The organism is Streptomyces lichenis, assembly GCF_023218175.1.
Lineage (GTDB): Bacteria > Actinomycetota > Actinomycetes > Streptomycetales > Streptomycetaceae > Streptomyces > Streptomyces lichenis.
In genome coordinates, this window is record NZ_JALPTH010000023.1 from 1 (window position 1) to 54,999 (window position 54,999).

Annotated in this window: 53 protein-coding genes, 3 pseudogenes and 1 riboswitch (1 of these 57 only partly in view); of the genes and pseudogenes, 28 read left to right on the top strand and 28 right to left on the bottom strand. The window is 75.6% G+C overall.

Going from position 1 to position 54,999, the window contains the following annotated elements:
• The coding region (locus M1O15_RS21860; protein ID WP_248635815.1) for a D-alanyl-D-alanine carboxypeptidase family protein at positions 1-1,060 on the bottom strand (1,060 nt) is incomplete at its 3' end.
• 66 nt (positions 1,061-1,126) lie between these two features.
• Between M1O15_RS21860 and M1O15_RS21865 the strand changes: the two genes are divergently transcribed.
• The 4 genes from M1O15_RS21865 (at position 1,127) to M1O15_RS21880 (ending at position 6,301) form a co-directional block, all read left to right on the top strand.
• Positions 1,127-1,627, top strand: a complete 501-nt coding sequence (locus M1O15_RS21865) for an SsgA family sporulation/cell division regulator (RefSeq protein ID WP_248635816.1) — start codon at positions 1,127-1,129, stop codon at positions 1,625-1,627.
• Between the two features lie 368 nt (positions 1,628-1,995).
• Positions 1,996-3,384, top strand: a complete 1,389-nt coding sequence (locus tag M1O15_RS21870) for a diaminobutyrate--2-oxoglutarate transaminase family protein (RefSeq protein ID WP_248635817.1) — start codon at positions 1,996-1,998, stop codon at positions 3,382-3,384.
• Positions 3,381-4,916 (top strand): pyridoxal phosphate-dependent decarboxylase family protein, encoded by a 1,536-nt coding sequence (locus M1O15_RS21875; protein WP_372499536.1) that lies wholly within the window; start codon positions 3,381-3,383, stop codon positions 4,914-4,916. The genes M1O15_RS21870 and M1O15_RS21875 overlap by 4 nt, the downstream gene beginning before the upstream one ends.
• Positions 4,913-6,301, top strand: coding sequence for a lysine N(6)-hydroxylase/L-ornithine N(5)-oxygenase family protein (locus M1O15_RS21880; RefSeq protein ID WP_248635818.1), 1,389 nt, complete (start codon positions 4,913-4,915; stop codon positions 6,299-6,301). The genes M1O15_RS21875 and M1O15_RS21880 overlap by 4 nt, the downstream gene beginning before the upstream one ends.
• On the opposite strand, the gene M1O15_RS21885 is transcribed toward M1O15_RS21880, so the two are convergent.
• Both M1O15_RS21885 and M1O15_RS21890 read right to left on the bottom strand, forming a co-directional pair.
• Complete coding sequence (locus M1O15_RS21885; RefSeq protein ID WP_248635819.1) at positions 6,289-6,903, bottom strand: phosphatase PAP2 family protein; 615 nt, start codon at positions 6,901-6,903, stop codon at positions 6,289-6,291. The genes M1O15_RS21880 and M1O15_RS21885 overlap by 13 nt on opposite strands.
• A 188-nt stretch (positions 6,904-7,091) precedes the next feature.
• Positions 7,092-7,553 (bottom strand): hypothetical protein, encoded by a 462-nt coding sequence (locus tag M1O15_RS21890; protein WP_248635820.1) that lies wholly within the window; start codon positions 7,551-7,553, stop codon positions 7,092-7,094.
• Between the two features lie 730 nt (positions 7,554-8,283).
• Between M1O15_RS21890 and M1O15_RS21895 the strand changes: the two genes are divergently transcribed.
• Complete coding sequence (locus M1O15_RS21895; RefSeq protein WP_248635921.1) at positions 8,284-9,045, top strand: VOC family protein; 762 nt, start codon at positions 8,284-8,286, stop codon at positions 9,043-9,045.
• Positions 9,046-9,066: 21 nt separating this feature from the next.
• Here the strand turns inward: M1O15_RS21895 and M1O15_RS21900 are convergent, their stop codons facing one another.
• Positions 9,067-10,248, bottom strand: a complete 1,182-nt coding sequence (locus M1O15_RS21900) for a serine/threonine-protein kinase (protein WP_308282382.1) — start codon at positions 10,246-10,248, stop codon at positions 9,067-9,069.
• A 217-nt stretch (positions 10,249-10,465) separates the two neighbouring features.
• Between M1O15_RS21900 and M1O15_RS21905 the strand changes: the two genes are divergently transcribed.
• Positions 10,466-11,005: a flavoprotein gene (locus tag M1O15_RS21905; RefSeq protein WP_248635821.1), complete on the top strand. Its 540-nt coding sequence runs from the start codon at positions 10,466-10,468 to the stop codon at positions 11,003-11,005.
• Positions 11,006-11,091: 86 nt separating this feature from the next.
• On the opposite strand, the gene M1O15_RS21910 is transcribed toward M1O15_RS21905, so the two are convergent.
• Complete coding sequence (locus M1O15_RS21910; RefSeq protein ID WP_248635822.1) at positions 11,092-11,625, bottom strand: GNAT family N-acetyltransferase; 534 nt, start codon at positions 11,623-11,625, stop codon at positions 11,092-11,094.
• 55 nt (positions 11,626-11,680) lie between these two features.
• Between M1O15_RS21910 and M1O15_RS21915 the strand changes: the two are divergent.
• Positions 11,681-12,150, top strand: a pseudogene (locus tag M1O15_RS21915) (HAD family hydrolase); the annotation flags it as partial.
• A 126-nt stretch (positions 12,151-12,276) separates the two neighbouring features.
• On the opposite strand, the gene M1O15_RS21920 reads toward M1O15_RS21915, so the two are convergent.
• The 3 genes from M1O15_RS21920 to M1O15_RS21930 are packed head-to-tail and all read right to left on the bottom strand — an operon-like array spanning position 12,277 to position 15,523.
• Complete coding sequence (locus tag M1O15_RS21920; RefSeq protein WP_248635823.1) at positions 12,277-14,226, bottom strand: ABC transporter permease; 1,950 nt, start codon at positions 14,224-14,226, stop codon at positions 12,277-12,279.
• 38 nt (positions 14,227-14,264) lie between these two features.
• Positions 14,265-15,095 carry a molybdate ABC transporter substrate-binding protein gene (modA, locus tag M1O15_RS21925; RefSeq protein ID WP_248635923.1) on the bottom strand — a complete coding sequence of 277 codons (831 nt, stop codon included), beginning with the start codon at positions 15,093-15,095 and terminating at the stop codon, positions 14,265-14,267.
• Between the two features lie 32 nt (positions 15,096-15,127).
• On the bottom strand, positions 15,128-15,523 hold the full coding sequence (locus M1O15_RS21930) for a TOBE domain-containing protein (protein ID WP_248635824.1): 396 nt from the start codon (positions 15,521-15,523) through the stop codon (positions 15,128-15,130).
• Between the two features lie 179 nt (positions 15,524-15,702).
• On the opposite strand from M1O15_RS21930, the gene M1O15_RS21935 reads away from it, so the two are divergent.
• From M1O15_RS21935 to M1O15_RS21950, 4 genes are all read left to right on the top strand, one after another.
• Positions 15,703-16,158 (top strand): BlaI/MecI/CopY family transcriptional regulator, encoded by a 456-nt coding sequence (locus M1O15_RS21935; RefSeq protein WP_248635825.1) that lies wholly within the window; start codon positions 15,703-15,705, stop codon positions 16,156-16,158.
• Between the two features lie 5 nt (positions 16,159-16,163).
• The gene (locus M1O15_RS21940; protein WP_248635826.1) at positions 16,164-17,105 is read left to right on the top strand and encodes a M56 family metallopeptidase; all 942 of its coding nucleotides are present in this window, start codon (positions 16,164-16,166) and stop codon (positions 17,103-17,105) included.
• 302 nt (positions 17,106-17,407) lie between these two features.
• Complete coding sequence (locus M1O15_RS21945; protein WP_248635827.1) at positions 17,408-18,778, top strand: hemolysin family protein; 1,371 nt, start codon at positions 17,408-17,410, stop codon at positions 18,776-18,778.
• Positions 18,775-19,800, top strand: a complete 1,026-nt coding sequence (locus M1O15_RS21950) for a hemolysin family protein (protein WP_248635828.1) — start codon at positions 18,775-18,777, stop codon at positions 19,798-19,800. The genes M1O15_RS21945 and M1O15_RS21950 overlap by 4 nt, the downstream gene beginning before the upstream one ends.
• A 356-nt stretch (positions 19,801-20,156) precedes the next feature.
• Here M1O15_RS21950 and M1O15_RS21955 read toward each other — a convergent pair whose 3' ends face one another.
• From M1O15_RS21955 to M1O15_RS21965, 3 genes are all read right to left on the bottom strand, one after another.
• Positions 20,157-21,392, bottom strand: coding sequence for an acyl-CoA dehydrogenase family protein (locus tag M1O15_RS21955; protein WP_248635829.1), 1,236 nt, complete (start codon positions 21,390-21,392; stop codon positions 20,157-20,159).
• Positions 21,389-21,589 carry a hypothetical protein gene (locus M1O15_RS21960; RefSeq protein ID WP_248635830.1) on the bottom strand — a complete coding sequence of 67 codons (201 nt, stop codon included), beginning with the start codon at positions 21,587-21,589 and terminating at the stop codon, positions 21,389-21,391. Before M1O15_RS21960 ends, M1O15_RS21955 begins: the two co-directional genes overlap by 4 nt.
• A 176-nt stretch (positions 21,590-21,765) precedes the next feature.
• On the bottom strand, positions 21,766-22,224 hold the full coding sequence (locus tag M1O15_RS21965; RefSeq protein ID WP_248635831.1) for an RrF2 family transcriptional regulator: 459 nt from the start codon (positions 22,222-22,224) through the stop codon (positions 21,766-21,768).
• A 52-nt stretch (positions 22,225-22,276) separates the two neighbouring features.
• Here M1O15_RS21965 and M1O15_RS21970 point away from each other — a divergent pair.
• Positions 22,277-22,435, top strand: a pseudogene (locus M1O15_RS21970) (helix-turn-helix domain-containing protein); the annotation flags it as partial.
• A gap of 137 nt (positions 22,436-22,572) precedes the next feature.
• Here the strand turns inward: M1O15_RS21970 and M1O15_RS21975 are convergent.
• The 3 genes from M1O15_RS21975 to M1O15_RS21985 form a co-directional block, all read right to left on the bottom strand.
• The gene (locus M1O15_RS21975) at positions 22,573-22,968 is read right to left on the bottom strand and encodes a TOBE domain-containing protein (protein WP_248635832.1); all 396 of its coding nucleotides are present in this window, start codon (positions 22,966-22,968) and stop codon (positions 22,573-22,575) included.
• Between the two features lie 15 nt (positions 22,969-22,983).
• A complete protein-coding gene (gene tatA / locus M1O15_RS31910; RefSeq protein WP_372499537.1) occupies positions 22,984-23,325 on the bottom strand; it encodes a twin-arginine translocase TatA/TatE family subunit in 342 nt (113 codons plus the stop codon).
• Between the two features lie 142 nt (positions 23,326-23,467).
• Positions 23,468-24,406, bottom strand: a complete 939-nt coding sequence (locus M1O15_RS21985) for an aminoglycoside phosphotransferase family protein (protein WP_248635833.1) — start codon at positions 24,404-24,406, stop codon at positions 23,468-23,470.
• A gap of 193 nt (positions 24,407-24,599) precedes the next feature.
• Here M1O15_RS21985 and M1O15_RS21990 point away from each other — a divergent pair, with 193 nt between their 5' ends.
• The 7 genes from M1O15_RS21990 (at position 24,600) to cobF (ending at position 32,242) form a co-directional block, all read left to right on the top strand.
• On the top strand, positions 24,600-24,812 hold the full coding sequence (locus M1O15_RS21990) for a DUF4287 domain-containing protein (RefSeq protein WP_248635834.1): 213 nt from the start codon (positions 24,600-24,602) through the stop codon (positions 24,810-24,812).
• 62 nt (positions 24,813-24,874) lie between these two features.
• A riboswitch (cobalamin riboswitch) is annotated at positions 24,875-25,068 on the top strand.
• A gap of 748 nt (positions 25,069-25,816) precedes the next feature.
• Positions 25,817-27,316, top strand: a complete 1,500-nt coding sequence (locus M1O15_RS21995) for a CoA-acylating methylmalonate-semialdehyde dehydrogenase (RefSeq protein WP_248635835.1) — start codon at positions 25,817-25,819, stop codon at positions 27,314-27,316.
• 26 nt (positions 27,317-27,342) lie between these two features.
• Positions 27,343-28,491: an acyl-CoA dehydrogenase family protein gene (locus M1O15_RS22000; protein ID WP_372499544.1), complete on the top strand. Its 1,149-nt coding sequence runs from the start codon at positions 27,343-27,345 to the stop codon at positions 28,489-28,491.
• Entirely contained in the window at positions 28,488-29,582 is a 1,095-nt protein-coding gene (locus M1O15_RS22005; RefSeq protein WP_248635837.1) for an enoyl-CoA hydratase/isomerase family protein, read from the top strand. Before M1O15_RS22000 ends, M1O15_RS22005 begins: the two co-directional genes overlap by 4 nt.
• Complete coding sequence (gene mmsB / locus M1O15_RS22010; protein ID WP_308282383.1) at positions 29,579-30,526, top strand: 3-hydroxyisobutyrate dehydrogenase; 948 nt, start codon at positions 29,579-29,581, stop codon at positions 30,524-30,526. Before M1O15_RS22005 ends, mmsB begins: the two co-directional genes overlap by 4 nt.
• Positions 30,523-31,326: an enoyl-CoA hydratase gene (locus tag M1O15_RS22015; protein WP_248635838.1), complete on the top strand. Its 804-nt coding sequence runs from the start codon at positions 30,523-30,525 to the stop codon at positions 31,324-31,326. Before mmsB ends, M1O15_RS22015 begins: the two co-directional genes overlap by 4 nt.
• Positions 31,327-31,432: 106 nt before the next feature.
• Complete coding sequence (gene cobF, locus M1O15_RS22020) at positions 31,433-32,242, top strand: precorrin-6A synthase (deacetylating) (protein ID WP_248635839.1); 810 nt, start codon at positions 31,433-31,435, stop codon at positions 32,240-32,242.
• 56 nt (positions 32,243-32,298) lie between these two features.
• Here the strand turns inward: cobF and M1O15_RS22025 are convergent, their stop codons facing one another.
• From M1O15_RS22025 to M1O15_RS22035, 3 genes are all read right to left on the bottom strand, one after another.
• Entirely contained in the window at positions 32,299-34,503 is a 2,205-nt protein-coding gene (locus tag M1O15_RS22025; RefSeq protein ID WP_248635925.1) for an MMPL family transporter, read from the bottom strand.
• Between the two features lie 210 nt (positions 34,504-34,713).
• Entirely contained in the window at positions 34,714-34,947 is a 234-nt protein-coding gene (locus M1O15_RS22030) for a hypothetical protein (protein ID WP_248635840.1), read from the bottom strand.
• On the bottom strand, positions 34,944-35,333 hold the full coding sequence (locus tag M1O15_RS22035; protein ID WP_248635841.1) for an ArsR/SmtB family transcription factor: 390 nt from the start codon (positions 35,331-35,333) through the stop codon (positions 34,944-34,946). The genes M1O15_RS22030 and M1O15_RS22035 overlap by 4 nt, the downstream gene beginning before the upstream one ends.
• 79 nt (positions 35,334-35,412) lie before the next feature.
• Here M1O15_RS22035 and M1O15_RS22040 point away from each other — a divergent pair.
• From M1O15_RS22040 to M1O15_RS22060, 5 genes and pseudogenes are all read left to right on the top strand, one after another.
• Positions 35,413-35,583: pseudogene (locus M1O15_RS22040) on the top strand (citrate/2-methylcitrate synthase); the annotation flags it as partial.
• Positions 35,584-35,735: 152 nt separating this feature from the next.
• The gene (locus M1O15_RS22045) at positions 35,736-35,873 is read left to right on the top strand and encodes a DUF998 domain-containing protein (protein WP_248635842.1); all 138 of its coding nucleotides are present in this window, start codon (positions 35,736-35,738) and stop codon (positions 35,871-35,873) included.
• 423 nt (positions 35,874-36,296) lie between these two features.
• Entirely contained in the window at positions 36,297-36,959 is a 663-nt protein-coding gene (locus M1O15_RS22050; RefSeq protein WP_248635843.1) for a metal ABC transporter ATP-binding protein, read from the top strand.
• A 5-nt stretch (positions 36,960-36,964) separates the two neighbouring features.
• A complete protein-coding gene (locus tag M1O15_RS22055; RefSeq protein WP_248635926.1) occupies positions 36,965-37,849 on the top strand; it encodes a metal ABC transporter permease in 885 nt (294 codons plus the stop codon).
• The gene (locus tag M1O15_RS22060; protein WP_248635844.1) at positions 37,789-38,616 is read left to right on the top strand and encodes a metal ABC transporter substrate-binding protein; all 828 of its coding nucleotides are present in this window, start codon (positions 37,789-37,791) and stop codon (positions 38,614-38,616) included. The genes M1O15_RS22055 and M1O15_RS22060 overlap by 61 nt, the downstream gene beginning before the upstream one ends.
• Before the next feature lie 96 nt (positions 38,617-38,712).
• Here M1O15_RS22060 and M1O15_RS22065 read toward each other — a convergent pair whose 3' ends face one another.
• The 3 genes from M1O15_RS22065 to M1O15_RS22075 all read right to left on the bottom strand — a co-directional run bounded on the left by M1O15_RS22065 (position 38,713) and on the right by M1O15_RS22075 (position 43,248).
• Positions 38,713-39,441, bottom strand: coding sequence for a DJ-1/PfpI family protein (locus M1O15_RS22065; protein ID WP_248635845.1), 729 nt, complete (start codon positions 39,439-39,441; stop codon positions 38,713-38,715).
• Between the two features lie 116 nt (positions 39,442-39,557).
• Positions 39,558-41,348 (bottom strand): AMP-binding protein, encoded by a 1,791-nt coding sequence (locus tag M1O15_RS22070; protein ID WP_248635846.1) that lies wholly within the window; start codon positions 41,346-41,348, stop codon positions 39,558-39,560.
• Between the two features lie 58 nt (positions 41,349-41,406).
• The gene (locus M1O15_RS22075) at positions 41,407-43,248 is read right to left on the bottom strand and encodes a CoA transferase (protein ID WP_248635847.1); all 1,842 of its coding nucleotides are present in this window, start codon (positions 43,246-43,248) and stop codon (positions 41,407-41,409) included.
• Between the two features lie 290 nt (positions 43,249-43,538).
• On the opposite strand from M1O15_RS22075, the gene M1O15_RS22080 reads away from it, so the two are divergent.
• Positions 43,539-44,735, top strand: coding sequence for an acyl-CoA dehydrogenase family protein (locus M1O15_RS22080; protein ID WP_248635848.1), 1,197 nt, complete (start codon positions 43,539-43,541; stop codon positions 44,733-44,735).
• Between the two features lie 4 nt (positions 44,736-44,739).
• Here the strand turns inward: M1O15_RS22080 and M1O15_RS22085 are convergent, their stop codons facing one another.
• On the bottom strand, positions 44,740-45,852 hold the full coding sequence (locus M1O15_RS22085) for a sugar ABC transporter permease (protein WP_248635849.1): 1,113 nt from the start codon (positions 45,850-45,852) through the stop codon (positions 44,740-44,742).
• 185 nt (positions 45,853-46,037) lie between these two features.
• The gene (locus tag M1O15_RS22090; protein ID WP_372499538.1) at positions 46,038-47,366 is read right to left on the bottom strand and encodes an MFS transporter; all 1,329 of its coding nucleotides are present in this window, start codon (positions 47,364-47,366) and stop codon (positions 46,038-46,040) included.
• 185 nt (positions 47,367-47,551) lie between these two features.
• On the opposite strand from M1O15_RS22090, the gene M1O15_RS22095 reads away from it, so the two are divergent.
• The 3 genes from M1O15_RS22095 to M1O15_RS22105 all read left to right on the top strand — a co-directional run bounded on the left by M1O15_RS22095 (position 47,552) and on the right by M1O15_RS22105 (position 50,796).
• Positions 47,552-48,397 carry a hypothetical protein gene (locus M1O15_RS22095; RefSeq protein ID WP_248635850.1) on the top strand — a complete coding sequence of 282 codons (846 nt, stop codon included), beginning with the start codon at positions 47,552-47,554 and terminating at the stop codon, positions 48,395-48,397.
• A gap of 128 nt (positions 48,398-48,525) precedes the next feature.
• Positions 48,526-49,230: a sigma-70 family RNA polymerase sigma factor gene (locus M1O15_RS22100; protein WP_282577083.1), complete on the top strand. Its 705-nt coding sequence runs from the start codon at positions 48,526-48,528 to the stop codon at positions 49,228-49,230.
• Between the two features lie 492 nt (positions 49,231-49,722).
• On the top strand, positions 49,723-50,796 hold the full coding sequence (locus M1O15_RS22105; protein ID WP_248635851.1) for an isopenicillin N synthase family dioxygenase: 1,074 nt from the start codon (positions 49,723-49,725) through the stop codon (positions 50,794-50,796).
• Here M1O15_RS22105 and M1O15_RS22110 read toward each other — a convergent pair.
• The 6 genes from M1O15_RS22110 to M1O15_RS22135 all read right to left on the bottom strand — a co-directional run.
• The gene (locus M1O15_RS22110) at positions 50,793-50,984 is read right to left on the bottom strand and encodes a hypothetical protein (RefSeq protein ID WP_248635852.1); all 192 of its coding nucleotides are present in this window, start codon (positions 50,982-50,984) and stop codon (positions 50,793-50,795) included. The genes M1O15_RS22105 and M1O15_RS22110 overlap by 4 nt on opposite strands.
• Positions 50,985-51,045: 61 nt before the next feature.
• On the bottom strand, positions 51,046-51,810 hold the full coding sequence (locus M1O15_RS22115; protein ID WP_248635853.1) for a glycosyltransferase family 2 protein: 765 nt from the start codon (positions 51,808-51,810) through the stop codon (positions 51,046-51,048).
• Positions 51,807-52,439: a class I SAM-dependent methyltransferase gene (locus tag M1O15_RS22120; RefSeq protein ID WP_248635854.1), complete on the bottom strand. Its 633-nt coding sequence runs from the start codon at positions 52,437-52,439 to the stop codon at positions 51,807-51,809. The genes M1O15_RS22115 and M1O15_RS22120 overlap by 4 nt, the downstream gene beginning before the upstream one ends.
• On the bottom strand, positions 52,436-53,197 hold the full coding sequence (locus M1O15_RS22125; RefSeq protein WP_248635929.1) for a PIG-L deacetylase family protein: 762 nt from the start codon (positions 53,195-53,197) through the stop codon (positions 52,436-52,438). Before M1O15_RS22125 ends, M1O15_RS22120 begins: the two co-directional genes overlap by 4 nt.
• Positions 53,198-53,205: 8 nt before the next feature.
• Positions 53,206-54,330 carry an acyl-CoA dehydrogenase family protein gene (locus M1O15_RS22130; protein WP_372499546.1) on the bottom strand — a complete coding sequence of 375 codons (1,125 nt, stop codon included), beginning with the start codon at positions 54,328-54,330 and terminating at the stop codon, positions 53,206-53,208.
• A gap of 361 nt (positions 54,331-54,691) precedes the next feature.
• Positions 54,692-54,999, bottom strand: the end of a protein-coding gene (locus tag M1O15_RS22135; RefSeq protein WP_248635855.1) for a helix-turn-helix transcriptional regulator. 643 nt of this gene lie beyond the right edge of the window; the window shows 308 of its 951 coding nt (coding positions 644-951); the start codon falls outside the window, past its right edge — the gene reads right to left on this strand; its stop codon occupies positions 54,692-54,694.

Genomic DNA, 54,999 nt, shown 5'->3' on the forward strand with positions numbered 1-54,999 from the left:
GGGGGGGGGGGGGGGGGGGGGGGGTGGGGGTGGGGGGGGGCGGGGGCGGGGGGAGGATGGAGCCGACCGGCTGGGCCTTGGGGGCGGCGGCGAAGCCCCAGTCGAGGAGGCGGCGGGCCTCCTCGTAGACGTCGAAGGCGCCTCCGCTGCGGGGGTTCATCACGGAGACCACCAGGGTGCGCGAGCCGTGCCGGGCGGCGGTGATCAGGGTGTGCCCGGCGTTGGTGGTGTAGCCGTTCTTGATGCCGAGGACGCCGGGGTAGCGCCCGACTCCGTCGTCGCCGGTGAGCAGGCGGTTGGTGTTGCGGATGCCGTAGGACCAGCCGCCGCCGGGGAAGTCGGCCTCGGCGGTGGCCGCGTACCGGGCGAAGTCCGGGTTCTGCAGCCCGGCCCGGCCGAAGACCGCCAGGTCGTACGCGGAGGAGACCTGGCCCTCGGTGTCGTAGCCGTCGGGGGACTTCACCCGGGTGTCCAGGGCGCCCAGTGAGCGGGCCTTGGCCTCCATCTCGCGGGCGGTGCGCTGCCAGCCGCCGTTCAGCCCGGCCAGCACCCGCACCGCGTCGTTGCCGGAGCTGAGGAAGACCCCCCGCCACAGGTCGGCCAGCTTGTAGGTGACCTCCTCGCGCACGCCGACCAGGCTGGAACCGTCACCGACCCCGCGCAGTTCGTGCTCGCTGACGGTGTGCTGCCGTTCGGGGGACTGCCCGGGCAGCGCGGTCAGCGCGAAGAGCGTCTTCAGGGTGGAGGCGGGCGGCAGCTGCCTGTGGGCGTCGCGGGCCGCCAGCACGTCGCCGCTGCGGGCGTCGGCCACCAGATACGCCCGGGCCGTCACCGCCGGCGGGCCCGCCACCCCGGGGGGCACCCGGACCTGGGTGCCGGGGCGGTGCAGCAGCGCGGGACCGGCCGCCGCGGCGGGGCGCGGCGGCATGGGCTCCACGGGGCGCGGCCCGGCGACCGACCGCGCGGCGGCGGGTGCGGAGGGCCCCCCGGCGGGGGGCGCGGCGGGCGCGAGCAGCAGCACGGCGGGCAGCACGGCGGCGGCGAACGAACTGACGATCATTCAGTCACGGTAAGAAGGTTGACGGCCCGGCGCGCGCCGGAGCGCGGCCGTACGGAGTACACCTGGGTGAACATCCGCATGAGGCGGATGGCCCGGGGCACCGGGAAGAGGTCGCTGTCCTGCCCGCTACCCCCACCCCTGGAGGACGAGATGGCCCCCGACGAGATGACTCCTGTCCTGCGCGACAAGGTCTTCATGCGCCTGGTGTCGGCCGAGGGCCACGAGGTGCCCGTGCTGGCGCATCTGACCTATGACGCCCGTGACCCGTATGCCGTCATCATCGGCTTCACCCACGGCGGCTGCGTCTACGCCGAATGGCGGCTGGACCGGGACATGCTCTGGGAGGGGATGCGGGGCACGGTGGGCGAGGGCGATGTGCGGATGTGGCCCTCGCTGAACGGCAGCCGGCAGGAGCTGTGCATCGAGCTGCTGGGCGAGACCGTCTTCTCGGTCTGGGCGCCCTCGCTGGAGCGCTTCCTCGCCTCCTCGTACGCGTCCGTCCCGGCGGGCCAGGAGAATCTGGAGGAGTTGGACGCCTTCCTCGCGGAGCTGCTGGCCGCGGGCTGAGCGGCACCGCCTTCGCGCCCTGCGCCGCGGTCGATGGGGACGTCGCCGCTGGTGCCATCTCGGTTGCCCTCCTCACGGTGCCATGACGCCGGTGGTCCGGTTTCCTCGTGGGGTACGGATGCTCGCTCCTGGGCGGGGCAAACCGGACGAGTCGTCACTCTTCCGGGCGATTAGTGGACGTACGTGCAAGCGGGACCATGCGGGCGTGTCGTCAAGTTCGCGGCTGTCGTTGGCGGTTGTGTCGGTGGGACGCTGTCCTGGTGCGGTGGTGGGGGCGGGTGGCCGCCACCGGAGGCGCACCTTCAGGTTAGGCTAGCCTAACTGACCGTCAGAAGGATGACGCGGAACGACGAAGGGCGCTGTCCGCCATGCTGCGAGCCCAGCTTCTCGACCGTCAGACCCAACGCGAGTCGGCGGCTCGCACCTACGCCCGCACCCTGCCGGTCGCCCCGGCCACGGCCGCCGGGGCCCAGGTCACCGGGGTCGACGGGCGGACCTATCTCGACTGCCTCTCCGGGGCGGGCACCCTCGCCCTCGGGCACAACCACCCCGCCGTGATCGACGCCCTCCAGGCCACCCTGGCCTCCGGGGCGCTGCTGCACGCGCTGGACCTGATCACCCCGCAGAAGGACGCGTTCTGCGCCGAGTTCCTGCGCCGTCTGCCCGGTGGGCTGCGCGAGGACGCCCGGCTGCACTTCTGCGGCCCGGCCGGGACGGACGCGGTGGAGGCGGCGCTGAAGCTGGCCCGTACGGCCACCGGGCGGCGCGGGATCGTCGCGTTCACCGGGGCGTACCACGGGATGACCCTGGGCGCGGCGGCCGTGTCCGGGCCCGCGGGGATGCGGGCGGGCGGCCCGGCCGACGCCCAGCCGGTGACCCGGGTGCCCTACCCGTACGCGTACCGCTGCCCGTTCGGCGTCGGCGGCGCCCCGGAGGCGGCGGGGGAGCTGTCGGCCCGGGTGCTGGAGAGCCTGATCACCGACCCCAGCAGCGGTGTCGAGCGGCCCGCCGCCGTGATCCTGGAGGTCGTCCAGGGCGAGGGCGGGGTGGTGGAGGGACCGGACGGCTGGCTGCGCGAGGTCCGCCGGATCACCGCCGAGCACGGGGTGCTGCTGATCGTGGACGAGATCCAGACCGGCGTCGGCCGCACCGGGCACTTCTGGGCCTGCGAGCGCGCCGGGGTGGTCCCGGACATCCTGGTCGCCTCCAAGGCGGTCGGCGGCGGACTGCCGCTGGCCCTCATCGCGTACCGCTCCGAGCTGGACCGCTGGCTGCCCGGCGCGCACACCGGGACCTTCCGGGGCAACACCCTGGCGATGGTGGCCGGGGAGATCACCCTGCGCACGGTGGCGGAGGAGCAGCTGCCCGAGCGGGCCGCGAAACTGGGCGAGCGGATCCGCCGTGAGCTGCGGGAGATGGCGGAGTCCCGGCCGGAGTTCGGTGAGGTGCGGGGCAGGGGGCTGATGATCGGGGTGGAGATCGTGGACCCGGCGGGCCCGCCGGACCGGCTGGGCAACCCGCCCGGTGACCCGGTGCTGGCCTCCGCCCTGCGCGCCGCCTGCCTGGAGCGCGGACTGATGCTGGAGCTCGGCGGGCGGGAGGACACCGTGCTGAGGCTGCTGCCGCCGCTGACGCTGACGGACGGGGAGGCGGACGCGGTGCTGGAGCGGATCGCGGGGGCGCTGGCGGCGGTCGCCCGGCCGGGTGCCCGGCGCACCCCTCGGCGGGCCCCCCGGCAGGGGCGGCGGGGCGCGTGAGCGGGGCAGGGGACAACCCGATCGGCGACCCCACCGCCGGCCCCCGGGGGCGCGCCGCGCTGGCCGGAGGGGTGCACGGGGCGGACGCCCTCGCGCCGCTGACCGCCGTGGTGCTGGACGCGCTGCGGGCCGGGGCGGTGCGGCGGGGCGGGCCGCTGCCCGGGGGCGGGCCCGAGGGGGTGGAGGAGCGGTTCGGCGCGCTGGAGGTGCTGCCCCGGCACGGGGTGGGCGCCGAGACGGCGCTGCGCGAACTGGTGGAGCTGGTCGCCGAGGGCGCCGCGGACCCGGCCGACCCGGCGTGCGCGGCCCATCTGCACTGCCCGCCGCTGGCCGTGGCCGCCGCCGCCGACCTGGCCGCCTCCGCGCTCAACCCCTCGATGGACTCCTGGGACCAGGCGCCCGCCGCCACCACCGTCGAGCGGGCGGTGACCGCCGAGCTGGCCCGGCTGGTGTACCGGCGGGGCCCAGGGTCCCCCGGCCCCGACGCGCTGATCACCAGCGGGGGCACCGAGTCCAATCTGCTGGGGCTGCTGCTGGCCCGGGAGGAGGCCCGGGCCGCGGGCGGGCGGACGCTGCGGGTGGTGTGCGGGGCTACCGCCCACCACAGCGTCCGGCGGGCCGCCTGGCTGCTCGGGCTGCCCGAGCCGGTGGCCGTGGAGTGCCCGGGCGGGCGGCTGGACCCCGAGGCGGTACGCGGCGCCCTGGCCGCGCTGCCCGCCGGCGCGGCCGCCCTGGTGGTGGCCACCGCCGGGACCACCGACGAGGGGCTGATCGACCCGCTGCCCGCCCTCGCCGACGCCGCCGCCGCGCACCGGGCGCGGCTGCACGTGGACGCCGCCTACGGCGGACCGCTGCTGTTCAGCGAGCGGCTGGCCCCCCGGCTGGCCGGGGTCGAGCGGGCCGACTCGGTCACCTGCGACCTGCACAAGCTGGGCTGGCAGCCGGTGGCCGCCGGGGTGCTGGCGGTCGCCGACGCCCGGTATCTCGCGCCGCTGCGGCTGACCGCCGACTACCTCAACGCCGACGACGACACCGAGGCCGGGCTGCCGGACCTGCTCGGCCGCTCGCTGCGCACCTCCCGGCGCCCCGACGCGCTGAAGATCGCCGCCACCCTGCGGGCCCTGGGCCGGGACGGCATGGCGGCGCTGGTGGAGCGGTGCGTGGCCACCGCCGAGGAGCTGGCCGCCCGGATCGACGCCCACCCGGGGCTGCGCCGCCGCCCCGGCGGTACGGGGATCAGCACCGTGCTGTTCCGGCCCACCGCCGCCGACCGGCTGCCCCCGGAGCAGGGGGACGCCCTGGTGGCCGAGGTGCGGCGGCGGCTGCTCCAGGAGGGGCGGGCGGTGCTGGGCCGCGCCCGCGCCGAGGACGGCGAGCGGGGCGGGGCGCGGCTGTGGCTGAAGGCCACCCTGCTGCACCCGCACACCCGGGCCGCCGACTTCGCCGGGCTGCTGGACCTGGCCGCGGAGCCCGTCACCCCCGTTCTCCCCGCACCACGCACCACCGCACGTACCGACGGAGGAACCGTATGACCGCCAGCGACCCCACGCCCCGTATATCCGGCGGGGACGGCACCGCCGAGCGGCCGCTGGACCTGCTGGGGGTGGGCGCCGGGCCGTTCAACCTGTCGCTGGCGGCGCTCGCCGACGGGGTGCCCGGGCTGCGGGCCGCGTTCCTGGAGCAGCGCCCCGCCTTCCGCTGGCACCCCGGGCTGCTGATCGAGGGCGCCACCCTCCAGGTGCCCTTCCTGGCCGACCTGGTCAGCCTGGTGGACCCGACCAGCCGGTGGTCCTTCCTCAACTACGTACGCGCCACCGGGCGGCTGTTCCCGTTCTACTTCGCCGAGCGGTTCCACATCGACCGGGCCGAGTACGAGGCGTATCTGCGCTGGGCCAGCGAGGGGCTGGCCGGCTGCCGGTTCGGGCACCGGGTGGAGCGGCTGGCCTGGGACGCCGAACGGGCCGCGTTCGCGGTGGACTTCACCTACCAGGAGACCAGCCCCGGGCGGCTGTACGCGCGGCACCTGGCGCTCGGCGTCGGCACCGCCCCGCACGTACCGGAGCCGCTGCGCTCCCTCGCCGCCGACCCCGGGGTGCCCGTACTGCACTCCGCCGACTACCTGGAGCACCGGGCGGAGCTGCTGGCCGCCCGGCGGGTCACCGTGGTCGGCGCCGGGCAGTCCGGCGCCGAGATCCTGCTCGACCTGCTGCGGGCCCGGCCGGCCGGGGCGGAGGGGCTGAGCTGGCTGGCGCGCACCGAGGCGTTCGCGCCGATGGAGTACTCCAAGATCGGTCTTGAGCAGTTCACCCCCGACTACACCGCCTACTTCCGCGCGCTGCCCGAGGCGGAGCGCGACCGGCTGCTGCCCGCGCAGTGGCAGCTGTACAAGGGGGTCGACGCGGAGACCCTGGGCGCGATCCACGACGAGCTGTACCGGCGCACCCTGGGCGGCGGCTGGCCGGACGTGGTGCTGACGCCGGGGGTGGAGGTGACCGGGGCGGAGCGCCGCGGCGGGCGGGTGGAGCTGGCGCTGCGGCACCGGCGGCAGGACGCCCGGGAGACCCTGGCCACCGATGCCGTGGTGCTGGCCACCGGCTACCGCGAGCGGCCGCTGGAGGTGCTGCTCGGCCCGCTGGAGAAGTACCTCGGCCGGGACGGGCGCGGGCGGCCGCTGGTGGACGGGGAGCAGCGGCTGGTGCTCGATCCGGCGGTGGGCGGCTCGGTGTTCGTGCAGAACGCCGAGCGGCACAGCCACGGGGTGGGCGTGCCCGATCTGGGGCTGGCCGCCTGGCGGTCCGCGGTCATCGTCAACGCGCTCACCGGTGCGGCCGGCGGCCCGGAGGCGTACCCGCTGCCCTCCCGTACCGCCTTCACCACCTTCGGCCTGCACCGGCCCGAAGGGACTCAGCCCAGGTAGACCAGGGTGGTGGCCGCGCCCAGCGCGCTGCCCGCGAGGACCTGGCCCCGCGTGTGGTAGCCGAGCGCCACCCGGCTCCAGCAGACGGCGGCCGTCATCGCGTACCCCGGCAGCCACCAGGGGCTGTGCACGGCGGCGAGCAGCGCGACCACCGCCGAGGCGACCGAGGCGTCCACCGAGATCTTCCACACCGTGTTGACGGCCAGCAGCCCGATGGTCATCACCCACAGGCCCAGCATGGCGAGGAGGATCCCGGCCGGGGCGTGCCCGGCGGTCATCACCAAGGCGCCGGTGCCGACCGAGCCGAGGATGACCAGGAAGATTGGGGCGCGCTTGGTGCGGTCCACCACATGGCGGTCGCCCCAGCGGCCGCGCCCGCGCTCCCACTCGATGTACCCGGCGGGCACGATCCCGGCGCAGAGCGCCCCCAGCAGCCCCCAGAGCAGCCCGCTCCAGTGCCCGGCCGCCGCCCAGCCGAGCCCGGTCATCCCGGCCAGCAGCACGTTGCGCGGCTGGAGGGCGTCGGTGACGGCCCGCGCGAGGGGCTGGAAGCGCTCGGCGGCGGCGCGCTCGGCGGCGGGGAGGGCCGGGGCGGTGGTCATGCGGCGGGCTCCGCGGCGGGGAGGGGCGGGGCGGTGGTCATGCGGCGCGCTCGGCGGTGGGGCGGGGCGGGGCGGTGGTCATACGGCGGGCTCCAGGGGCTGCGGTGCGGCCGACGCCGCGGCCTCGGTGTGGTCGCGGGGGCGTGGCCGCGGGTCGCTGTGCGTACACCCCCGCGCCCGGGCGGTGTTCACGGCCGCCCGTCCCGGGGGTCGGCGCCGGGCCGCCCCTGCCCCCGGTTCTGCTTCTCCTCCTCCAGGAGGGAGAGCGCGAGCTCCAGCAGTTCGGCCGGAATCCCGTCCTCGCCCATCCCGCGCGCCGCGATGCCGACGATGTCCCCGGTGCGGCTCCTGGCGAGGAACTGGAGCCCCGCCACCACGTCGTCGACGACCTCCGACTCCTCCTTGAAGAACCGCCAGTCCACGCCGAAGCCCAGCCCGAGCGCCTTCAGGATGTCCTCGGAGGGGTGGGTGACCTTGCCCGCCAGGATGTTGGAGAAGTAGCTGTGGGAGAGCGAGCCGCCGCGATCCCTGACCAGGTCGGCGAAGAACCGGCCGGAGACCCGCTGGCCGGGAAAGGTCCGCTCGACCATGTACGAGACCTTCTGCTGCAGCGTCCTCAGCTCGGGCGCGTGCTGTTCGCCGTCGGTCATCCGGTGTCTCCCGGTCGCGAGTGGTTCGCTTACGGTAACGGGCCCCGTACGGTAGCCCACCGCCCTTCCGCCTCCGCAGCGGATTCGGACTTGCGTAACCACTCTACGTCACTGTTAACTCGAAAAAACACGGGCAGGGGGCCACGAGGGGAGTCCCTTGCCCGTGCCTGGCGTATGCCGGGCGCGTATGCCCGGTGCGGCCCTCGGGCGCGTGCGGGCATAGGTGTAGCCCGTCGCGACGGGGGATGCACGACGGGCTACAGCCCTCAGTATGACACCCCGTCAAGCGGATGTACCGACCGACTCGCAGATTTTCGACGCGCGGGACGGGACAAGCCTCGCTAGCGTGACAATTCGGGCCGGTTTTTCCGGAGACAGTCCGCCGAACGAGCGAGAACCGCGCGCGATCCGTACGAGGCGCGGGTGCGATCGCGGTCCCATCCGGATGCGCGCGGGCGAGATCCGAGTGGGTCCCGAGTGGGGTCCGAGTGGGGTCCGAACGGAACCCCGGCCGGGCTCCGGGGCGATCCGCGGGGGGATCGGGGTCTCCCGTACAGGATCGGCGTACGGCGGCCGAGTGGGAGAGAAGAGCATCGCCATGACCGCACACCCCGCAGAACCCGCACCGTCCACCGGGACCGGCCAGGCCGCCGGGAGCGAGCCGACCGTGCACGCCACCGCGGCCGGAAAGGCCGCCGTGCGCGAGGGCACGCCGATCTGGGCGGACGCCATGTTCGCCGACCTCGCGGGTGCCAAGAGCTACTACGCGGAGGTGCTCGGCTGGACGTTCGGCGAGTCGTCCACCGAGTACGGCGACTACACGGAGGCGTACGCCGAGGGGAAGGCGGCCGCCGCCGTGGTGCCGCCGATGCCGGGCGCGGAGGACGTCTCGGCCTGGTGCCTCTACCTCGCCTCGCCGGACGCCGCCGCCACCGCCGAGAAGATCCGCCGGAACGGCGGGCAGCTGCTGATGGAGCCCATGGCGGTCGGCGAGTTCGGCACCATGGCGCTGGCCCGGGAGCCGAGCGGCGTCGTCTTCGGCGTCTGGCAGCCCGGCACCCACCGCGGCTTCGACGCCCGGCCGCCGATGCGCGGAGCCTACTGCTGGGCCGAGGTCTTCACCCGGGAACCGGAGCGCGCCGACGCCTTCTTCCAGGCGGTCTTCGGCTACCGGCAGCAGCGGATGGACGACCCCGGCGGCGACTTCCGCCTCTACAACCTGGGCGAGGACACCGTGCTGGGCCGGATGTCGATCAGCGGCGAGGACTTCCCGCCGGAGATGCCGCCCTATCTGAACGTCTACTTCACCGTGGACGACGTGGACCGCGCCTGCGCCAGGACCCGCGAGTTGGGCGGCAGCGTCTACTACGGCCCGATGGACAGCCCGTTCGGCAGGTTCGCCGCGCTGGGCGACCCGATGGGCGCGGCGTTCTCGGTGATCGACATCCACACGGTGAAGGGCGAGATGCCGCGGATGGAGGACGTGTCCTGACGGCGGACGGACGGAGGCCGGTCACCGCTCCGGGGTGGTGGGGGCGGCCGGGGCGGTGACGGCGCCGGTGGGGGGTTCGGCGGGGGTGGTGGCCGAGCCGGTGTCGGGCGCGAAGATCGCCATGCCCAGCCAGACGGCGGCCAGGAAGGCCACCGTCCCGGCGATGGCGCTGGCCACCCGGGGGCGGCGGCTGACGAAGGCGCGGGCCGAGGTGGTGGGGCGCCGGGTGGGCTGGGCGCGCCGGCCGCGGCCGGTGCGCGGGGCGGCGGTGCCCGGCAGGGCGTACGTGGTGGGGCCGGAGGGCCGGGTGGCGGGGGACGCGGCCGGCAGCGGCGCGATGCCGGTGGCGGGCGCCGGGGGGCCGGACGGGGCCGCGGCCAGGTGGGCCGGGGCGCCGCGCCAGACGCCGGAGCCGAAGAAGTCGGCGATCTGCTGGGCGGTGGGCCGTGCCTCGGGCCGCTTGGCGAGCATGGCCAGCAGCCGCCGCTCGAACTCCGGGGTGACCGGCACCCCCAGGGTGGTCGGCGGCACCGGGGCGGAGTCGATGTGCTGGTAGAGGATGGCCGTGGAGGTGTCGGCGTGGAACGGCGGCTGCCCGGTGAGCAGCTGGTACAGCACACAGCCCAGCGAGTACACGTCCGAGGCGGGCCCGGCCGGCTGCCCGAGGGCGCGTTCGGGCGCCAGATAGAGGCTGGTGCCCACGATCTGCCCCGCGGTGGTCAGCGCGGCGGCCGGGTCGTCCACGAACCGGGCTATGCCGAAGTCGCCCAGCTTCACCGTGCCGTCGGCGTCGGTGAGCAGGTTGCCCGGCTTGATGTCCCGGTGCACGATGCCCTGCCGGTGGGCGAGGGCCAGCCCGGCGGCGGTGTGCGCGGCGACCACGGCCACCCGGTCGGGGGTGAGCGCCCCCGCCCCGGCCAGCTCCTGGGCGAGGCTGTGCCCGGCCACGTACTCCATGACCAGGTAGAACCGGCCGTCCCAGGCGCCGAAGTCGAAGACCCCGACCACATGCGGGTGGCTCAGCCGGGCGGCGGTCTGCCCCTCCAGCCGGAAGCGCGCCGCCGTCTCCGCGTCGGAGTCGTCGCCGAGCAGCAGCTTCAGTGCCACCGGCCGCCCCAGCACCTCGTCCGTGGCGCGCCAGACCTCTCCCATCGCGCCGCGGCCGATGGCCGACTCCACCCGGTACCGATCCGCCACCAGCACCCTGTGCACCTACCCGCCTGACCGACTGCTCTGAAGTGTTCGGCGGATCGGCCGCGCCGCAAGGGGCGTGGTGGGGGGCGAGTCCGCGACAGGCTCAGGGTACTCACCCGCGCGGGGGCCCCGACAGGACGGTGGGACGGAAGACCGCGGAACCGGCGCGGTGTCAGCGCCGGTGTACCGTCCGGCCGTTGGCCGCCCCCGGGAGTCAGGAGCCGCAATGACCGCGCACGAGGCCGAGGACACCGCCCGGCGGCCGCTGCTGGGGGTGGTCGTCTGCGCGGCGGGCGTCGCCGGCGGCGTCGGCGACCTGCTGGCCGAGGCCCGGGGGCGCGGCTGGGAGGTCGGGGTGATCGCCACCCCGCAGGGGCTGGGCTTCCTGGACCGGGCCGCCGTGGAGGCGGCGACCGGCCGCCCGGTCCGGTCGGCCTGGCGGCTGCCCGGCGAGGAGCGGCCGCCGCGCGACCCGGACGCCCTGGCGGTCGCCCCGGCCACCTTCAACACCCTCAACAAGTGGGCCGCCGGGATCGCCGACACCCTGGCCCTGGGCATCCTCTGCGAGGCGTACGGGAAGGGGGTGCCCACCGCCGTACTCCCGGCCGTCGGCCCCCCGCTCGCCGCCCACCCCGCCTACGCCCGCAGCCTGGCCACCCTGCGGGAGATGGGCGTCCTGATCGGCGGCGGGGACGGCTTCCGCTGGGCGGAGGCCCTGGAGCTGCTGGAGCCCGCCCGGGCACGGCTCACCGGCGGAGCCGCGTAGCGGGGCGGTCCCGGCGGGTTCCGGACCCGCGTCGACCCGATGCCCCGCCCCCGCCGAGGCGCCGGGCGCACCGGGTGCCCGCCCGGTCAGCTGGGCGCGAGGAAGACCACGACGTCCGTCGGGTCCCCGGGCAGCGGTGCGGGCTCCTGCCAGCCCATCCGGCGGTAGAACGCGAGCGTGTCCGGTGCCCCGACCCAGGCCAGCAACCAGGCACGCCCGTCCGGCACCGTCTCGGTGAGCGCGCCCAGCAGCCGCCGCCCAAGACCGGTCCCGCGGGCGTGCTCCCGTACCCCCAGCTCGTCCACCTCGAAGGCGCCGACCAACAGCTCCTCCACTCGCTCGGCGCCGAGGCGGCGCGTCACCTGGGGGTAGGCGCGGTCGGTGCGGAACGGGGCGAGGGCGGTCCACCCGGTGGCGAACCCGTCGACCCCGCCGCCGTCCGACAGGGCGAGCACGGCCCGGAACCCGGGGCGGCAGGCGTCGGTCTCCAGCCGCTCCCGAAACGCCGCCCGGGTCTCCGCACGGTCCCGGCGCGGCCAGGGAGGGGCGGTGAAGACCTCCGCGTACGCCTCCGCGAGTTCGTCGGCCATGGTGAGGATGTCCCGTTCGAAGTGCCGCATGAGGGCTGAACCTATCCGCGGGGGCGGGGGGTTGGGGAGATGGGGGCGCGGCGGTCCGGCTACCTGGCGCGGCACGCTCAACGACCATCCCGAAGGGCGGCGTCTCTACACCGCGCTGGAGATCGGAAGGATAGGGCAGTCCGATTGGAACGAGGGCACGGCCCCTCTCCTCGGGAAGCACGTGGATCCGGTGAACCTGATGGGGCGGGCGTGGGCCGAGGTGCCCGTGGCCGGCCGGATGGTCGCGCTCGCCCGGGCCGCGCGCCACCGGCCACCGGCTCGCGCTGCTGTCCAACAGCTTCGGTCTCGACCCGTTCAACCCGTACGAACACGCCGGCATCTGGGACCTGTTCGACGTGCATATGGTGTCCGAGCTTGGACGATCACGCCATGAACCTGCGGCCGTCTGCCGAGTTGGGTATCGCCACCGTCCACATGACGGACGAGGCCACGGCCGTGGCCGAGCTGGAGGCGATCCTCGGCGTGACCACCGCGTTCGCCGCAAGGCACTTCGAGGTGGCATGAGCACGGGAGCAGGTGGCGGAAGCCGCCGCGGTGTCCGTCGGCGTGGTCCGCAAGCTCGAACGCGGCGGGACGGCTTCGCTGCCTTCCCTGCTTTCGGAGCCGCGTAGCGGGGCGGTCCCGGGTGCCTCAGCGGGGGACGAGGACGACTTCGGTGGCCTTGACGGCCGCGTACACCGGGGTGCCGTCGGTGAGGGCGAGGTCGGCGGCGGCGGCCGGGGTGATCTCGGCGACCAGGTCGGGGGCGTCCGGGCAGGTGATCAGGGTGCGCAGCCGGGAGCCGACCGCGGTGATCTCGCGGACCGTGCCCGGCCAGGTGTTGCGCGGGCTGCCGCCGGGCGGTTCGCGGTGGAGGGAGACCGCTTCCGGGGCGATGATCGCGAGGGCGTCGGTGCCGGGGGTGATCGGTTCGGCGGCGACCACGGCCGCGCCACCGGGGGTGGTCAGCCCCTCGGCGGTGGCGGTGCCCGGCCAGGCGTTGCGGCCCAGCATCCGGGCCACCCAGGCCGAGCGGGGGTGCCGGGCGACCTCGGCGGGGGCGGCGTACTGCACCGGGCGCCCGTCCTCCAGGACGAGGACCCGGTCGGCCAGCGAGACCGCCTCCACCGGGTCGTGGGTGACCATCAGGCAGACCCCGCCGAAGCCGTCCAGATGGCGGCGCAGGGTGTGCCGGACATGGGCGCGGGTGGTCTGGTCGAGCGCGGCCAGCGGTTCGTCGAGGAGGAGGAGGCGGGGGCGGGCGGCGAGCGCCCGGGCCAGGGCGACGCGCTGGGCCTGGCCGCCCGAGAGCTGGGCCGGGCGGCGGTGGGCCAAGTGCCCGACCCCGAGCCGGTCCAGCCACCCCTGGGCGGCGTGCCGGGCCTCGGCGCGGGCGGTGCCCTGGGCGCGCAGCCCGTAGGCGGTGTTGGCGAGGGCGGTGAGATGGGGGAAGAGGGCGCCGTCCTGCGGCACCCAGGCGACCTGGCGGCGGTGCGGGGCCAGCGCGCCGACCTCGTCGCCGCCGAGCCGGAGCCGGGCGGTGGCCCGGTCGGTGAGCCCCAGCAGCGCGCGCAGCAGGGTGGTCTTCCCGGCGCCGTTGGGCCCGACCACGGCGATGGTGGTGCCGGGCTCGGCGTCCAGGGTGAGGCGGAGGAAGCCGGTGAGGTCGGCGTGCAGGGATGAGGGGGTGGCGGGGGACGGGGACGGTGCCTGTGGAGCTACGGGGAGGGGCTCGGCGGCGGGCTGTTCCGGGGCGGCCGGGTGGCGGTCCCTGGGGGTGGTGGACCAGCGACCGCGCAGGGCGATGAGCACCGTCATGGCGATGGCCAGCAGGAGGAGGGAGACCGAGGTCGCGGCCTCGGGGCGCTCCTGGAGCAGCAGGTAGACCTGGAGCGGCAGGGTCTGCGTACTGCCGGGCAGATTGCCCGCGAAGGTGATCGTGGCGCCGAACTCGCCCAGCGCCCGCGCCCAGGTGAGCGCCGCCCCGGCGGCCAGACCGGGGGCCACCATCGGCAGGGTGACCGTGGCGAACACCCGGGCCGGGGAGGCGCCGAGGGAGGCGGCGGTCTCCTCGTAGCGCCGGTTCAGGCCCGCCAGCGCGCCCTCCAGGCTGATCACCAGGAACGGCATGGCCACGAAGGTGGCGGCGACCACGGCCCCGGAGGTGTGGAAGGGCAGGGTGACGCCGAACCAGTCCTCCAGCCACGGCCCGAGCAGCCCGCGCCGCCCGAAGCCGAGCAGCAGCGCCACCCCGCCCACGGTCGGCGGCAGCACCATCGGCAGCAGGACGAGCGAGCGGACCAGGGCCTTGCCGGGGAAGTCCACCCGGGCCAGCAGCCAGGCCAGCGGCACCCCGAGGAGCAGCGACAGCCCCAGTGCCCAGAAGGACACCAGCAGGGAGAGCCGCAGCGCCTGGAGCGCCTCCGGGCTGGTGAGGTGGGCGCCCAGCTCACCCCAGGAGGTGCGGGCCAGGATCCCGACCAGCGGCAGCAGCAGGAAGCCGACGGCGAGCAGCGCGGGCAGGACGAGGGGGACGGGCACCCGGGTACGGGGGCGTACGCCCGCACGCGCCCCCGCCCGTACCCGGTCCTTCGTTCCCATGCGTCCCGTTCCTGTTCCCGCCGTCCGCGTCCGGCGGCTCAGCCCTGCGGCTTCGGCGACTGGAAGCCGGCCTCCAGCAGGATCTTCTGCCCCTCGGGGCCGGACAGCCAGGCGACGAACGCCTGGGCGGCGGCCGCGTTCTTCGAGTCCTTCAGCGCGGCGGCCGGGTACTCGGCGATGGCGTTCTGGTCGTCCGGGATCTCGACGGCGTCCACCTTGTCGGGGGCGCTGTCGGCGTCCGTCTTGTAGACCAGGCCCGCGTCCGCCTCGCCCAGCTGGACCTTGCTCAGCACCGCGCGGACGCTGGCCTCCTGGGAGACCGGCTTCACGGTGATCTTCTGCTTGTCCAGCACCTGCTTGCTGTACTTGCCGGCCGGCACCTCGGGGGCGGCCAGCACCACCTTGAGCCGGGGATCGGCGAGGTCCTTCAGCTCGTCGACCTTCTCGGGGTTGCCCTCGCCGGTGGCGATGACCAGGCGGTTCTTGGCGATCACGACCGGGGTCTCGGCCTCCGCCCTCACCTTGTCCATGCTCTTGGTGTCGGCGGTGACCAGGGCGTCGGCGGGGGCGCCGTTCCGGATCTGGGCGATCAGCTCCTGCGAGCCGGCGAAGGAGAAGTTCAGCTTGGTGCCGGGGTGGCTCTTCTCGTACGCGGCGCCCGCCGTCTTGAAGACGTCGGTGAGGGAGGCGGCGGCCAGCACGGTGAGGTCGGCCGCCGGCGCCTGGGGGGCGGAGGCGGACGGCGAGGCGCTCCGGCCCTCGTCCTTCGCGCCGGAGTCGGCGTCGGAGCCGCAGGCGGTGAGCGGGAGCAGCAGCGCGGCACCGGTGAGGGCGGCCGCGGCGCGGCGGCGGGCGGGGAGCTGGGACAGGGACAGGGACATCGGGGCGACTCCTGGAGTCGTCAGGGGCGGTCGATATGGACGCTGGTGGACTTCACACGGGCCGTGGCCTGCATGCCGACCTCCAGGCCCAGTTCCTCGACGGCCTCACGGGTGAGCAGGGAAACCAGCCGGTGCGGCCCGGCCTGGATCTCGACCTGGGCCGCGACATCGCCGAGCTTGATCGCGGTGACGATGCCCGGGAACGCGTTGCGGGCGGAGGTGTAGGGGACGTCTTCCTCCCCGTTGCCCTGCTGCGCCACCTCGATCGAGAACGCGGCCAAGGCCTGCCCGTCGATGAGGCGGCGGCCGCCTTCGTCGCGATGGGTCGCGACCCGTCCGGCATCCGCCCAGCGGCGCGCGGTGTCCGGGCTGACGCCCAGCAGCCGCGCGGCCTGACCGATTGTGTAGGACTGCATGTCCGGAACGGTAGGCACCGTGACCTCTTGTTTGCAATGTTTCAGCGCTTTGGCCATGGCAGATGCGAGCCTGCTCGGAGGAACCTCCAAGGGGGAGGGGAAGCTGTCCCGGCGTCCTCGGGTGGGCGGCCACTACGCTGGGCGATCGGGCGGAGAGCGCGGTGGGCGGAGGGAGCGGGATGGCCGAGCGGGACCGGGCGGGGGACGGCGGCGGGGCGCGGGGCGGTGCCCCGGAGCCGCCGCGCAGGCGCGGGCAGGGTGAGCTGGAGGCGCAGGTGCTGGCCGCGCTGCGGCAGGCGCGCACCCCGGTGAACACCGGCTGGGTGCAGCAGCGCCTGGGGACCGGCCTGGCGTACACCACGGTGATCACCATCCTGACCCGGCTGCACGCCAAGGGGGCGGTCACCCGGGAGCGCTCCGGGCGGTCGTTCGTCTGGACCCCCACGGCCGACGAGGCGGGTCTCGCCGCGCTGCGGATGCGCCGGGTGCTGGACGGAGAGGCGGACCGGGGCGCGGTGCTGGCCAGCTTCGTCACCGCGCTGCCGCCCGGGGACGAGGAGCTGCTGCGCGGACTGCTGGCCCAGACCGAGGAGGAGGCTGGAGACGAGGGGGCCGGCGGCGGGGCGGGGGACTGACCGCCGTGGGCGTCTTCGTCTTCCTGCCGCTGGTGCTGCCGCTGAGCGCCTGGCCGGTGGCCCGGCTCGCCGAGCAGCATCTGCACCCGCGTACGGCCACCCGGCTGCTGGGCGTGGTCGCCGTCGTCCTGGCCCTGTGCAGCACCCTGTGCCTGGGGCTGCTGGTGGTGGTCGGCACCGCCCAACTGCCCGGCAACCCGCTGCCGGACGGCTGGTCCGACCCGGAGGTACGGGCGGCCGTGCCGTACGACGAGGTGGCGGGCCCGGCCGCGATCCCCGCCCTGCTCGCGGTGGTGGCCGTGGCGGTGCGCACCGGGTGGCGGCACCACCGGGTGCGCCGCCGGGCCGGCCGGGCGCTCGGCGCGCTGCGCCCCTCCTCGGTGGCGGTGCTGCCGGACCCGGTCCCGTACGCGTACGCGCTGCCCGGCGGCGTACGGGGTGCGGGCGGGCGGGTGGTGGTGAGCACCGGGATGCTGGCCGGGCTGACGGCGGCCGAGCGGCGGGCGCTCTTCGCCCATGAGCGGGCCCATCTGGCGGGCGCCCACCACCGCTATCTGCTGGCGGTACGGCTGGCCGCGGACGCCAACCCGTTCCTGCGGCCGCTCGGCACCGCCGTGGCGTACACCGCCGAGCGGTGGGCCGACGAGGAGGCCGCCCTCGCGGTGGGCAGCCGGCGCACGGTGGCGCGGGCCATCGGCAAGGCAGCGCTGGTCTCGCGCGGAGCGCCCGTACCGACCCTCGCCGGGCTGGCCGCGGCGGGCCCGGTCCCGCGCCGGGTGGCCGCGCTGCTGCGGCCCGCCCCGGCCGGGTACCGCTGGCCGCCGCTGCGGACCACGGCGGGGCTGGCCGCCTGGGGCGCCACGGCCGGGGTGGCGGCCTCGGCCTGGTCCTCGGCCAACTCCGCGGTCACCCTCTTCTTCGTGCTGCGGGCGGCGACCCCGCTCTGAGCGTCCCTGCCCGTGAGCGTCCCCGCTCTGAGCGTCTCCGTCTGCCCCGTCTCTGAGCGACCCCGCCTCTGAGCGACCTCCGCGACCGGCACGGACTCCCGGCTTCTTGGTGATTCCTTTACAGTGGGTGTAGAAGCCACGGCACGACAGTGGCTTCGGACCACTGGCGTGCGGGGCCTTCGGCCCGCCGTCCCCCACACCTCACCGACAAGGAGCCACGGACCCGCGATGGGTGAACCTCCCAGTACCAGCCGTGCCACCGCCCGCCCGCACGATTCGAGCCGGGGAACGGGGGTGGCACGGTGACCGAGGTCCTGCTGCTGCTCGCCGCCCTGGCCCTCACTCTCGCGTGCGCGGTGTTCGTGGCCGCCGAGTTCTCCCTGACCACCGTCGAGCGGGGCGAGCTGGAACGCTCGGCCGCCGCCGGTGAGCGCGGCGCGTCGAGCGCCCTGGCGGCCGTACGCAAGCTGACGCTCCAGCTCTCCGGGGCGCAGCTCGGCATCACGGTCACCTCCCTGGTCATCGGCATGCTGGCCGAGCCGTCCTTCGCCGCCCTGCTGGGCGGGCCGCTGCGGGCCATCGGCCTGGGCGCCGCCGCCTCCTCCGTCGCCACCGTGCTGGGCGTCGCCCTGTCCACGGTGGTGCTGATGGTCATCGGCGAGCTGGTGCCGAAGAACTGGGCGATCTCCCGCCCGCTGGCGGTCGCCCGGGTGGTGGCCACCCCGCAGCGCGGGTTCACCGCGGCCTTCGGCCCGTTCATCCGCCACCTCAACGCCACCGCCAACCGGTTCGTGCGCCGCGTCGGCCTGGAGCCGGCCGAGGAGCTGGCCTCCGCCCGTACGCCGGAGGAACTGGTCGCGCTGGCCGAGCACTCGGCGCGCGAGGGCGCCCTGGAGGAGGACTCGGCCGAGCTGTTCGTCCGCACCCTGCACCTGAGCGAGCTGACCGCGCAGAACGTGATGACCCCGCGGGTGGAGGTGCTGGCGCTGGAGGCCGGCGCCACCGCCGCCGACGCCGCGAACCTCACCCTCGCCACCGGTCTGTCCCGCTTCCCGGTCTACCGGCAGAGCCTGGACGAGGTGGTCGGCACCGTGCACATCCGCGATGTGCTCGCGCTGCCCGCCGACCGGCGGTCCACCACCCCGGTCACCGCGCTGGCCAGCCCGCCGCTGCTGGTCCCCGACTCCCTGCCGGCCGACCGCCTCCTTGAGCGGATGCGGGCCGAGCGGACCATGGCCGTCGTGATCGACGAGTACGGCGGCACGGCCGGTGTGGCCACGGTGGAGGACATCGTGGAGGAGGTCGTCGGCGAGGTGCGCGACGAGCACGACCCGCTGGAGGTCCCCGACCTGCTGCCGGCGCCCGCGACCGAGGACGGCCGGTCCACCTGGGAGGCGGACGGCAGCGTCCGGATAGACCAGCTGGCCGGCATCGGGCTGAGCGCGCCGGACGGCCCGTACGAGACGGTCGCCGGGCTGATCGCCAACCGCCTGGCCCGTATCCCGGCCCAGGGCGACACCGTGGAGGTGGCCGGCTGGAAGCTGGACGTCCTCGACGTCAGCCACCACCGGGCCGACCGGGTCCACATCACCGAGCCGGCCGGCGAGGCCGCCGACGACGGTGAGGTCCCCGTCGTGGCCGGGGCCCGCCGCCAGCTGGAGGAGGCCCGATGACCACCGTGCAGATCCTCATCGGCCTGCTCACCCTGCTCACCAACGCCTTCTTCGTGGCCGCCGAGTTCGCGCTGATCTCGGTGCGCCGCGCGCAGATCGAACCGGCCGCCAAGCAGGGCGACAAGCGCGCCCGGACCACCCTGTGGGGGCTGGAGCACATCTCCCAGATGATGGCCACCGCCCAGCTCGGCATCACCGTCTCCTCGCTGGTGCTGGGCGCGGTCGCCGAACCGGCCATCGCGCACCTGCTGGAGCCGGTGTTCGCGGCCGTCAGCGTGCCGGACGCGCTGGTCCACCCGATCGCCTTCGTGATCGCGCTGGCCGCCGCCACCTACGCGCACATGCTCATCGGCGAGATGGTGCCGAAGAACATCGCGCTGGCCGCTCCGGCCCGGACCGCGCTGCTGCTCGGCCCGTCCCTGGTGGCGATCACCCGGGCCCTCAAGCCGTTCGTCTTCGCCATCAACGCCTTCGCCAACACCCTGCTGCGGCTGATCAAGGTGGAGCCGAAGGACGAGGTGGAGTCGGCCTTCACCGACGACGAACTGGCCCGGATGGTGGCCGACTCCAGCAACGCGGGCCTGCTCGACCCGGCCGACGGCGAGCGGCTGCGGGACGCCCTGGAGCTGGGCACCCGGCCGGTCGGCGAGGTCCTGGTCGCGGCGCCCCGGATGCGCACGGTGCCGCACACCGTCACCCCGGACGAGCTGGAGCGCACGGCGGCGGAGGCCAAGTTCTCCCGCTTCCCGGTGACCGGACCGTCCGGCGCGGTCCTCGGCTACCTGCACATCAAGGACACCCTGGGCGTCGCCGAACGGGACAAGCCGTTCCCCCGCTCGGCGCTGCACACCGTCACCCGGGTCTCCCGGGACACCCCGCTGGACGACACCCTCACCGCCCTGCGCGCCGCCGGCAGCCACCTGGCCGCCGTCACCGGCGAGGGCGGCGCGGTCATCGGGTACGTGACGATGGAGGACGTCCTGGAGGAACTGGTCGGCCCCGCCCCGGCCCCGGCCGCGTAACGCCGCCGACAGCGGTTACCGTGCCCGGCCCGTGCCCGGCTCCATGATGGTCGTTTCCGACTGCCACGGGGCCGGGCTCGGCCGTATCCCGGTGGCGTCGGCTCGCTACGAGGCCGCGCACGGCCGTATGCCAGGTGACCTGGGTGTAGCGCCAACTCGCCGAGAGGGCGGGGCAGGAGGGCGCGGAGGTGCTGCCGCCGGTTGCCTCGCCTGTCCCCGTACCCGTCGCCGCCGCGCCCCGGCCGCGTAGAGCAGCGCCGCGAGGCCGACGGCGACGAGGCCCATGGCCGTGGTCGTGCCGGTGTGGACGGAAAGGGGCGGGAAGCCGCCGGGAGGGGCCGGGCCGGGGGACGGGCTCAGTGGCGGTAGGCGGTGTTGAGGTAGTGGTCGCCGATGCCGCGGAGGAGGTGGGCGGGGGAGCGGTGGGCGGTGAGGGTGCGGGCGTTGCGCCAGTGGCGGTCCAGGCCGGGGGTGTCGGCGAGTTCGAGGACGCGGGCGGTGAGCTGGAGGGCGGCCCGGGTGGTGACGGACTCGGCGGTGGCGACCAGGGCGGCGATGTCGGCGGGTTGGTCACCGTCGAGTACGGCGCCGGGGGCGAGGGCGGCGGCCAGGGTGTCGGTGGCGCGCTCGACCACGGCGGTCGCGGTGTGGGTGGCGGAGGCGAGCTCGCCGAACGCGAGGAGGAGGTCGGGGTCCTCGGCGGGTGGGAGGGCGGCGGGATGGTGGGTCCGGTGGTGGTGGGGGGTGTTGCGGCTGAGGTCGCGGGCCTCGGCGAGGGCGCCGTGCAGGATGCCCAGGCCGACATGGGCGAGCGCCAGCCGCAGGGCGGAGGGGGCGAGCGCGGTGAAGGGCGGGGTGGCCTCCTCGTCGGGCGGGCGGACGCCGATCACCTGCGGGGCGTCCACCGGGACCCCGTCGAAGGCCACGGTGCCCGCCCCGGCGACGCGCTGGCCCAAGCGGTCGGTGGCCGGTTCGACGCTGACCCCCGGGCGGTCGGCCGGCACCCGGACGAGCAGGACGTCACCGGTGACCGTACAGACGGCGTCCACCAGGAACTGGTCCGCCACGGTCACCGCGGTGTCCACCGCCCGGGTCCCGTGGAGCAGATAGGCGGCGCCCGTCGGGGTCAGGGTCAGCTCGGGGCCGGCGCCCGCCGGGTCGGCGGCGGAGGCGTGCACCGCACCGGCCCACAGCGGGCCGCCGTGGACGGCCGTCCGCTCCGGGGCGGAGGCGCGGTCGGCGGAGCCGTAGAAGCGCACGTCCCAGCCGTGGACGTAGTGCCGGGCCAGCAGTTCGCCTATGGCGCTGTCCGCCGCGGCCACCTCCTGGATCACCGCGCAGCCGGTACGCCAGTCGGTGCCGCGGCCCCGCCCCGGCGGGGTGAGCGCGGCGGGCAGCCCGGCGTCGCGGAGCCGGCCGGCCTCGTCCACCGGGGGCTTGCCCGCGTGGTCCCGGTCGACGGCGTCGGCGGCGAGGTCGTCGGCCACCTCCCGCGCGGTCCGGAGCAGTAACGGCCGCCCGGGGGAGTCGATCGGGGGGAGCGAGACCTCGGGGGTGGGGGACGGGGCTTCGCACGACAGGGCGGTGCTCATCGCGTGCTCCCTTCGGGGGTGGGGGTGGGGGCGGGGCCCCATACGGCGGCGAAGGCGCCCACCGTGCCCGGGACACCGATCCGGGCGACCACCCGCCCGCCGGCGTCGGGGGAGGTGACGCCGTACGCCATCCCCCGGCTGCCGTCCGAGAGTTGGGCGCCGAGTCCGGCAAGGGCGAGCATGAGCGGGATTCTCATGGTCGGTCACCTCGCTGGGCTCGGTCGGTGGACGGACGGTCCTCTGGGGGACGGCAGAGTTTTCCTACTGGAAAGGTAGGGATATGGTCCGGGCGGAGCCGGTGGTACGGCAAGGGGCGCCCGCATGGCGGACGGCGCCGTCTCGATGGGAGAGAAGTGCCTGTTCGGAGGGGCCGTCAGGGATTGGTCCAGGCGGCCGGGTTCTCGGTGAGGGCGTGCACCTCGGCGGGCAGCCGGCCGGAGGTCACATCCGCCAGGGTCACTCCTTCGAGGATCTGCCGGACGTTGGCCCGTAGCGCGATCCACAGCGGCAGCAGCGACTCGGCGGGGCCGCTGTAGGACAGTTCGGGCGGGCGGACGCCCCGTACCGAGACCAGGGGGCCGTCCACCGCCCGCACCACGTCCGCGATGCTGATCTCCGTCGCCGGCCGGGCGAGCCGGTAGCCGCCGTTCACCCCGCGCTGGCTGATGACCAGGCCGCCGCGCCGCATGTCGTTGAGGATGCCTTCGAGGAACTTGTGCGGGATGTCCTGGGCGTCGGCGATCGCCTCCGCCTTCAGGGGGCCGGTCGGGGACCCGGCCGCGAGCAGCAGGGCGGCCCGCACCGCGTAGTCCGCTCTGGCTGAGATCCGCATGGGGGCATTATGGGGGGTTTCCCGGGGAGGGGCGGGTGGTGGTCGGGGGGCGCTCGCCCACAACTGCTCCTGGGCGCGCACCGCCGAGGCGCTCCATCTGCACGTCAACACCGTGCACTACCGCATCCGCCGCATCCAGGACCTGACCGGCCGGGACCTGACCCGGCTGGACCACAAGCTCGACCTCTACGCGGCGCTGCTCTGCCGCTGAGACCGCCGGCTCGCCCGCCCCCCGGGCCGCCGGCGCAAGGACGCGGTTCCGCCCCCACCGTCGCCGGGGGCGGGGCCCCTTCACGTACGCACCTTCACGTACGCCATTCGCGTGCGACGTTCACGTGCGACGGGGAGTCAGACCAGGTCAACGTGCACGTTGGTGGACTTCACCCGGGCGGTCACGGTGACCCCGACCTCGATCCCCAGCTCCTCCACCGCCTCACGGGTCACCACGGACACCACCCGGTGAGGGCCGCACTGCACCTCGACCCGCGCGGCGACCTCGTCCACCGCGAGCCCAGTGATGATCCCGGCGAAGGAGTTGCGCACCGAGGTGACCACGCTGTCCGGCACCTGGTGGGCGCCGCGCGCCCGCTCGGTGGCGAAGGCGGCGAGCCCGACCCCGTCGATCACCCGGTTGCCGGTCCCGTCCCGATCCATGCGCAGCCGCCCGCTGTCGGCCCATCTGCGCACGGTCTCCGGGCTGACGCCCAGCAGCCGGGCGGCCTGTCCAATGCTGTACGACGGCATCCGTGCACTGTAGGGCTACGGCCGGCGCCGCGCCCCGTCCGGGTCGGCCGACCCGATCCGCTCGCCCGGGTCCACGATCCGCCCCTGGAGCACCGTCCCGCCGCTCTGGCCGGCGGCGGTGCCCTGGGCCGGGCCGGCCGCCGCACCAGGGCCCGTCGCGGCACCGGCACCCGGCTCCGCACCCGTACCCGTACCGGGAACCGGCTCCGGCTCCGGCTCCGCGTTCTCGGCCTTCATGGCGCGCGCCTCGCTCTTGAGGATGCGGGCCGCCTTGCCGGCGTTGCGCGCCAGTTCGGGCAGCTTCTTCGCACCGAACACGAGCAGGACGACGATCAGCAGTATCGCGAGCTCACTCACTCCGAACACGGTCTCCGCCCTCCGGAACCATCCTGGGACCGTCGGTCTCCGGAGGCGCTCCGGAAGTTCTACGCTGCTGTAGAAGGTCCCTCTGAAAGGTCACTCTAGAAGTGCGGCCCGGACGGCGGCAAGGCGGTCCCCCTCAAGGTCGGCAACCCCCGCCCGCGTCGGCCTGGATGGCCTGCAACCGGGCCCGGCACTCGGCGGCGAAGGCGGGGTGGCTGCGCCGGTAGTAGGCGAGCCCGCTGACGCCGACCGCGATGGCCCAGCCCCGGGCGCGGGTCCAGGTGGACGGGTCGAGCGCCAGGGCGTCCCGGTAGGCGTCCCGGGCGGCCGGTGGCAGGTCCCAGACCGGGGCGTGCTCGGCGTCGGGGTAGCCCACCGAGAGCCCGCCGAAGTCGATGACCGCGTGCAGTCTGCCGCCCAGGACCAGGAGGTTGGCCGGTCGGAGGTCGCCGTGCAGCCACCCCTGGGGTCCGGACGGCCCGGGCAGCGCGAGCGCGGCCCGCCACCATTCCTCCAGGGCGTCGAAGTCCAGGTCCGTTTCGGAAGCGGGGGCGGTCCCGGCGTGCGCGCGGCAGGCGGCCAGGTCCCGGGTGACCCACTCGTCGCAGGGGGCCAGGGTGCCGCCCCGGTACCAGTCGAGGTCCTCGTCCGCGCGGGTCGCGCCCATCAGGTCGGCGGTGTGGAGTCCGCGTACGAAGGCGGCCAGGTCCGTGCCGAAGGCGGCCCAGTCGTGCACGGTGTCCGGTCCCGGGCGCTCGCCGTCGATCCAGCGGTGCACCGACCAGGGGAGCGGGAAGGCCCCGGTGGGCGCCCCGGCGTGGACGGGTTCGGGCACCCGGTGGGTCAGCAGCGGCGCCAGCCGGGGCAGCCAGGCCCGCTCCTTGCGCAGCGGCCGGGCGCGGTCGGCGTCCCGGGGTACGCGTACGAGCAGCTCGTCGCCGAGGCGGTACATGACGTTGTCGGTGCCCGAGCCCGCGGGCGCCAGCGGCAGCCCGGCCCACTCGGGCCGCTCGGCCGCCAGCAGGGAGCGCACCAGTGGTACGTCGACGGGGATCTCGTTCCGGTGCAGCTTCACCCGGCGCAGTCTGGTCGTCGGGTGGTACGAGGTGCCACGGCTTTTCGCCCTCGGGCGGCGGGAAGCCGTATCCGGAGGATGTGACGCGGCGCACACCTCGCAGCCGATGAGTCCGCGTCACTTCGCCGGTCGTAGAGGGTGACACCACAAGATCCGCAGCCCCGCAGCCACGCAGAGACCGGAGGAACCCGTCATGGCCGACGCAGTGAAGGGCCCCGCCAGCTACTTCCCCTCGATCGAGAAGAAGTACGGACGGCCGATCGCCGAGTGGAAGGAGCTCATCCGCTCCTCGCCGCTGACCAGGCACATGGAGCTGGTCTCCTGGCTGAAGTCCGAGCACGGTCTCGGTCACGGCCACGCCAACGCCCTGGTCGCCCACACCCTGGCCGAGGACAGCGGGAAGTGACCGGCGGGCCGGCGGGGCGCGGGCGAAGGGGTATGGACTTACTAGGACGTCCAACTATATCGTCGTGAACCAAGGCCCGCGGTGCAGGGAAGCCGGTGTGAATCCGGCACGGTCCCGCCACTGTGACCGGGGAGCGCGTTACCGAAGAAGCTGCCGAAGAGGCAGGTCAGGCCACTGGCGGAGCGATCCGCTGGGAAGGCCGGGGAGCGTGCGCCGAACCGGGAGTCAGGATACCGGCCGCGGGGTGTTCCGTGTTGTCCACGAGGATGGAGCAGACACGCATGGCACCGGTCTGTACCCGTGACCCTGGTGATCCGGCGAGCCTTCCGCGCACCCCCGCGAACCGCGACGCCGCCGCGCCCCGGCCCGTACCCGCGTACCCGGGTGCGTCTGCGTCCGCTTGCGCCGCCGCGCCTCGGTCCGTAGCCGCGCACCCCGGCGCAGCCGGGCTTCGGCCCGTACCCGCGTATCCGTGCGTACCCGCGCCCCGGTCCGTAGCCGTCCATCGGCACGTACCTGCGCACCCGTGCGTTCCCACGTCCTGGCCCGTAGCCGGGCATCGGCACCTCTCCGCGTTCTGGCCCGTACCCACGCACCCCGGCGCAGCTGCGCCCCCGCCCGTACCCGCGTCCCCGTGTGCTGCGGCGCACATGGGCGCTGCCGCGCACCCAGGCGCGCCCGGCACTTCCGCGCAACCAGGCGCGTCCGGCGCGTCCGCGCACCCAGACGCGTCCGTCCATCCGGACACGTCCGTGCATCCGCACCCGGGCATCTCCGCGCACCCAGACGCGACCATGCGTCCGTAACCCCCGCGCCGCCCCGCCCCAGATCCCCGCGCCCGCCCCGCCCCAGATCCCCGCGCCCACCCCGCCCCAGATCCCCGCCCCTTCGCGTCCCGCGCGGCTCATCGGCGTGCGGGCGTCCGACCGGTGTGCCGCGGTGGGCTGCCGTGCCGTGCCCGGATCAACCCTGACGTGAGTCCCACCCGACGAGAGCAGGCTTCCATGGTCCGCGAACTGACCCATTTCATCGGCGGAAAGCACACCCCCGGCACCTCCGGGCTCTACGCCGACGTCCACGACCCCAACACCGGCGAGGTCCAGGCCCGGGTGCCGCTGGCCGGGCGGGAGGAGACCCTCGCCGCCATCGCGGACGCCGAGGCCGCGCAGCCCGAGTGGGCGGCGTGGAACCCGCAGCGCCGGGCCCGGGTCATGCTCCGCTTCCTCCAACTCATCGAGGGGGAGCGGGAGTCACTGGCCCGGCTGCTCTCCTCCGAGCACGGCAAGACCGTCGCCGACGCCCACGGCGACATCCAACGCGGGCTGGACGTCGTCGAGTTCGCGGCCGGCATCCCGCATCTGCTCAAGGGCGAGTTCACCGACAACGCCGGCACCGGGATCGACGTCCACTCGCTGCGCGGGCCGCTCGGCGTGGTCGCCGGCATCACCCCGTTCAACTTCCCCGCGATGATCCCGCTGTGGAAGGCCGCGCCCGCGCTGGCCTGCGGCAACGCCTTCATCCTCAAGCCTTCCGAGCGCGACCCCTCGGTCCCGCTGCGGCTCGCCGAGCTCTTTCTGGAGGCGGGCCTTCCGCCCGGCGTGCTCAACGTCGTCAACGGCGGCAAGGAGACCGTGGACGTCCTGCTGGAGGACCCCCGCGTCCGGGCGCTCGGCTTCGTCGGCTCCACGCCGATCGCGGCGCACATCTACGCCACCGCCGCCAAGCACGGCAAGCGCGCCCAGTGCTTCGGCGGCGCCAAGAACCACATGATCGTCATGCCGGACGCCGATCTGGACCAGGCCGTGGACGCCCTGATCGGCGCCGGGTACGGCTCGGCCGGTGAGCGCTGCATGGCGATCTCGGTGGCCGTGCCGGTCGGTGAGGAGACCGCCGACGCCCTGGTGGCGAAGCTCAAGGAGCGGATCGCCACCCTGCGGATCGGCCGTTCCGACGACCCCGAGGCCGACTTCGGGCCGCTGGTCGGCCGGGACGCCCTGGACCGGGTCACCCGCTATGTCGACATCGGCGTCAACGAGGGTGCCCAACTCGTCGTGGACGGACGGGGCTTCACCCTCCCCGGGCACGAGAACGGCTTCTTCGCCGGGGCCACCCTCTTCGACCGGGTCACCCCCTCCATGCGGATCTACCGCGAGGAGATCTTCGGCCCGGTGCTCTCGGTGGTCCGGGCCGCCGACTACGAGGAGGCGCTGCGGCTGCCCAGCGAGCACCCGTACGGCAACGGCGTGGCCATCTTCACCCGGGACGGGGACACCGCCCGCGACTTCACCCGCCGGGTGGACACCGGCATGGTCGGCGTCAACGTGCCCATCCCGGTCCCGGTGGCGTACCACACCTTCGGCGGCTGGAAGCGGTCCGGCTTCGGCGACCTCAACCAGCACGGACCGGACGCCATCCGCTTCTACACCCGCACCAAGACCGTGACCTCCCGCTGGCCCTCCGGGGTCAAGGAGGGCGCGAGCTTCACCATCCCCACGATGGGCTGACCGCGATGGCCACCACTACCACCACCATGGGCGGCACCGCCCTCAGCAAGGACCAGCTCGCCCTCGCCGAAGTCACCCTCGACTTCGCGCAGGAGCACCTCGCGCCGCACGCCGTCGCCTGGGACCGGGACAAGCACTTCCCGCTGGACGTCCTGCGCCGGGCCGCCGAGTTCGGCCTCGGCGGTGTCTATGTCCGCGAGGAGCACGGCGGCTCCGCCCTCACCCGCTCCGACGGCGTCCTCGTCTTCGAGGTGCTGGCCACCGGCTGCCCGTCCATCGCGGGCTACCTCTCCATCCACAACATGGTCGGCTGGATGATCGACCGGTACGGGGACCAGGCCCAGCGCGAGCGCTGGCTGCCCGCCCTGTGCGCGGCCGAGAAGCTGGGCAGCTACTGCTTGACCGAACCGGGCGCGGGCTCCGACGCCGCCGCGCTGCGCACCCGCGCCGAGCGGGACGGGGACTCGTACGTCCTCACCGGCGTCAAGCAGTTCATCTCCGGCGCCGGCGCCTCCGAGGTGTACGTGGTGATGGCCCGTACCGGCGAGGGCGGCCCCGGCGGGATCTCCGCCTTCGTGGTCGAACGGGACGACCCCGGGCTCTCCTTCGGGCCCGACGAGCGCAAGATGGGCTGGAACGCGCAGCCCACCCGCCAGGTGATCCTGGACGGGGTGCGGGTGTCGGCCGACCGGCGGCTGGGCGCCGAGGGCGACGGCTTCCGGATCGCCATGCACGGGCTCAACGGCGGCCGGCTCGGGATCGCGGCCTGCTCGCTGGGCGGCGCCCAGAGCGCCCTGGACCGCAGCCTCGCCCACCTCGCCGACCGGGAGGCCTTCGGCGCACCGCTGCTGGACGCCCAGGCGCTGCAGTTCCGGCTGGCCGACATGGCCACCGAGCTGGCGGCCGCCCGGGCGCTGGTCCGCCAGGCCGCGGACGCCCTGGACCGGGGCGGCCCGGACGCGCAGCGGCTGTGCGCGATGGCCAAGCGGTTCGCCACCGACACCGGGTACACGGTCGCCGACCGGGCCCTCCAGCTGCACGGCGGGTACGGCTATCTCAGCGAGTACGGCATCGAGAAGATCGTCCGCGACCTGCGGGTGCACCAGATCCTGGAAGGAACCAACGAGATCATGCGCGTGATCGTGGCGCGAGGCCTCACGGAGGCCCTCCGATGAGCCCGCAGCCGGACCCCGGGAACCCGGAGGTCCTGGTACGGACCGAGGGCCGGGCGGGCCACCTCCTCCTCAACCGCCCCCAGGCGCTGAACGCGCTCAGCCACCCCATGGTGACCACCCTGGCCGCCGCCCTGGACGCCTGGGAGCACGACCCGGCCGTGGAGACCGTGGTCATCAGCGGAGCCGGGGAGCGCGGGCTGTGCGCGGGCGGCGACATCCGCGCCATCTCCGCCTCCGCCCGGGCCGGCACCGAGGAGGCGGCCGCGTTCTGGCGCGACGAGTACCGCCTCAACGCCCGGATCGCCCGCTACCCCAAGCCGTACGTGGCGATCATGGACGGCATCGTGATGGGCGGCGGCGTCGGGGTCTCGGCCCACGGCACCGTACGGATCACCACCGAGCGCTCCAGGGTGGCCATGCCCGAGACCGGCATCGGCTTCGTCCCCGACGTGGGCGGGACCTACCTCCTCGGCCTCGCCCCCGGCGAGCTGGGCACCCATCTCGCCCTCACCGGCGCCCCGGTCGGCGCCGCGGACGCCCTGCTCTGCGGCCTCGCCGACCACTTCGTCCCCTCCGCCGCCCTCCCCGCCCTCCTCACCGACCTGGCCACCGACCCCGTCCACGAGGTCGTCCCCCGCCATGTCCGCCCCGCCCCGCCCGGGGAACTGGACGGGCACCGGGAGTGGATCGACGCCTGCTACACCGCGGACACGGTGGAGGAGATCGTCGAACGGCTGCTCGCGCACGGCGCGCCCGCCGCCAAGGAGGCCGCCGAGACTCTGGCCGCCAAGTCGCCGACCGCGCTGAAGGTGACCCTGGCCTCGGTGCGCCGGGCCCGCCGGCTCGGGCCGCTGGAGCGGGTCCTGGAGCAGGAGTACCGGGTCTCCTGCGCCGCCCTCTCCCACCCCGACTTCGTGGAGGGCGTACGCGCCCAGGTGATCGACAAGGACCGGCAGCCGCGCTGGCGGCCGGCCGCCCTCGCGGAGGTCTCCGACGAGGACGTACGCCGCTTCTTCGCCCCGCTCGGCGACGACCGTGAACTCCGCCTGCCCGCCCCCGACCGTGACCCGGCCCAGGAGGTGCCCTGGTGACGTCCCCCCGCCCCGTCATCGCCTTCATAGGACTCGGCCATATGGGCGGGCCGATGGCCGCCAACCTGGTCAGGGCCGGTTACCGGGTGGTCGGCTACGACCTGGTGCCCGAGTCACTGGCCGCCGCCGAGGCCGCCGGAGTGGAGGTCGCCCCCTCCGCCCCGGCGGCGGCAGCCGAGGCCGGGCTCGTCATCACCATGCTCCCGGCCGGCCGCCATGTCCTGGCCCTCTACGACGAGCAGGGCCTGCTGGCCGCCGCCCGCCCCGGCACCCTCTTCCTGGACTGCTCCACCATCGACGTGGCCGATGCCCGGGCCGCCCACCAGGCGGCCGCCGCGGCCGGGCACCGCGCGCTGGACGCCCCGGTGTCCGGCGGGGTGATGGGCGCCGAGGCCGGCACCCTCACCTTCATGGCGGGCGGCGGCGAGGCCGAGTTCGCCGAGGCGGAACCGGTGCTCGCGGCCATGGGCAGGAAGGCCGTGCACTGCGGGGCGGCCGGCGCCGGACAGGCCGCCAAGATCTGCAACAACATGATCCTGGGCGTCTCGATGATCGCGGTCGGTGAGGCCTTCGTGCTCGGCGAGAGCCTGGGCCTGTCCCACCAGGCCCTCTTCGACGTGGCCTCCACCGCCTCCGGCCAGTGCTGGGCGCTCACCGTCAACTGCCCGGTCCCCGGCCCCGTACCGACCAGCCCCGCCAACCGCGACTACCGCCCGGGGTTCGCCGCGCCGCTGATGGCCAAGGACCTCGGGCTCGCCGCCAACGCCATCCGCGAGGGCGGGGTGGACGCGGCCCTCGGCCTGGCCGCCGCCCGGATGTACGCGGCCTTCGCCGAAGGGCCCGGCGCCGAGCAGGACTTCTCCGCCATCATCCGCACCTTCCGCGGGCCCTCCTCCCCGTCTCCCTCTCCCTCTCCCTCTCCCGAGATCGGACCCCTGTCGTGACCACCACCGTCCTCGACCCCTCCACCCACCCCTTCTCCACCATCCGGGTCGAGCGCAAGGGCCGGGCCGCCCTCATCACCCTCGACCGCCCCAAGGCGCTCAACGCCCTCAACCTCCAGATGATGGACGAGGTGGTCGCCGCGGCCGAGGCGCTGGACCGCGACCCGGACACCGGCTGCATCGTGGTCACCGGATCGGCCAGGGCCTTCGCCGCCGGCGCCGACATCGGCGAGATGCGCCCGCAGTCCTACATGGACATGTACGGGGCGGACTGGTTCGCCGGCTGGGACCGGTTCGCCGCGGTGCGCACCCCCACCGTGGCGGCGGTCGCCGGCTACGCGCTGGGCGGCGGCTGCGAGCTGGCCATGATGTGCGACATCCTGCTGGCCGCCGACACCGCCACGTTCGGCCAGCCGGAGATCAAGCTCGGCGTCATCCCCGGCATCGGCGGCTCCCAGCGGCTGACCCGGGCCGTCGGCAAGGCCAAGGCGATGGAGCTCTGCCTCACCGGCCGGACCATGGACGCCGAGGAGGCCGAGCGCGCCGGGCTGGTGTCCCGGATCGTCCCGGCCGGTGACCTGCTCACCGAGGCGCTGGCCGTCGCCGAGACGGTCGCCTCGATGTCCGCGCCGGTCGCCATGATGGCCAAGGAGGCGGTGAACCGGGCCTTCGAGACCACGCTCACCGAGGGCGTCCGCTTCGAGCGCCGCGTCTTCCACGCCGTGTTCGCCACCGCCGACCAGAAGGAAGGCATGACCGCGTTCACCGAGAAGCGCCCCCCGGAGTTCACCCACCGCTGACCGGTACGGGGGCCGTCCATCCCGGCCGCCACGGGGCGGGGCGGCCGGCCCCGCCCCTGCACCCTGCGTCCCGGTCCCCGCCCCACCCCCTCTAAGGTCTCGTCCTATGACCACCCAGCAGCCCGGCAGCCGGCGCCGCCTCCTCGTCATCGGCATCGGGGCAGGCGACCCGGACCACCTCACCCTGGCCGCGGTCAAGGCGATCCGCCGGGCCGATGTCTTCCTCATCCTCGGCAAGGGCCCGGAGAAGTCCTCCCTCACCGACCTGCGCCGCGCCATGCTGGACGAGCACGCCCGCCCCGGCTACCGCGTCGCCGAGGGCCAGGACCCCTGGCGGGACCGCTCCGAGCAGGACCGCGGCTCCTACACCGCCGCCGTCCACGACTGGCGCAGCCGCCGCGCCGACGTCTGCGAACGGCTCATCCTGGACGAGCTGGCCCCCGGCGAGACCGGGGCGTTCCTGGTCTGGGGCGACCCCGCCCTCTACGACAGCACCCTGGCCATCCTGGACGAGATCGAGGACCGCGGCACCGTCGCCCTCGACATCGAGGTCATCCCCGGCATCACCAGCGTCCAGACCCTGGCCGCCCGCCACCGCACCACCCTCAACCGCGTCGGCCGCCCCATCCACATCACCCCCGCCCGCCGCCTCCCCGAAGCCGCCACCGCCCACGACGGCGACACCGTGGTGATGCTCGACGCCCACGAGTCCTTCACCCGCCTCGAAGGGCGGGACCTCTGGATCTACTGGGGCGCCTACCTCGGCACCCCCGACGAACTCCTCATCTCCGGCCGCCTCGCCGACGTCGCCGACGAGATCCGCCACGTCCGCGCCGACGCCCGCGCCCGGCACGGCTGGATCATGGACACCTACCTGCTGCGGCCGGTGGAGCCCGAAGACGGCCCGGAGACCTGACAGCCGCGCCCCAGCCCAGGCTGTCCTCCGCCCGACTTCGGTCGTACCGGTCCTGATCACCTGCTGCGGCCGCCGGACGACGACTCGGAGGGCTCCGGCGCCGGGAGGTGGGGGGCGGGGGCCGGACGGGGGTGGCGTGGAGGGCGGGAGGGCCACCAGGTGCGGTCGCCGAGCAGGACCAGGGCGGACGGCAGGATCATCACGCGGATCACGAAGGCGTCCAGCAGGACGGCGACCGCGAGGCTGAAGCCGATCTGCTTCATCTCGGCCAGGTGCAGGAAGACGAAGCTGGAGAACACGGTCACCATCACGATCGCCGCGCTGGTCACCACCTTGGCCGATGCGCCGATGCCGTCCAGCACCGCTTCCCGGGTGGGTGCCCCCGCCATCGCGGCCTCCTTGATGCGGCTGAGCACGAAGACCTGGTAGTCCATCGACAGCCCGAAGAGGATCACGAAGAGGAAGAGCGGGACGCGCGAGCCGATGGCGCTGGTGGCACTGGGGTCGAAACCGAACAGGGTGGAGGCCAGGCCCCACTGGAAGAAGACCACCACCAGGCCGAAGGCGGCCGCCACGGAGAGCAGGTTGAGCGCCGCGCCGATGAGCCCGATCACCACCGAGCGGAACACCAGCACCGTCATCGCGAAGGTCAGCAGCAGCAGGAAGCCGACGACCAGGGGAAGCTTCCGGTTCTGGTGGTCGAGGTAGTCGGCGTCGACCGCGATCGGCCCGTCCACCGCGTAGGCGGCCCCGGCGACCTTGCCGAGTGTGGCGGGCAGGTGGGTCCGGCGCAGGTGGTCCAGGGAGGCGGTGGCCTCGGTCGAACTGAGCCGGAACGGCACCGCGTACTCGACCACGGTCACCCGGCCGTCCCGGGAGGTCCGGACCCGGGGCGCCCGGTCCGCGAAGGTGCGGTCGGCCCGGACGCGTGAGGTCAACTCGCGCAGCGCGGCGCCGGTCTGCACGGCGCTCGCCGGGTCCGCCTCGACCACGACGCGGTGCTCGGCCCGCAGCTCGGGGAAGGCGTCGTTCAGCCGGTCGTAGGTCCGCATCTCCGGGATCTGCCGCGAGTGGGTGTCCTTGTTCAGGACACGCAGCTCCATCCCGAGGGCGGGCAGCGAGAGGCCGAGCATGACGAGGGCGGCGACGAGCAGGGTGCGGCCCGGGCGGGTGCGGGCCGGGCGCAGCAGGGCTTCCCAGAGCCGGCCGGTGGACCGCCGGTCGCGGCCGCGGGGCCGCTTGCCGCGGGCGGCGGTCTTGGCGGCGCGGCGGTCCAGCCGGTGGCCGAGCTTCACCAGCAGCGCGGGCAGCGCGGTCATCGAGCTGGCGACGGCGACCAGGACCACGATCACGGTCCCCGTGGCCAGCGAGGAGAAGATGACGTCGGTGGCGAGGTAGAGGGTCGCGGTGGAGACGACCACCGCGAGGCCGGAGACCACGATCGCCCGTCCGGAGGTCGCGGCGGCGATCCCGACCAGCGCCTCCGGGCTGAGCCGCCCGTCCGCCCGCTCGCGCTCCTCGCGTTCGCGCTTGAGGTAGAAGAGCGTGTAGTCGACGCCGACCGCCATGCCGATCAGCAGGATGACGTTGGTGCCGACCCCGGCGTCGGGCAGCAGGTGTGACGCGACCATCGACAGTCCCACCGCCCCGACGATGGAGCTGACCGCCAGCAGCAGCGGCACCGCGGCCATGACCAGCGAGCCGAACACCAGCAGCAGCGTGACCAGGGTGATCGGGAAGGTGATCAGCTCGGACTTGGCGAGGTCGTCACCGCGCTGCTTGTTGAGCCCCTTGCTGACCGAGGCGTCGCCGGTCTCCTCGATCAGGAGGTCCGGATGGGCTTCCCGGACCGCACCGGTCTGCGCGAGCAGCGGGTCGACGTGCTCCTTGGCCTCCAGTTTGACGCCCTTCATGGTCACCTCGACCATGAGCATCCGGCCGTCCCGGGAGCGGACCGGGTCGGCCACGTCCAGGACCTCGGGGAGCTTCGCCATCCGGTCCGTCAGCGCCCGGGCCGCGCCCCGCGCCGCGGCCTCGTCCAGGGCACCCGACCTGGCGGTGATCATGATCTGCTCGGTGGGCTTCTCCTGGAACCCCCGCGAGGTGGCGATGGCGTCCGCGCGCCCCGACTCGCCCACCCGGTAGTCCTCGGCCTCCGCGTTGTGCGTCCCCGCGGCGATGCCGACGACGAGGCACAGCACCACGAAGGCGAACCACCCGGCGATCGCCCGGCCGGGATGTAACGCGCTCCAGCTCGCCATCCGTACGGTGATCGGCTTCTTGCCCACGGTTCCCCGCTCCCTGTGACTGACTGATCGTCTGACTGGTGTCAGAAAAAAATGACAGGTGTCGGGTCAATCAGTCAAGCAGTGCCCGGGCGTCGCGTGGCACCCCACTCGGGAACGGAGACAAGGCGAGGCCCCGACGCGATGTACGCGTCGGGGCCTCGCCCGAAAATGCCTGCGGCAGGGTCAGTCCACGCTGCGGAGCAGCCCCTCGACGGTCTTCACCCGGTCCGTCAGCTCGGCCAACTGGTCCTGAAGCGCGCCATGCCGGGCGGTCGCCTCCTCGGCGAGCTCGCGGTACGAGGCCATGGCCGCCGCGTCCGCCCGGTGCCGCTGGAGCCTGAAGTAGGCGACCAGACTCGCCGTGACGCCCCCGGCGATGATCAGGACCACGGCGATGCCAACAATCGCGCCTGTCATGTGCGCTTCCCCCTCTTCGCTTCTTCCTTGACGGTGTCCTTCGCCTGGTCGGCCGCCGGTGACCCGTCCCCGGTCGCCGTGCCACCCGTCGCCGAGTCGCCGGCCCGCACGGCGGCCAGGATGGTGTCGGCGGTGAGGTGGAGGTCGAAGTCGGCCAGTTCGAAGAACTTCAGGGCCTTGCCGTCCTCGGAGAGCTCCAGGGTGCCGATGATCAGGCCGGCCTTCTCCAGGCGTTCCAGGTGCATATAGAGCAGGGGGCGGGAGATGCCCAACCGGCGGGCCAGTTCGCTGACGTAGAGCCGGCCCTCGGACAGCTCGGCGATCACCCGGAGCCGCTGCGCGTGGCCCACCGCGGCGAGCACGGCCAGCAGCTCCTCGCTCGTCACGTACGGCCCTCTCGGCTGGTCGGCGGTCCCTCAGTCAGCCGAGATTCGCGCATGCGGGGGAGGGTGTCAAACGCCCGGCGCCCGCCACCTGATGGGCTTCGACATCCCGGTCTTCACCCCGCTGTTCGTGATGAGCCGGGTCACCGGCTGGACCGCCCACATCACCGAGCAGCCGGCCCGCAACGCCCTGATCCGCCCGCTCGCCGGCTACGACGGACCCGCCCAGCGCCCGGTTCCGGCCACCGGGTGAGTGACCGGGCGGTCTGACCCGGGGCACACCGCCCGCGCCGATGACGTCGCCTTCCTCGCCCGGTCCGAACTACTGACACCCCGACAGGCGAGGAAGGCCGGTCATGACCCACGCCCTGAGCGCCCTCCTGACGCCCCCCCCGCACCTCCGCCGTGCGACCGGCGGGCCTCCCGTTCCTCGCCATGGGCCTGGTCCAGGGCCTCACCCGGGATGGCTTCGACTTCACCCGCAATGCGATCAGCCAGCTGGCCCTCGATGAGGCGGGCTGGATCCAGACGGTGAGCTCCTGAGCGCCCACGGCACCGTCCACATGTTCGGCGGGATGGTCGGCTACCCGGCGCCGTGCGCCGCGCGCGTGGTGCCGGCCCGTCCGCTCGCCGCCCGCGGGCACCGCGGCCGGGCTCTTGCCTCCCGGCCCGTCCCGGTCGGCGTCCTCGCCGGGTTCGCCGCCTCGGCTGCCACGGTGACGGCCTTCACCGCCGGGGCGGGGCTGGGCCTGCTCTCGGCCGACCGCGGCGACCGCCCGGCCGGCGACCTCCACCGGCGGGCAGTACGTGGACCGGCGAACACCGGGTCCCCGGAAGCGGTGGGAACCACCGCCGCCGTCCGTCCGACTACTGGTGCGTGGAGGGGCGGGTGCCTCCGCCGCCCGCCGGACCGGCCCTCGTGCCGCCGGGCGGGTGACCGCGCGGTAGGGCCGGGGATGGGACGGGATGGGCGGGCTGGACGTGGGGCTGCGGCAGGTGGTCTGCCGGCATGGACGGGTACGGGCCGTGGACGGCGTGGACCTGGAGATCGCCGCCGGTGAGCGGGTCGCGCTGACCGGCACCAACGGCTCGGGCAAGTCGACGCTGCTCCGGGCCGTCCTCGGACTGCACCGGCACTCCGCCGGCACCATCCGGGTCGGCGGCCGGGAGGCGGGCTCCTCCGCCGAGTGGGCCTGGCGGCGGCGGGCCTGCGCCTGGATCCCGCAGAAGCCCGCGACCGGGAGGTTCCCGCTGCTCGGCCGCGAACTGCTGGCCAGTGGCGGGCGGTTGGGCGGGGCGGACCGGGGGGCGGCGGTACGGGAGGCGGTGGAGGCCGCCGGGCGGCTGGGCGTGGCGGAGGTGCTGGACCGGCCGCTGGACACCCTGTCCGGCGGGCAGTTGCAGCGGATGTACCTGGCCCGGGCGCTCGGCTGTGTGGCGGCCGGCGCCCAGGTGCTGCTGGCCGACGAGCCCACCGCCGCCCTGGACTTCGCCGGGCAGGAGGACGCCGCCCGGGTGCTGGCGGAGCTGCCGGTGACCCTGCTGATCGTCACCCATGACCGGGCGCTCGCCGAACGGTGCGACCGGGTGCTGGAGATGGCCGCGGGGCGGCTGCGGGAGGTCCGGTGAGTGCGATCACTGTCGTGGCGGCGGATGTTGGCGCGCTGCTGGAGCTGGTGCCGGTGCAGCGGGCCGGGATCGCGCTGCTGCTGGCGGCGGTCGGGCTGCCGGTGATCGGAGTGGTCATCGTCGGGCTGGACATCATGCCGGTGCGGTTCGCGATGATGCATGTCGCCCTGCTGGGGGTCGCGGTCGGGTTGTGGACCGGGCTGGACCCGATGGTCTGCGCCCTGCTGGCCTGCGCGTTGGCGGGCGGTGCGGTCGCCCCGCTGGCCCGCACCCCGAGCGGGCTCTCCGGCGCGATGGGGCTGCTGATGAGCCTGGCGATCGCGGCCGCGCTGCTGGTCCTCGCCGTCTCCGGGGTCAATGCCTCGGGCGCCTTCGCCCTGCTCTGGGGCTCCATCCTGTCCGTCGGCACCGCCGACCTGGTGGTCCTCGGGGTGCTCGCCGCCGTGGTGCCCGCCCTCTTCTGGTGGCGGCGCCGGGACCTCGGGCTGCTGCTGCACGACCGGGAGCTGGCCCAGTGTTCAGGCGTGCCGGTACGGGCGCTGACGCTGCTGCTGCTGGTCCTGGTGGCGGTGTCCGTCGCCGGGGCGATCAAACTCACCGGTGCGCTGCTGGTCGACGCCCTGACGCTGCTGCCCGCCCTGGCGGCCCGGCGGCTGGGTTCGTCGCTCACCTCGATCACCGTGTGGGCGGTGACCATCGGCGTCGCCGTCAATCTGACGGGGTTCCTCATGGCCCTCTGGCTGGACTGGCCGCCCGGCCCGGTCCTCGTCCTGACCGCGGGGGCCGTCGTCCTCGCGGTCCACTGCATACCCGAACGGAGAGACCGCTCATGGCGCGCATCCGCGTCCGCATCCCCACCCGCCGCACCCTCCCTGCCATCCTCGCACTGAGCGCCGCCGCGGCCCTCGTCAGCGGCTGCGCGAACGACGAGCCGGCCGGCCAGGCGCAGGGGAAGGAGAAGAGGACGGAGAAGGACGGTCCCCGGGTCGTGGTGACCACCACCTGGGAGGGGGCCTTCGCCAAGGCGGCCGGGGCGAAGGACATCGAGGTCATCGTGCCCCAGTCGGTGCACCACGCCCCCGACTACGATCCCAAACCCTCCGACCTGGCCGCCGTCGCCGCCGCGGACTTCGTGCTCTACGCGCCCTTCGAGCCGTACGCGGAGAAGATCAAGGAGGCCGCCGGGTCGAAGGCCGAGCTGGTCGAGGTCGGGCTGGACAACGACCCGGTCAGGATGAAGGCGGAAGTCACCCGGCTGGGGGAGAAGTTCGGCACCGGGGGCGCGGCGACGGCCTGGAAGAAGGACTTCGACACCGAGTACGCGGCGCTGGGCAAGGAGCTGAAGGCCGCCTGGCCGGGCGGGAGCAGCCCGAACGTGGTCAGCCAGGTGTTCACCACCTGGGCGGCCAGGCTGGCGGGCGCCGGCCTGGTGGGCACCTACGGGCCCGAGCCGGTCACCCCGGCGCAGCTCGGCGAGCTCTCCGCGAAGAAGCCGGCCCTGGTGCTGGAGAACGCCCATATGTCGACCGGCCCGGTGCTGCCGGGCTCCGGCGCCGAGCAGGTGGCGATCGCCAACTACCCGGGTGACGACCTGGATCTGCTGCGGGTCTACCGCGACGCGGCCGGCGCGCTGAAGAAGGCCCTGGGCACTTCCTGAGGGATCAAAGGAGGGTGCGGGGGCCCCGGGCGAGGCCCCTTCCCGTACGGGAGGGGTACGGGCCCCGGGCCCCCGTACCCCTCGGTCCCTACCGGCTCAGCGTCGCCGGTCCGGCACCCAGACCGTGCCGCGGGCCTCGTACTCCAGCATGGTCTCCACCCCGGTGGCCGCCTCGGCGCCCAGCTCCCGGCGCACCAGCCAGAGCGCCAGCTCCAGCCCGGAGGTGATCCCGCCGGCGGTGACCAGGTCCCCGTCGTCCACCACCCGGGCGTTCTTCAGCACACCCCCTTGCTTCTCCAGCTCGGGCCGGGTCCGGTGGTGGGTGGTGCAGGGGCGGCCGCGGGTGAGGCCGGCTGCGGAGAGGAGCATCACCCCGGTGCAGAGCGCGCTGACGGTGAGCCCCGGCCGGACGGCCTTCGCCAGCGCCTCGGGCAGGGTCCGCCGCCGGATCTCGGCCCAGACCCCGGGTCCGTCCGGGCGCCCGTAGCCCCCGCCGGGGACCACCAGGACGTCCGCCTCGCGCGGGGCCCAGCCGTGCTCGACCTCGACCCTCGTCCCGTACGCGGCCCGGATCGTGCCGGGGCCGGTCGCGGAGACATAGCGCACCTCGACCGGGCGCGAGCTGAAGAAGCGGGCCGCCGAGAACACCTCGTAGGGGGCGGCGAAGTCCAGCTCCTCCACCCCGTCGAAGAGGACGACCTGCACTCGGAGGGGGCCGGTACGCGCCCCCGGGGAGGCGGCGGTGGCGGGGGAGGGGGCGGCCGCGCCCACCGCCCCGGCGGCGCCGAGCGCGGTGGAGGCGCGGAGCAGGTTCCTGCGGTTCATGGGTCTCCCATCGGTAGGGGCGGGAAGCGGGCGGGCGCCCACCAGGTGGCCCCGCCCGGGTCACTCGGCTCGGGCGACCCGGCTCAGGCCACCCCGCCCGGATCACCCGGCTCCGGTCAACCGGCGTGCGCCAGCGGTGGCCCGGCGACGGCCCCGGGGCCATGGCCGGGCCCGGGCCTGAACCCGGCATCGGCACCGGCACCGATCCCGGCCCCGGGGGCCGCACCCGCACCCGTCCCCGTATCAGAGGCGCCGCGCGCCTCCGCCTCGGTCAGCCGGGCGCGCAGGGCGGCCCGGTCCGGTTTGCCGGCCGGGGTGAGCGGGAGGCCGGACACCACCAGCAGCCGCTCGGGGTGTCTGCGCCGCTCCAGCCCCCGCGCGTCCAGATGCGCGGACAGCGCCTCCAGGGTCGGTGCCGCCGCCCCGCCGCGCGGCACCACACAGGCGGCCAGCCGCTCGCCCATCAGCGGGTCGGGCACCCCCACGCAGACCACGTCGCCCACCGCCGGGTGGGTGCGCAGCTCGCGTTCGACCTCGGCCGGGCTGATGTTGGCGCCGCCCCGGATGACGACGTCCTTGAGCCGGCCGACCACATGCAGCACCCGCTCCCCGTCCAGGTAGCCGAGGTCGCCGGTGCGCACCCAGCCGTCCGGGGTGCGGTAGCGGGCGTCGAGTTCGGGGGCGCCGACATAGCAGAGCGGGGTCATCGGCCCGCGGGCGGTGATCTCCCCGACCCGGCCGTCCGGCAGCGCCTCCCGGGTGTCCGGGTCGGTGATGCGGATGTCGGCGACCCGGGGGTCCGGGCGGCCGGCGACCACACCGTCCGGGGCGGTGGGCGGGGTGCGGTGGTCCAGCCCGGTGTGGCAGTTGACGCCGTCCGCGGAGCCGTAGAGGTTCACGACCGCGCAGCCGAACGCCTCGGCGGCCTCCCGGGCGGTGGTCTCGTCGAGCGGCGCGCCGCCGAGGACCAGCGCGGTGGGCGCGGGCAGCGGCTCGGCGTCCGCCTCCTCCCGGGCCAGCCGGTCGAGCATCATCCGGATCATGGTGGGGACGCCCAGGACATGGGTGGGCCGGTGCTCGCGGATCGCGGCGAGGGCCGCCTCGGGGGTGAAGTGGTCCAGCAGCACGAGGGTGCCGCCGTGCCGGGCCAGGGTGACGGCGGTGCCGTTGGAGCCGAACGCGGAGGCGAGCGGGACCAGGAACAGGCAGCGCGGCGGGGTGGAGTCGGGCAGCAGCGAGGCGAGGAAGTTGCCCCGCCCGCCGGCCAGCGCGTTGTGCGAGTAGGCGACCATCTTGGGCTCGGACTCGGAGCCGGAGGACACCAGGATCCGGGCGGCGCCGTCCGGGTCGGGCCGGGCGGGCGTGAAGCCGGCGGCGTCGGTGCGGGTGAGCCGGGAGAACGGGACGGTGCCCTCGGGGGCGTCCCCGCGCCCGGCGGCGATGATGTGCCGCAGCGCGGGCAACGCGGTTCGCAGAGCGGTCAGTTCGGCGGCGGGGTGGGTGTCCCGGTGCGTTACGGGGGCGATGACGGCGACCGCCTCGGCGCGCCGTAGCAGGCACTCGGCCTCCAGCGCGCCCCGGCCGACGGGGAAGGGCAGCGCGACCGCCCCCAGCGCGGCGAGCGCCAGATCCGCGGCGACGGCGTCGCGGCCGTTGGGGAGCTGGACGCCGACCACGTCCCCGGGGCCTATGCCCAGGCCTCTGAGGCCGGCGGCCAGACATCGGGCCCGGCGGTCCAGCGCGGTGTAGCAGAGCGCGCCCTTGGCGTCGATCACGGCGGTGCGGTGCAGCTCGGCGATCTGCCGGGCCCGGTAGAGGCTGTACAGGTCGAGGTCGGGGCAGGTGCCGTCGGTGATCCAGGAGCGGCGCAGCTCGGCGGGGAGGAGGTCGTGCAGGGCGAGGGTCATGGGAGCTCCGTAAGAGGTGAGGTGGCCGGGGGCCGTGCTCAGGCGGACGGGGCGGGGGTCATCCGAAGGCCCATGGGCTGGGCACGGCGGGGGCGCCGAGCGCGTCCCGGCCGACCGCACCGGCCCCGTGCGGGTCGTCGCCGGAGGGTGCCGGCAGCTCGGCCAGGTCGGTGGTGACCCGGGTCGCGGCCAGGCCCTGATCGGCCAGCAGGGCGAGGGCGTCGCCGGTGGCGAGGCCGGTCAGGTCACGGGCCCGGGCCGCCGGGGCCGAGGCGTCGGCCGGGGCGACCCAGCCGTCGGCGGTACGGAGCGGGGCGCGGAAGCCCGCCGGGCGGCGCGGGGACCCGCCGTGGGCCAACCGGCGCAGCGCGGGCCCGGTCAGCAGGTCGGCCGCACCGAGCAGCGAGGAGTCCACCCGTACGCCGACCCCGTTGCCGTAACGTTCCCGCAGCAGCAGGCCCGCCAGCACCGCCTGCGCCCCGAGCAGTCCGCCCAGCACGTCCAGCAGCGTCATCAGACTGGGCGCGGGCGGCTCCCCCTCGGGCCGGACCGCCTCGCCGACCCCGGTGCGGGCCTGCACCATGAAGTCGGTGCCCATCGGGGCGTCGTCGATCCGGTCGTCCCAGCCGCCGGTGTACGCGTACACCAGGGCCGGGTTGGCCCCGGCCAGGTCACCGGAGTCCAGACCGAGCCGGGCGGCCGTGCCGGGGGCCCAGTTGTGCAGGAACACATCGGCCCCGGCGGCCAGTTCGCGCAGCCGCTCGCGGTCCGCGGGCGACTTGATGTCGATCTCCACGGCGCTCTTGCCCCGGTTGAGCGCCAGCCAGCGGGCGGAGATCCCGGAGCAGGTGGGCGGCATCCCGCGCAGCGGGTCACCGCCCGGCGGCTCGATCCGGACCACCTCGGCGCCGAGCAGCCCCAGCAGATGGGCGGCGAGCGGGGCCTGGATACGGCGGCCCGCCTCCAGCACGGTCAGCCCGGCCAGCGGCCCGCCCTGCGCCCCAGCGGAGGCCCCGCCCATCGCCCCGGCCGAGGGCACCGGGAGTTGCGGCAGCCGCCCGGGGTCCGACGGGGAGAGCCGCAGCGGTGGTCGGCCGTCGTGTTCGGCGGCCCGCTCGGCCAGGGTGCGCAGCCGGCAGACATCGGCGCCCGCCTGCGCCGCCGCGTGCGCCACCGCCGCCAGGGTGTGCCGCGCGGTGGTGGCGTGCAGCTCGGCGGGGAAGGGCGCGCAGGCGGTGGCGTAACGGAACTGGAAGGGCCGCCACCCGGCCCGTACCGCCTCCTCTGGCGCGCCCAGCGTCCGCCAGAACCGCGCCCACACCGCCCCGTCCAGGGTCTCCAGCTCGAACAGCGTCCCCTCGGCGGAGGTGAAGGGCGGGCCGCCCGGCGCCAGTTCGGCCGCCTCGCCCTCCTCCGCACCGGCGGCGGCGAGATACTGCGAGACGGTGAGCAGCCCGGCGCGGTCGGCCCGGGTGGCGACCCGGCGCACCGAGCCGCCGCGTGCCTGGGCGACCAGCGCGGCCAGCAGCCCTTGCACGGTCAGCAGCCCGGTGGCGGTGGCGGTGTAGTCGGCCGCCAGGCCGCGCGGGGCGCCGTCCCGGCGCCCGTGCACCGCCATGATCCCGGTCGCGGCCTGCACGGTGGCCTCGTCCACCAGGCCGGTCCCGGGCGCGGACCAGGCGGTGTGCACGGCGACCGGGTCGAAACCTCCGCCGGAGAGCAGACCCTGACCCCCCTCCGCCGCCTCCCCGTCGTCCACGACCTCGGCGCCGAGGGTGCGCAGCTGCTCCGCGACCACCTCCGCGATCGGCGCCGGCCCGGACGGGCGGAAGCGGAACGACTCCAGCGGCCGCCCCGTCCAGCAGGCCGCTCGATCGGCAGCTCCCCGGTCGCCGCCCATCCGGTCGGATGCCCTCCCGTCGGATGCCCTCCCGTCGGCGGCTCCTCGGTCGTTGCCCATCCGGCCGGTGTCCGTCCTGCGGGTGTCTGTCCGGGCGGTGTCCGTCCGGGGGCTGTCTGTCCGGGGGGTGACTGGTGACGCCATGCCTCTCCTCTCCCCGGCGCGGCGGTGGCCGGCGCCCGAGGTCCTGTCGACGGCGGGAACCAGCCGGTGCGGTGGCCCGACCCGTTCCACGGAAGAGACAGTCGGAGAGCCGACGCCGGGAGTTCCCGGCAGACCGGAGAGCGCCCATGGGCCAGTCGCCGCCCGCCGATACCGCACCCGAGGACGGGAAACTGCGGTCGCGCGTCGAGGAGTTCGTCCGGGAGCGGGTCATCCCCAGCGAGCCGGTGCTGGACGCCGGAGGCCCGGCCGCCCGGGAGACGCTGGGCGCGCTGCGGCGGCGGGCCCGGGACGCCGGGTTGTGGGCGCTGCCCCTTCCGGCCGAACTGGGCGGCGGGGGGCTGGGGTTGCGCCGGTACGCCGCCGTCGCCGAGGCGGAGGGCGCCAGCGACCACGGCCCGGCCGCGCTCGGCTCGGCCACCCTGCTGGACGCCGGGATGCTGGCCCGGCACGCCACCGCCGCCGTACGCGACCGCTGGCTGCGGCCCCTGGTCGCCGGTGAGCTCTCCGCCTCGTACGCGATGACCGAGCCGGATGTCCCGGGCACCGACCCCACCCGGGTGCGCACCCGTGCCGAGCCGGTGCCGGGCGGCGGCTGGAAGGTGACCGGGCGCAAGTGGTTCGCCTCCGGGGCCGCCGAGGCCGACTGGGTCACCGTGCTGGCCCGCACCGGCGGTGCCGACGGCGACCGCGAGGGGCTGACCCTGCTGCTGGTGCCCACCGACGCGCCCGGGTTCCGCTTCGTCCGCGAACTGCCGGTACTCGGCGCCGCCGGGCAGGGCGAGTTGGCCTTCGACGCCGTCCCGGTACCCGCCGAGCATGTCCTGGGTACCCCCGGCCGGGGTCTGGCCGTCGCCGCCGAGCGCCTCCAACTCGGCCGCACCCTGCGTGCGTTGCGCTGGCTGGGGCAGGCCCAGCGTGCCTTCGACCTGATGTGCGCCCGGGCCGCCGGGGGCGGTGAGCGGGGGCGGGCCGCGCTGGGCGGGCACCAACTCGTCCAGCAGCATGTCTTCGAGTCCCTGCTCGCGCTGCGCACCACCCGGCCGCTGGTCCATGAGGCCGTCGCCCTGCTCGACCGGGGCGAGGACGCCCGTACCGAGGTCGGGCTGGCGAAGGTCGCCGCCGCCCGTACCCTCCAGCGGGTGGTGGACGCGGCGGTGCAGGTGTACGGCGCCGAGGGGCTGGGCCCGGACACCGCGCTGCCCGCGCTCCAGCGCACCGGCAGGGCCGCCCGTGTCCTGGACGGCCCGGACGAGCTGCACATCACCTCGGTGGCCCGCCGGATACTCCGCACCTACGGCCCGCAGCCGCCGGCGGGAAGCTGACCCGCTATACGGAGACCGGGTCGACCAGTCCGGTGAGGGCGGCCAGCCCGAGGGCGAGGAAGAAGTCGCCCCACACCAGCTCATGGCGTACGGCCAGGCCCCGGTCGGCGTCATAGCAGCCGTCCAGCAGCATCCCGGCCGGCCGCCCGCCGCCCTGGCGACCGTGTTCCGGCCGGGACAGATGGTGGTCCGCCAGCCGCCGCAGTACGTCGACCGCCCGCCGTTCGTAACCGGCGGCGCCCGGCAGCGGGGACCCGGGCCGCGCCCGGGCCAGCTTCAGCAGGGCTACGGCGCCGATCGCGGCGGCCGAGGTGTCCGTCGGACTCCCGTCCCGCCCGGCGTCCGCCGGTGGCACCAGGGGCCCGGCGAGCAGCCCGTCCGCGAGCCGCACCGCGGCCGCCGCCACCCGGGCGGGGACCTCCTCACCCCCGTACGCCGGGACAAGCAGCGCGTCGGCGAGGGCGAGCAGCAGCCAGGCCTCGCCCCGGCTCCACCCGGGCCGCGGTTCCTCGCACGGCTCCCAGCCACCGCCGGGCCGCAACCGCCAGGCCGGGCGCACCGCCTCCGCCGCGTCTCCCGGAAGACACAGCTCCAGATGGCGGTCCAGGTGGGCCGCTGCGGCCCTCACCCCCGCCGCCCCCGCGCACCCCAACAACTGTCCGGTCCCCGGCAGTCCGTCGGTGCGCGCGAGCAACCGGTCACCCCCCAGCGCGGCGCCCCAGGGGACCAGGCCGAGCCCGGGGTCGAAGGCGGCGAGCAGGGCGCCGCCCGCACGTCCGCGCAACCGGGCGGCCGCCGAGGCCCGCTCGTCGAGCGCCGTCCCGTACCAGAGGATCAGCCCCCGGGTGACGGTGTCCGCCTCCACCCACCCGGCCAGCGCGTCGGTGCACCCGGCGGCCGCCCGCCGGTCGCCCGCGTCCCCGGTGGCCCGGGCCCGCAGCCAGAGCAGACCCGCCCAGAAGCCCCCGGTCCAGGAACCGCGCCGGGTCGTCGTCCAGCCGCCGTCCACCGGGTCCGCGTACAACGGGAAACGGTCCCCGACCGCCTCCCGGGTGACCGCCACCCGCTCCAGCACCCGCCCCAGGGCCTCCCGAGCCCACCGGGCAGCAGGGCTCACGTGCCCCCGCCGGGCCCACCGGGCATCAGGGTTCAGGACCCCCGGGGCCCACTCGGCCTCCGGGCCGTCACTCATACGGCTCCCCGGGCCGAGGTCCGCACCGCCCCGTCCGGCCTCCGGGCCGTCACTCATACGGCTCCCCGCGCCGAGGTCCGCACCGCCCCACTCGGCCTCCGGGTCGGCCCTCACGCCGCTCCCCGCGCCGAGGGCCGGGTCACCCCGCCGTCCACCCCGCCACCCATCCCGCCCCGCCGGTCGCGCACCGCCCAGGTCCCCGCCACCGCCGCGGCCAGCACGAACTCGGCGGCCACCAGCAGCCAGCCGTCCTGCCACCGCCCGCTCTGCGCGAGCAGGCCGAAGAGCGGCGGCCCCACCGCGAACCCGGCGAAGAAGCCCGCCGCCACCAGCGCGGAGTCCTGCCCGGCCCGCCCGGCGGGCGCCCGCTGGACGACCAGCACCATGGAGACCGCGTTCCCGGAGACCGCGAACACCCCGAAGACCAGCACCGCGACCCAGACCAGCCACGGTGCCCCGGTCGAGGCGAGCAGCAGCAGCGCGGCGCCGACCGAGCCCGCGGCCAGCAGTGCGAGCAGCCACTCCGCCCGGCCCGGGCGGGCCGCCTTCGACCAGCCGACCCGGCCCGCGATCCCGGTGACACCGAGGACGGCGATCAGCGCGGCGGCGGCCGTCGGCCCCAGCCCGAGGCGCCGGTCGCCGAAGAGCGACACATAGGTGTTCACCGAGGCGATCCCCGCCCCCAGGAAGAGCGAGAACCCCGCCAGCCAGGCCACATGCCCGCGCGGGACCAGCACCACCCGCCCCCGGGGAGCGGCCGGCGGGTCCGGTGGGAGCAGCCGGGCCGCCCAGAGCGCGGTGCCCAGGGCCAGCACGGCCGCTGTCCACAGCGCCGCCCGCCAGCCCGCCGCGGCGGTCAGGGCCGCCAGCGGGAGGCCCGCGGCGAACGCGCCGAGCTGGACGCCGGACATCTTCCAGCCGGTCACCCCGGGCCGGGCGGCGGGCGGCACCGCGGCGACGATCGCCTTGTTGGTCGCCGGGTTGGCCAGCGCCTGCGGTACGCCGCCCAGGGCCACGGCGGCGAGCAGCAGCCCCGCCCCCGGGGCGAGGGCGATCAGGCCCAGCGCGAGGGAGGCCACCAGGGCCAGCGCCACCAGGGTGCGGCGGGGACCCAGCCGGTCCACCGTCCGCCCGCCGAGCGGTGACAGCAGGGCGGCCGTGCCGAAGCCGAAGGTCGTGGTCAGCCCGAGCAGCACCGGTGAGACGCCCAGGTCCGCCGTGAGCCGCGGCCCGAGGGCGCCGAGCAGGAACAGCTGGAGCATGGAGAGGGCCATCGCCGCGGTGAGCATCGCGGTCAGCGCGGTGTGCCCGCCGCCCGCCGAAGCCCCGTCCCCGCCTGCTCCGGCACCCGCCCCGCTCGTCGTCCGGCCCGCCGGAGCCCCGCCCCCGCCCGCTCCGGCACCCGCACCGGCCTTGCTCCCGTCCGTCCGCCGCGCCATGCCCGCCCTCCTCGCCTCCACGGTCGCGGACGACCGGCCCGCCCCCAGTGGTCGTACCGGCCAACCGCGTGGTTCCCGGCTGGAGTTGTGGCGTACGCCACAGCTGACGAAGTGACGGATCGGGGCGCCGATTTCCGTACCAGCCCCTGTCGGAGGCGCCGATCAGTGCAAGGATGAGCCCCGCCATGACTCCAGGCCGATGCAGCCGAGCAGTGAGGGCCGCGACCTTCGCGGCCACCTGTGTGCTGCTCGCCGCGGTGGGCCATGTCCATATGTCCGGCTCACCGGTCGCCTGGCCCGGACTGGCCGCCGCCTTCGCGGTGCTGGGGGCGCTGGCGTACGGCTGCACCGGCCGTGAGCGCCCGACCGGTGTGGTGACGGCGGCGACGGTGGCCGCCCAGGCGGGACTGCACGCCGCCTTCACGCTCACCCAGGCGATGACCACGGCCCGGCCCGCCGGGGCCTCCCTGCTCGACCACTGGACCGGCCACCTCCTCTGCCGTCCGCCCGCGCCACCGGCCGCCCCGGCGCACCCGGTGGCGCACCTCGGCCACCACGGCGGCGCGCTCACCGGGCACCCGGCCCACGGATCGGCCGCCTCCGCCGCCCACCACGGCACCGCGCTCGCGCTCACCGGGCAACCGGCCCACCGACTGGCCTCCGCCGCCGACCCGATGTCCGCGGCGATGCCCGCCACCCATGCCCCGGCCGCCGACTCCGCCGCCACGGTCGCGGCGGCCGGCCATGACATGGCCGCCATGTCGCCGCTCGGCATGCTCTCCGCGCACCTGCTCGCCGCGCTGCTCTGCGGCCTCTGGCTGGCCTACGGCGAACGTGTCGCCTTTCGCGCCGTGCACGCCGTCGCGGGCCTGCTCTCGGCGCCGCTCCGAGTGGTCTTCCACCTCGTACCGCTGCCCGCCACCCCCTCACCGCGCCCGCGCCGCCGGCGCGCCACCACCCGGCTGCGCCGGCTGCTGCTCGCCGCCTCCCGGGAAACCCGGGGACCACCGCTCGGAACCGCTGTCAGCTGACAGCCGGCACCCCGACGCGCGCGCCTTTCGCGCCGCGCCTCGGGCATCGGCCATGCCGTCCGGCAGGCCGTACCGCACCCCGGTCGCGCACCGCGCGCCGGTTCCGACACCCCGAAGGACACGTCGCGATGACCGCTGCCCTCCTGTCCCCCGTTCCGTCCCCGCTCTCCACCCGCCCCGCGCCCTCCCGGGGCCGCACCCGCCCGCTCGCCCTCCCCGACGAGGAGGTCACCCGGATCGCCATGGCGGCCCGGCAGGGCGACCCGGACGCGGTGGAGTCCCTGGTCCGGCTGCTGCACCGCGACGTCTGGCGCTATGTGGCCTATCTGAGCGCCGATCCGCAGACCGCCGACGACCTCACCCAGGAGACCTTCCTGCGCGCACTGGGCAGCCTGCACCGCTTCGAGGGCCGCTCCTCGGCGCGCACCTGGCTGCTGTCCATCGCCCGGCGCACCGTGGTGGACAGCTTCCGCCACGCCGCCGCCCGGCCCCGGCTCTGCGACCGGGACGACTGGCAGCACCAGGCCGAACGGCGCCAGCCCCGTACCCCCGGATTCGAGGACGGCATCGCCCTGGCGGAGCTGCTGGCCGCCGTCCCGGCCGAACGCCGCGAGGCCTTCGTGCTGACCCAGCTGCTGGGCCTGCCCTACGCGGAGGCCGCCGCCGCGCTCGGCTGCCCGATCGGGACGGTGCGGTCCCGGGTGGCCCGGGCCCGGGCCGGGCTGATGGACCTGCTGCGGGACCAGCCCGAACCGGCCCCCGCGCCGCCCCCGCACCGTACGGACGCCCCCTGCCCCGCCGCCGCGACAGCCGCAGTGGCCGCCGGAGAGTAGGCCACCGGGGCGGCGGCCCGCAGCCGGAGTCCGCCGCCCCCGCCGTCCCCCGCCACCGGAGTCCGCCGCCCCCGCAGTCCGCCGCCACCGGAGTCCGCCGCCACCGGAGTCCGCCGCCACCGGAGTCCGCCGCCACCGGAGTCCGCCGCCCCCGCAGTCCGCCGCCCCCGCAGTCCCCCGCCCCCGCCGTCCCCCGCCACCGGAGTCCGCCGCCCCTGCGGATCAAGGGCCTGTGGCCCAGGTCACCTGGGAGAGTGAGGGTGAGCGGTACTATGGGCCCATGATCCTGCTCGTACGCCGTCGCCACGTGGACTTCGTCCGCGTCACGAGCACGAGCTGTCGCCGCTCCGCCTGACCGGTTGGTACGCGCGGCCCTGCCCGCCCCCCGCCGCCGGCCGCGCCGCGCCCCTCTCCACCGCCGTCCCGGCGACACCCGGGCCCCCGCCCCACCCACCGGCGACCCCGGGCCCTGCTCACCCAGCGGATGCCACCATGTCGTACTCCACCCCGTCGTACCCGCCGTCGCACCCCGACCACCGTCGGCTGCCCGTCATCGACCTCTCCGCGGCCGACCGCGGCCCGGCCGAGCGCGCCGCCCTGCACGAGCGGCTGCACGCCGCCGCCCACGAGGTCGGCTTCTTCCAGCTCGTCGGCCACGGCGTCACCGAGGCCGAGACCGCCGCCCTGGAAAGCGCCATGCGCGCGTTCTTCGCCCTGCCCGAGGCCGACCGCCTCGCCCTGGACAACGTGAACTCGCCGCACTTCCGCGGCTACACCCGGGTCGGCGACGAGCGCACCGGCGGCAGCCGCGACTGGCGCGACCAGCTCGACATCGGCGCCGAGCGCCCCGCCCGCGCCCCCGGACCCGGCGAGGAGCCCTACTGGTGGCTCCAGGGCCCCAACCAGTGGCCGGCCGCCCTCCCCGCGCTGCGCACCGCCGCGCTCGGCTGGATCGACCGGCTCTCCGCCGTCGCCGACCGGCTGCTCCGCGAACTCCTCACCGCCATCGGCGCCGACCCGGCCTTCTACGACGAGGCCTTCCGCGACGGCGCCCACCCGCACCTCAAGCTTGTCCGCTACCCCGGCAGCGCCGGCGACGGCAGCGCCCAGGGCGTCGGCGCCCACAAGGACTACGGCTTCCTCACCCTGCTGCTCCAGGACACCGTCGGCGGCCTCCAGGTCGAGCGCGAGGACGGCCGCTTCCACGACGTCCCGCCGATGCCGGGCGCCTTCGTCGTCAACCTCGGCGAGCTGCTCGAAGTCGCCACCGACGGCTACCTCAAGGCCACCCACCACCGGGTCGTCAGCCCGCCCGGCGCCCGCGAGCGCTTCTCGGTGCCCTACTTCCACAACCCGCGCCTGGACGCCCGGATCGCCCCCCTCGACTTCCCGCACGCGCACGTCGCCCCGGGCGTCACCGCCGACCCGGCCAACCCGCTCTTCGCCGAGTACGGTCGCAACGAGCTCAAGGGCAAGCTCCGCGCCCACCCCCTGGTGGCCGCCCGCCACCACCCCGACCTCGTACGCCACGAGGCCCCCGCCGGTGCGGTCGCCATCCCCTCCTAGCCCTCACCCATGGGGTGCATCATGGTGGCGGCCGGGCGCCCCGGAGCGGTCCCGCCCGGCGGCCCGTCCGGCCCGGTCGCCGCGCCCACCGCGTACGCCCCCGCGAAGACCGCCACCAGCATCAGCACGAACCCCGCCACCTGCGACCCGACCGACACCCGCTCGCCCTGCCCCTGCCCCTGACCCACCGTCCGTCCTCCTCCGTACCCGGCGCCCGGGGCGGCCCCTCCGGCTCCCCGTGGCAGTCCATCAGTCGGCCGCCGCCAGCGCCAGGTTCCCGTCCGTGCCCGGCTCGACCGGCGGTCGGGCGTCCACCTCCCGTTCCATCGCGGCCAGGTAGTCCCCGAAGCCGCCCTCGGCCCGGGCCCGCAGCCGGGGCGAGGTGAGCACCGGGCAGCGCGCGGTGCGGAGCACCCGGTGGCCGCGCCGCTCCAGGGCCTCCACCAGGGCCCGGTCCTCACCGGTGGCCAGCGGCGGGAAACCGCCCACGTCCCGGTAGGCGACCGCGCTGACGCCCAGGTTGGCGCCGTGGACATGCGGATGGTGCCAGTCGGCGGTGCCGGGCGGCCGGGCCGCCTCGTAGCGGGTGCGGTGGGGCAGCTCCAGCGGGGAGGCGGCCGGCAGCGTGACGGTGCCGACCACCGCCTGCCAGCCCTCGCGCGCCCGGGCCAGCTGGTACGCCAGCCACCCCGGCGGCACGGTGCTGTCCGCGTCCGTGGTGGCGACCCACACCGCCCCGCCGCCCGCCCCGCTCCGGTCGAGTGCGTGCCGGACGCCGAGGTGCCGGGCCAGGCCCGGGTTGCGGCAGTCGGTGGTGACCACCAGGGCCCCGGCCCGCCGGGCGGCCGCCGCCGTGCCGTCCCGGCAGGAGTCGGCCACCACCACGGTCACCACCCGGACCCCGGCCAGCGCGGGGTGGCGGGCCGCCGTGTCCAGGGCATCGAGGGCGGCGGGCAGCAGCGCCTCCTCGTCATGGGCCGGGACCACCACCGCCACGGCAGGGGGAGGGCTCACACCAGACCCTCTCGGGCCGCGACCGAGGCGGGCCGGCGGCCGTCCGGCCCGATCCGCTGATGGACCTGGAGAACGAAGTCGTCCTCGCGGTGGTCGGCCAGCAGGGCGAGCCCGGGCAGCGCGGCGAGCCGGCGGGCGATGCCCGTCCCGGTGTCCAGATGCTCCGGGACCGGGTGGTTCCAGTGCACGGTGACCAGGGTGCCGTCGGGCTCCAGCGCGGCCAGCGCCCGCTCCAGCAGCCGGTCGAGCGCGCCCGCGTCCAGGTAGTACAGCAGCTCCGAGAGCACGATCAGGTCGAACGGGCCGTCCGGCCACTGCTCGGGCAGCAGCAGCCGCCGCACCTCCACCCCCGGCAGGTCCGCGGTGCGGCTGCGGGCCGTCTCCACCGCCGACTCCACCCGGTCGCAGGCGAGTACGGCGTCGCAGCGGCCGGCCAGCCGCCGGGTGAGCTCACCGACCGAGCAGCCCGGCTCGAAGGCCCGCCGGTAGCGGGGCAGCGGCAGCGCGGCGACGGTCAGGTCGTACTTGCGCCGCTCGTAGAAGCGCTCCGCCAGCCGCCACGGATCGGGCGCACCGCGGTACATCCCCTCGAAGTACGCCTCAGGGGTACGGGTACGGGGACGGCTCATCCGAACACCACCTCCCACTCCCGCAGATGGTGGGCCAGCTCCTGCGGCGGCAGCACCGCGGCGTCCTCGGGGCCGGGGCCCAGAGGGTGGATCTGGCTGGCGAAGCGGTCCACCGCGGCCCGCTTGCGCGCCACCGCGTGCGGCGGCAGGGCGATCCGGGCGGCCCGCTCCCAGGGCACCCGCGGGTCACCGGGCCGGGCCCAGTGCCACAGCCACACCGGGTAGAGCCGGCACGGCACCGCCGCGGCCCGCGCGGCCGCCAGCGCCGCCCGCCCGGCCGCCTCGTGGTCGCCGTGCACATCCCCGGTCCACGGCGCCAGGCAGAGCGCGGCGCCCGCCAGCGGCTCCGCCAACGCGGCGGCCAGCCGGTCCTCCTGGGCCGCCACCCCGGTGTCGGGCAGCCCCAGCCGTACGATCTCGGCGCCGTCCGCGCCCAGTTCGGCCAGGGCGTCCCGCAACTCCCGCGCCCGCACCTCGGCCAGTTGTTCGGGGGAGTAGCGGGTGCTGCCCGGGTGGGACCCCTCCCCGTCGGTGACCGAGACCACGGTCAGCTCCACCCCCGCCGCGGCGAGCAGCGCCAGCGTCCCGCCCACGCCCAGCACCTCGTCGTCCGGGTGCGCGGCCACCACCACGACCCGGCCCGCCTCCGGCAGGGCGTACCGCTCCATCCGGCTCCAGCCCTCCCAGCCGTGCCACTCGGCCTCGTCGGTCCCGGGCGCCTGGATCGGATCGGCGTACGCGGCCCCGCCCGGGCCCATGCCACCGGTCACCGGCCCGCCCCGGTCCCGCGCGCCACGGTTCCGCCCAGCGCGGCCAGGTCCCGTTCGGCGTGGTGCTGGCGCAGATAGACGGCGAGGTCGGCGGCGGCCTGGGCGTGCCGCCGGTCATGGCAGAGCGGCCCCGCGCCGGTCGCCCGCCCCACCCGGTCCAGCACCTCCGCGCACACCTCGGCGACCAGGGCGCGTACCCGCATCGCCCGCAGCGCGGCGGTGCCCGCCCGGTCCAGCGGATCGGCGTCGATCTCCTCCGCCGCCCGGCGCAGCACCGTGCCGGCCGCGTACAGCCGCATGTCCACCGCCCCGGCCTGCGCGTCGAGGAACGGGTCCTCGCGGCGCCCGGCCGCCTCGAACAGCACCCGTGCCACCGCCTGGGCCCCGCCGTACCAGCAGGCGGCCACGCCCACGCCGCCGTGGTGGAAGCCGGGGCGGCGCAGATACGCCTCCACCTCCCCGACCGGGGTGGCGGGCACCGAGGTGAAGTGGACGTCCGGGCTGTCGCTGCCCGCCATCCCGACCGCCTGCCAGGTCCCGCCCACCGGCCGGCAACCGGGCCCGTCGACCGGATCGGCCTCCGCCGCCCCGGTCGCGGCCGTCCCCGCCACCCCGGTACGCACCGCGAACAGCCGCCGTCCGTCCTCCGCGACCGCGGTGACCAGGGCGTGGGTGCAGCTGTGCGCGCCCGAGCAGTACCGCTTGAGCCCGTCCAGCACCCAGCCGTCCGCGGTACGGGTGGCGGTCAGCTCCGAGCCCGGCGGCTCGGCGGCCCAGACACCCCAGTGCTGCCCCAGCCGGACCGGCGGCCCGCCCAGCTCGGCGAGGATCGCCACGGCGTCGAGATGCCCCTCCACCAGCCGGGCGACGCCCAGGTCCGCCCGGGCCACCGCGCTCAGCTCCTCGAACCGGGTGGCGGTGCCCCCACTGCCCGGCAGCGGGCACTCGGCCGCCCCGACCGCCAGCGCGTCCACATAACGCGCGAACTCACCCCCCGTCGCCCGCCCCCCCGCCGCCACGGGCCCCGCCGCACCGGTCCCGCCACCCGCGCCCGCCCCAGCGCCCGTACCGGCCGTACGAGCCACAGCGCCCGCACCGCCGCCCGTACCCGTACCGCTCATACCGGCCGTACGGGCCACAGCGCCCGCACCGCCGCCCGTATCGGCCACAGCGCCCGCACCGCCGCCCTTACGGTTCCCGCCGTCCGTACCGGTGCCGCCGTCCGGCGCCACCGTACCGACCGTCTCCGCCGCGCCCTCCGGCGCAGGGGTCGCCTCCCGCATCCGCACCGCTCCTCTTCATCCCGTTCATCGCGTTCATCCCGGACCCGAGCCCGCTCGATCCCACGCTCCACCCGCCCGCACCACCGCGAAGCCCCGCCGCACCGGCGGCGGCAAGCGGTGCCCGGGCGCCCGTCGCCGTTCCCTCGGCGGCCGTCCGGTGCTACGGAGTGCCCCGCCGCGGCCTGCGGAAACGCATGTGTCAGACGCCGGAGCGCCGGAGACTGGCGGAGGGCGGTATGCCATGGGCCCGGCGGTAGGCGGCGGCGAAGCGGCCCTGATGGGCGAAGCCCCACCTCATCGCTGTCGCGGAGACGCTGGCGGTCCGCGGATCGGCCGCCTCCAGCTCGGCACGGGCCCGGTCGAGCCGGACCCGGCGCAGATAGCCCAGGGGCGTGGTCCCGGCATGGCGGCTGAACGCGTACTGCGCGGCGCGCGGGGTGACGAACGCCGCGGCGGCGATCTCGGCGAGGCCGATGTCCCGGTGCGCGTTCTCCTCGATGAACGCCA

Excerpts from the sequence above, each read along its gene's own strand:
- M1O15_RS22130 (WP_372499546.1), bottom strand. The coding sequence starts at position 54,330 with ATGAGCGGTACGGGTACGGGCGGCGGTGCGGGCGCTGTGGCTCGTACG.
- M1O15_RS21995 (WP_248635835.1), top strand. The coding sequence starts at position 25,817 with ATGGTCCGCGAACTGACCCATTTCATCGGCGGAAAGCACACCCCCGGC.
- M1O15_RS21930 (WP_248635824.1), bottom strand. The coding sequence starts at position 15,523 with ATGCAGTCCTACACAATCGGTCAGGCCGCGCGGCTGCTGGGCGTCAGC.
- M1O15_RS22060 (WP_248635844.1), top strand. The coding sequence starts at position 37,789 with ATGGCGCGCATCCGCGTCCGCATCCCCACCCGCCGCACCCTCCCTGCC.
- M1O15_RS21935 (WP_248635825.1), top strand. The coding sequence starts at position 15,703 with ATGGCCGAGCGGGACCGGGCGGGGGACGGCGGCGGGGCGCGGGGCGGT.
- M1O15_RS21885 (WP_248635819.1), bottom strand. The coding sequence starts at position 6,903 with ATGACCACCGCCCCGGCCCTCCCCGCCGCCGAGCGCGCCGCCGCCGAG.
- M1O15_RS22065 (WP_248635845.1), bottom strand. The coding sequence starts at position 39,441 with ATGAACCGCAGGAACCTGCTCCGCGCCTCCACCGCGCTCGGCGCCGCC.
- M1O15_RS22075 (WP_248635847.1), bottom strand. The coding sequence starts at position 43,248 with ATGGGCGGCGACCGGGGAGCTGCCGATCGAGCGGCCTGCTGGACGGGG.
- M1O15_RS21890 (WP_248635820.1), bottom strand. The coding sequence starts at position 7,553 with ATGACCGACGGCGAACAGCACGCGCCCGAGCTGAGGACGCTGCAGCAG.
- M1O15_RS21880 (WP_248635818.1), top strand. The coding sequence starts at position 4,913 with ATGACCGCCAGCGACCCCACGCCCCGTATATCCGGCGGGGACGGCACC.
- M1O15_RS22125 (WP_248635929.1), bottom strand. The coding sequence starts at position 53,197 with ATGGGCCCGGGCGGGGCCGCGTACGCCGATCCGATCCAGGCGCCCGGG.
- M1O15_RS21990 (WP_248635834.1), top strand. The coding sequence starts at position 24,600 with ATGGCCGACGCAGTGAAGGGCCCCGCCAGCTACTTCCCCTCGATCGAG.
- M1O15_RS21895 (WP_248635921.1), top strand. The coding sequence starts at position 8,284 with ATGTTCGCCGACCTCGCGGGTGCCAAGAGCTACTACGCGGAGGTGCTC.
- M1O15_RS22105 (WP_248635851.1), top strand. The coding sequence starts at position 49,723 with ATGTCGTACTCCACCCCGTCGTACCCGCCGTCGCACCCCGACCACCGT.
- M1O15_RS21975 (WP_248635832.1), bottom strand. The coding sequence starts at position 22,968 with ATGCCGTCGTACAGCATTGGACAGGCCGCCCGGCTGCTGGGCGTCAGC.
- M1O15_RS22070 (WP_248635846.1), bottom strand. The coding sequence starts at position 41,348 with ATGACCCTCGCCCTGCACGACCTCCTCCCCGCCGAGCTGCGCCGCTCC.
- M1O15_RS22005 (WP_248635837.1), top strand. The coding sequence starts at position 28,488 with ATGAGCCCGCAGCCGGACCCCGGGAACCCGGAGGTCCTGGTACGGACC.
- M1O15_RS22100 (WP_282577083.1), top strand. The coding sequence starts at position 48,526 with ATGACCGCTGCCCTCCTGTCCCCCGTTCCGTCCCCGCTCTCCACCCGC.
- M1O15_RS22080 (WP_248635848.1), top strand. The coding sequence starts at position 43,539 with ATGGGCCAGTCGCCGCCCGCCGATACCGCACCCGAGGACGGGAAACTG.
- M1O15_RS22050 (WP_248635843.1), top strand. The coding sequence starts at position 36,297 with ATGGGCGGGCTGGACGTGGGGCTGCGGCAGGTGGTCTGCCGGCATGGA.
- M1O15_RS21920 (WP_248635823.1), bottom strand. The coding sequence starts at position 14,226 with ATGGGAACGAAGGACCGGGTACGGGCGGGGGCGCGTGCGGGCGTACGC.
- M1O15_RS21870 (WP_248635817.1), top strand. The coding sequence starts at position 1,996 with ATGCTGCGAGCCCAGCTTCTCGACCGTCAGACCCAACGCGAGTCGGCG.
- M1O15_RS21965 (WP_248635831.1), bottom strand. The coding sequence starts at position 22,224 with ATGCGGATCTCAGCCAGAGCGGACTACGCGGTGCGGGCCGCCCTGCTG.
- M1O15_RS21960 (WP_248635830.1), bottom strand. The coding sequence starts at position 21,589 with ATGAGAATCCCGCTCATGCTCGCCCTTGCCGGACTCGGCGCCCAACTC.
- M1O15_RS21910 (WP_248635822.1), bottom strand. The coding sequence starts at position 11,625 with ATGCGGCACTTCGAACGGGACATCCTCACCATGGCCGACGAACTCGCG.
- M1O15_RS22030 (WP_248635840.1), bottom strand. The coding sequence starts at position 34,947 with ATGACAGGCGCGATTGTTGGCATCGCCGTGGTCCTGATCATCGCCGGG.
- M1O15_RS22095 (WP_248635850.1), top strand. The coding sequence starts at position 47,552 with ATGACTCCAGGCCGATGCAGCCGAGCAGTGAGGGCCGCGACCTTCGCG.
- M1O15_RS21955 (WP_248635829.1), bottom strand. The coding sequence starts at position 21,392 with ATGAGCACCGCCCTGTCGTGCGAAGCCCCGTCCCCCACCCCCGAGGTC.
- M1O15_RS22025 (WP_248635925.1), bottom strand. The coding sequence starts at position 34,503 with ATGGCGAGCTGGAGCGCGTTACATCCCGGCCGGGCGATCGCCGGGTGG.
- M1O15_RS22120 (WP_248635854.1), bottom strand. The coding sequence starts at position 52,439 with ATGAGCCGTCCCCGTACCCGTACCCCTGAGGCGTACTTCGAGGGGATG.
- cobF (WP_248635839.1), top strand. The coding sequence starts at position 31,433 with ATGACCACCCAGCAGCCCGGCAGCCGGCGCCGCCTCCTCGTCATCGGC.
- M1O15_RS22000 (WP_372499544.1), top strand. The coding sequence starts at position 27,343 with ATGGGCGGCACCGCCCTCAGCAAGGACCAGCTCGCCCTCGCCGAAGTC.
- M1O15_RS22090 (WP_372499538.1), bottom strand. The coding sequence starts at position 47,366 with ATGGCGCGGCGGACGGACGGGAGCAAGGCCGGTGCGGGTGCCGGAGCG.
- M1O15_RS21950 (WP_248635828.1), top strand. The coding sequence starts at position 18,775 with ATGACCACCGTGCAGATCCTCATCGGCCTGCTCACCCTGCTCACCAAC.
- M1O15_RS21905 (WP_248635821.1), top strand. The coding sequence starts at position 10,466 with ATGACCGCGCACGAGGCCGAGGACACCGCCCGGCGGCCGCTGCTGGGG.